Origin of the sequence: Sphingomonas pituitosa NBRC 102491 (assembly GCF_001598435.1) — a bacterium.
Taxonomy (GTDB): Bacteria; Pseudomonadota; Alphaproteobacteria; order Sphingomonadales; family Sphingomonadaceae; genus Sphingomonas; species Sphingomonas pituitosa.
Genome location: NZ_BCYY01000005.1, coordinates 107,199 through 157,504 on the forward strand (window position 1 = coordinate 107,199; position 50,306 = coordinate 157,504).

The 50,306-nt window shown below is 68.1% G+C and carries 55 protein-coding genes (1 of these 55 only partly in view); 27 read left to right on the plus strand and 28 right to left on the minus strand.

The window, feature by feature from the left end; genetic code table 11:
- A protein-coding gene (locus tag SPI01S_RS06685; RefSeq protein WP_084253299.1) for a hypothetical protein crosses the window boundary here: on the plus strand, window positions 1-72 show its final stretch. Its footprint begins 312 nt before the window's first position; only the last 72 of its 384 coding nucleotides appear in the window; its start codon lies off the left edge, out of view; it ends in the stop codon at window positions 70-72.
- 175 nt (window positions 73-247) lie between these two features.
- On the opposite strand, the gene SPI01S_RS06690 is transcribed toward SPI01S_RS06685, so the two are convergent.
- The 3 genes from SPI01S_RS06690 to SPI01S_RS06700 form a co-directional block, all read right to left on the minus strand.
- The gene (locus tag SPI01S_RS06690) at window positions 248-1,222 is read right to left on the minus strand and encodes a quinone oxidoreductase family protein (RefSeq protein ID WP_066720082.1); all 975 of its coding nucleotides are present in this window, start codon (window positions 1,220-1,222) and stop codon (window positions 248-250) included.
- A 14-nt stretch (window positions 1,223-1,236) separates the two neighbouring features.
- Window positions 1,237-3,009 (minus strand): SLC13 family permease, encoded by a 1,773-nt coding sequence (locus SPI01S_RS06695; protein WP_066720091.1) that lies wholly within the window; start codon window positions 3,007-3,009, stop codon window positions 1,237-1,239.
- 107 nt (window positions 3,010-3,116) lie between these two features.
- Complete coding sequence (locus SPI01S_RS06700) at window positions 3,117-3,329, minus strand: hypothetical protein (RefSeq protein ID WP_066720093.1); 213 nt, start codon at window positions 3,327-3,329, stop codon at window positions 3,117-3,119.
- A 146-nt stretch (window positions 3,330-3,475) separates the two neighbouring features.
- Here SPI01S_RS06700 and SPI01S_RS06705 point away from each other — a divergent pair, with 146 nt between their 5' ends.
- Window positions 3,476-3,655, plus strand: coding sequence for a hypothetical protein (locus SPI01S_RS06705; protein WP_066720095.1), 180 nt, complete (start codon window positions 3,476-3,478; stop codon window positions 3,653-3,655).
- A 69-nt stretch (window positions 3,656-3,724) separates the two neighbouring features.
- A complete protein-coding gene (locus SPI01S_RS06710) occupies window positions 3,725-5,449 on the plus strand; it encodes a DEAD/DEAH box helicase (RefSeq protein ID WP_066720098.1) in 1,725 nt (574 codons plus the stop codon).
- 171 nt (window positions 5,450-5,620) lie between these two features.
- On the opposite strand, the gene SPI01S_RS06715 is transcribed toward SPI01S_RS06710, so the two are convergent.
- From SPI01S_RS06715 to rpiB, 4 genes are read right to left on the minus strand one after another with little or no spacing between them, the layout of a single operon-like run.
- The gene (locus SPI01S_RS06715; RefSeq protein ID WP_066720101.1) at window positions 5,621-6,343 is read right to left on the minus strand and encodes an RNA methyltransferase; all 723 of its coding nucleotides are present in this window, start codon (window positions 6,341-6,343) and stop codon (window positions 5,621-5,623) included.
- A complete protein-coding gene (gene nrdR, locus SPI01S_RS06720; RefSeq protein ID WP_066720104.1) occupies window positions 6,340-6,816 on the minus strand; it encodes a transcriptional regulator NrdR in 477 nt (158 codons plus the stop codon). The genes SPI01S_RS06715 and nrdR overlap by 4 nt, the downstream gene beginning before the upstream one ends.
- A complete protein-coding gene (gene glyA / locus SPI01S_RS06725) occupies window positions 6,817-8,124 on the minus strand; it encodes a serine hydroxymethyltransferase (protein ID WP_066720111.1) in 1,308 nt (435 codons plus the stop codon). It abuts the gene before it with no gap.
- Entirely contained in the window at window positions 8,121-8,573 is a 453-nt protein-coding gene (gene rpiB / locus SPI01S_RS06730; protein WP_066720113.1) for a ribose 5-phosphate isomerase B, read from the minus strand. Before rpiB ends, glyA begins: the two co-directional genes overlap by 4 nt.
- Before the next feature lie 53 nt (window positions 8,574-8,626).
- Between rpiB and SPI01S_RS06735 the strand changes: the two genes are divergently transcribed.
- Window positions 8,627-8,890, plus strand: coding sequence for a hypothetical protein (locus tag SPI01S_RS06735; RefSeq protein ID WP_066720115.1), 264 nt, complete (start codon window positions 8,627-8,629; stop codon window positions 8,888-8,890).
- Window positions 8,891-8,926: 36 nt separating this feature from the next.
- Here the strand turns inward: SPI01S_RS06735 and SPI01S_RS06740 are convergent, their stop codons facing one another.
- Together SPI01S_RS06740 and SPI01S_RS06745 are read right to left on the minus strand one after the other, a co-directional pair.
- Window positions 8,927-10,135 (minus strand): ABC transporter permease, encoded by a 1,209-nt coding sequence (locus SPI01S_RS06740; protein ID WP_157084587.1) that lies wholly within the window; start codon window positions 10,133-10,135, stop codon window positions 8,927-8,929.
- Window positions 10,132-11,058 (minus strand): ABC transporter ATP-binding protein, encoded by a 927-nt coding sequence (locus SPI01S_RS06745; protein WP_066720118.1) that lies wholly within the window; start codon window positions 11,056-11,058, stop codon window positions 10,132-10,134. Before SPI01S_RS06745 ends, SPI01S_RS06740 begins: the two co-directional genes overlap by 4 nt.
- Window positions 11,059-11,099: 41 nt before the next feature.
- Here SPI01S_RS06745 and queG point away from each other — a divergent pair, with 41 nt between their 5' ends.
- From queG to SPI01S_RS06770, 5 genes are all read left to right on the plus strand, one after another.
- Window positions 11,100-12,245 (plus strand): tRNA epoxyqueuosine(34) reductase QueG, encoded by a 1,146-nt coding sequence (gene queG / locus SPI01S_RS06750; protein ID WP_066720240.1) that lies wholly within the window; start codon window positions 11,100-11,102, stop codon window positions 12,243-12,245.
- 146 nt (window positions 12,246-12,391) lie between these two features.
- A complete protein-coding gene (gene rpsD / locus SPI01S_RS06755; protein WP_066720121.1) occupies window positions 12,392-13,006 on the plus strand; it encodes a 30S ribosomal protein S4 in 615 nt (204 codons plus the stop codon).
- A gap of 106 nt (window positions 13,007-13,112) precedes the next feature.
- Entirely contained in the window at window positions 13,113-14,747 is a 1,635-nt protein-coding gene (locus SPI01S_RS06760; RefSeq protein ID WP_066720124.1) for a M28 family metallopeptidase, read from the plus strand.
- 183 nt (window positions 14,748-14,930) lie between these two features.
- Window positions 14,931-15,908 carry an agmatine deiminase family protein gene (locus SPI01S_RS06765; RefSeq protein ID WP_066720127.1) on the plus strand — a complete coding sequence of 326 codons (978 nt, stop codon included), beginning with the start codon at window positions 14,931-14,933 and terminating at the stop codon, window positions 15,906-15,908.
- The gene (locus SPI01S_RS06770; protein ID WP_066720130.1) at window positions 15,905-16,255 is read left to right on the plus strand and encodes a DUF3147 family protein; all 351 of its coding nucleotides are present in this window, start codon (window positions 15,905-15,907) and stop codon (window positions 16,253-16,255) included. Before SPI01S_RS06765 ends, SPI01S_RS06770 begins: the two co-directional genes overlap by 4 nt.
- A gap of 15 nt (window positions 16,256-16,270) precedes the next feature.
- On the opposite strand, the gene SPI01S_RS06775 is transcribed toward SPI01S_RS06770, so the two are convergent.
- Window positions 16,271-18,094 carry a methyl-accepting chemotaxis protein gene (locus SPI01S_RS06775; RefSeq protein ID WP_066720133.1) on the minus strand — a complete coding sequence of 608 codons (1,824 nt, stop codon included), beginning with the start codon at window positions 18,092-18,094 and terminating at the stop codon, window positions 16,271-16,273.
- Window positions 18,095-18,315: 221 nt separating this feature from the next.
- On the opposite strand from SPI01S_RS06775, the gene aguB reads away from it, so the two are divergent.
- Entirely contained in the window at window positions 18,316-19,164 is an 849-nt protein-coding gene (aguB, locus tag SPI01S_RS06780; protein WP_066720135.1) for an N-carbamoylputrescine amidase, read from the plus strand.
- Between the two features lie 18 nt (window positions 19,165-19,182).
- On the opposite strand, the gene SPI01S_RS06785 is transcribed toward aguB, so the two are convergent.
- Window positions 19,183-20,445 (minus strand): DUF418 domain-containing protein, encoded by a 1,263-nt coding sequence (locus tag SPI01S_RS06785; RefSeq protein WP_245653497.1) that lies wholly within the window; start codon window positions 20,443-20,445, stop codon window positions 19,183-19,185.
- A 179-nt stretch (window positions 20,446-20,624) separates the two neighbouring features.
- Here SPI01S_RS06785 and SPI01S_RS06790 point away from each other — a divergent pair, with 179 nt between their 5' ends.
- The 3 genes from SPI01S_RS06790 to SPI01S_RS06800 all read left to right on the plus strand — a co-directional run bounded on the left by SPI01S_RS06790 (window position 20,625) and on the right by SPI01S_RS06800 (window position 24,227).
- Entirely contained in the window at window positions 20,625-22,166 is a 1,542-nt protein-coding gene (locus tag SPI01S_RS06790) for a GGDEF domain-containing protein (RefSeq protein ID WP_245653498.1), read from the plus strand.
- A gap of 54 nt (window positions 22,167-22,220) precedes the next feature.
- Entirely contained in the window at window positions 22,221-22,427 is a 207-nt protein-coding gene (locus tag SPI01S_RS06795; protein ID WP_066720139.1) for a hypothetical protein, read from the plus strand.
- Between the two features lie 120 nt (window positions 22,428-22,547).
- Entirely contained in the window at window positions 22,548-24,227 is a 1,680-nt protein-coding gene (locus tag SPI01S_RS06800) for an AMP-binding protein (RefSeq protein ID WP_066720141.1), read from the plus strand.
- Window positions 24,228-24,359: 132 nt separating this feature from the next.
- On the opposite strand, the gene SPI01S_RS06805 is transcribed toward SPI01S_RS06800, so the two are convergent.
- Entirely contained in the window at window positions 24,360-25,739 is a 1,380-nt protein-coding gene (locus SPI01S_RS06805) for an NAD-dependent succinate-semialdehyde dehydrogenase (RefSeq protein WP_066720143.1), read from the minus strand.
- Between the two features lie 147 nt (window positions 25,740-25,886).
- On the opposite strand from SPI01S_RS06805, the gene SPI01S_RS06810 reads away from it, so the two are divergent.
- Window positions 25,887-27,929 (plus strand): alpha/beta hydrolase family protein, encoded by a 2,043-nt coding sequence (locus SPI01S_RS06810; protein WP_066720145.1) that lies wholly within the window; start codon window positions 25,887-25,889, stop codon window positions 27,927-27,929.
- Between the two features lie 39 nt (window positions 27,930-27,968).
- On the opposite strand, the gene SPI01S_RS06815 is transcribed toward SPI01S_RS06810, so the two are convergent.
- On the minus strand, window positions 27,969-28,187 hold the full coding sequence (locus tag SPI01S_RS06815; RefSeq protein ID WP_066720147.1) for a hypothetical protein: 219 nt from the start codon (window positions 28,185-28,187) through the stop codon (window positions 27,969-27,971).
- Between the two features lie 121 nt (window positions 28,188-28,308).
- Between SPI01S_RS06815 and SPI01S_RS06820 the strand changes: the two genes are divergently transcribed.
- The 8 genes from SPI01S_RS06820 to SPI01S_RS06855 all read left to right on the plus strand — a co-directional run bounded on the left by SPI01S_RS06820 (window position 28,309) and on the right by SPI01S_RS06855 (window position 34,207).
- Window positions 28,309-28,554 (plus strand): exodeoxyribonuclease VII small subunit, encoded by a 246-nt coding sequence (locus tag SPI01S_RS06820; protein WP_066720149.1) that lies wholly within the window; start codon window positions 28,309-28,311, stop codon window positions 28,552-28,554.
- 3 nt (window positions 28,555-28,557) lie between these two features.
- Window positions 28,558-29,466 (plus strand): polyprenyl synthetase family protein, encoded by a 909-nt coding sequence (locus SPI01S_RS06825; protein WP_066720152.1) that lies wholly within the window; start codon window positions 28,558-28,560, stop codon window positions 29,464-29,466.
- A 19-nt stretch (window positions 29,467-29,485) separates the two neighbouring features.
- Window positions 29,486-29,995 carry a pantetheine-phosphate adenylyltransferase gene (gene coaD, locus SPI01S_RS06830; RefSeq protein ID WP_066720155.1) on the plus strand — a complete coding sequence of 170 codons (510 nt, stop codon included), beginning with the start codon at window positions 29,486-29,488 and terminating at the stop codon, window positions 29,993-29,995.
- Between the two features lie 86 nt (window positions 29,996-30,081).
- Window positions 30,082-30,870 carry a peptidylprolyl isomerase gene (locus SPI01S_RS06835; protein WP_066720158.1) on the plus strand — a complete coding sequence of 263 codons (789 nt, stop codon included), beginning with the start codon at window positions 30,082-30,084 and terminating at the stop codon, window positions 30,868-30,870.
- Window positions 30,871-30,883: 13 nt separating this feature from the next.
- Window positions 30,884-31,915 carry a tRNA preQ1(34) S-adenosylmethionine ribosyltransferase-isomerase QueA gene (queA, locus tag SPI01S_RS06840; protein WP_066720161.1) on the plus strand — a complete coding sequence of 344 codons (1,032 nt, stop codon included), beginning with the start codon at window positions 30,884-30,886 and terminating at the stop codon, window positions 31,913-31,915.
- Window positions 31,916-31,925: 10 nt separating this feature from the next.
- Window positions 31,926-32,420: an EF-hand domain-containing protein gene (locus SPI01S_RS06845; RefSeq protein WP_084253300.1), complete on the plus strand. Its 495-nt coding sequence runs from the start codon at window positions 31,926-31,928 to the stop codon at window positions 32,418-32,420.
- Window positions 32,421-32,589: 169 nt separating this feature from the next.
- Window positions 32,590-33,549 carry a cation diffusion facilitator family transporter gene (locus SPI01S_RS06850; protein WP_066720164.1) on the plus strand — a complete coding sequence of 320 codons (960 nt, stop codon included), beginning with the start codon at window positions 32,590-32,592 and terminating at the stop codon, window positions 33,547-33,549.
- Window positions 33,542-34,207: an HAD hydrolase-like protein gene (locus SPI01S_RS06855; protein WP_066720247.1), complete on the plus strand. Its 666-nt coding sequence runs from the start codon at window positions 33,542-33,544 to the stop codon at window positions 34,205-34,207. Before SPI01S_RS06850 ends, SPI01S_RS06855 begins: the two co-directional genes overlap by 8 nt.
- A 124-nt stretch (window positions 34,208-34,331) precedes the next feature.
- Here the strand turns inward: SPI01S_RS06855 and SPI01S_RS06860 are convergent, their stop codons facing one another.
- From SPI01S_RS06860 to SPI01S_RS06880, 5 genes are read right to left on the minus strand one after another with little or no spacing between them, the layout of a single operon-like run.
- Window positions 34,332-35,273 carry a 50S ribosomal protein L11 methyltransferase gene (locus SPI01S_RS06860; RefSeq protein ID WP_066720167.1) on the minus strand — a complete coding sequence of 314 codons (942 nt, stop codon included), beginning with the start codon at window positions 35,271-35,273 and terminating at the stop codon, window positions 34,332-34,334.
- Window positions 35,263-35,967, minus strand: a complete 705-nt coding sequence (locus tag SPI01S_RS06865; RefSeq protein ID WP_066720170.1) for an SDR family NAD(P)-dependent oxidoreductase — start codon at window positions 35,965-35,967, stop codon at window positions 35,263-35,265. The genes SPI01S_RS06860 and SPI01S_RS06865 overlap by 11 nt, the downstream gene beginning before the upstream one ends.
- 50 nt (window positions 35,968-36,017) lie before the next feature.
- Entirely contained in the window at window positions 36,018-36,707 is a 690-nt protein-coding gene (locus SPI01S_RS06870; RefSeq protein WP_066720173.1) for a DUF2490 domain-containing protein, read from the minus strand.
- A gap of 54 nt (window positions 36,708-36,761) precedes the next feature.
- On the minus strand, window positions 36,762-38,108 hold the full coding sequence (locus SPI01S_RS06875; RefSeq protein ID WP_066720250.1) for a methyl-accepting chemotaxis protein: 1,347 nt from the start codon (window positions 38,106-38,108) through the stop codon (window positions 36,762-36,764).
- 20 nt (window positions 38,109-38,128) lie between these two features.
- A complete protein-coding gene (locus SPI01S_RS06880; protein ID WP_174539079.1) occupies window positions 38,129-39,454 on the minus strand; it encodes a methyl-accepting chemotaxis protein in 1,326 nt (441 codons plus the stop codon).
- Between the two features lie 255 nt (window positions 39,455-39,709).
- Between SPI01S_RS06880 and sdhC the strand changes: the two genes are divergently transcribed.
- The 3 genes from sdhC to sdhA are packed head-to-tail and all read left to right on the plus strand — an operon-like array spanning window position 39,710 to window position 42,319.
- Entirely contained in the window at window positions 39,710-40,132 is a 423-nt protein-coding gene (gene sdhC, locus SPI01S_RS06885) for a succinate dehydrogenase, cytochrome b556 subunit (protein WP_066720175.1), read from the plus strand.
- Window positions 40,125-40,517, plus strand: coding sequence for a succinate dehydrogenase, hydrophobic membrane anchor protein (gene sdhD / locus SPI01S_RS06890; protein WP_066720179.1), 393 nt, complete (start codon window positions 40,125-40,127; stop codon window positions 40,515-40,517). Before sdhC ends, sdhD begins: the two co-directional genes overlap by 8 nt.
- Window positions 40,517-42,319, plus strand: coding sequence for a succinate dehydrogenase flavoprotein subunit (gene sdhA, locus SPI01S_RS06895; protein ID WP_066720184.1), 1,803 nt, complete (start codon window positions 40,517-40,519; stop codon window positions 42,317-42,319). The genes sdhD and sdhA overlap by 1 nt, the downstream gene beginning before the upstream one ends.
- A 201-nt stretch (window positions 42,320-42,520) precedes the next feature.
- Here sdhA and ruvC read toward each other — a convergent pair whose 3' ends face one another.
- The 6 genes from ruvC to SPI01S_RS06925 form a co-directional block, all read right to left on the minus strand.
- A complete protein-coding gene (gene ruvC / locus SPI01S_RS06900; protein ID WP_066720186.1) occupies window positions 42,521-43,009 on the minus strand; it encodes a crossover junction endodeoxyribonuclease RuvC in 489 nt (162 codons plus the stop codon).
- A complete protein-coding gene (locus tag SPI01S_RS06905) occupies window positions 43,006-43,407 on the minus strand; it encodes an endonuclease domain-containing protein (protein ID WP_157084588.1) in 402 nt (133 codons plus the stop codon). The genes ruvC and SPI01S_RS06905 overlap by 4 nt, the downstream gene beginning before the upstream one ends.
- Before the next feature lie 109 nt (window positions 43,408-43,516).
- Window positions 43,517-44,260, minus strand: coding sequence for a YebC/PmpR family DNA-binding transcriptional regulator (locus tag SPI01S_RS06910; RefSeq protein WP_066720190.1), 744 nt, complete (start codon window positions 44,258-44,260; stop codon window positions 43,517-43,519).
- 82 nt (window positions 44,261-44,342) lie between these two features.
- Window positions 44,343-44,579 carry a DUF2312 domain-containing protein gene (locus SPI01S_RS06915; RefSeq protein WP_010543233.1) on the minus strand — a complete coding sequence of 79 codons (237 nt, stop codon included), beginning with the start codon at window positions 44,577-44,579 and terminating at the stop codon, window positions 44,343-44,345.
- Window positions 44,580-44,700: 121 nt separating this feature from the next.
- Window positions 44,701-46,032: a metal-dependent hydrolase family protein gene (locus SPI01S_RS06920; RefSeq protein ID WP_066720193.1), complete on the minus strand. Its 1,332-nt coding sequence runs from the start codon at window positions 46,030-46,032 to the stop codon at window positions 44,701-44,703.
- A gap of 28 nt (window positions 46,033-46,060) precedes the next feature.
- The gene (locus SPI01S_RS06925; protein WP_066720195.1) at window positions 46,061-46,435 is read right to left on the minus strand and encodes a DUF1244 domain-containing protein; all 375 of its coding nucleotides are present in this window, start codon (window positions 46,433-46,435) and stop codon (window positions 46,061-46,063) included.
- A gap of 72 nt (window positions 46,436-46,507) precedes the next feature.
- Between SPI01S_RS06925 and pyk the strand changes: the two genes are divergently transcribed.
- Window positions 46,508-47,977: a pyruvate kinase gene (gene pyk / locus SPI01S_RS06930; RefSeq protein ID WP_066720198.1), complete on the plus strand. Its 1,470-nt coding sequence runs from the start codon at window positions 46,508-46,510 to the stop codon at window positions 47,975-47,977.
- A gap of 35 nt (window positions 47,978-48,012) precedes the next feature.
- Here pyk and SPI01S_RS06935 read toward each other — a convergent pair whose 3' ends face one another.
- From SPI01S_RS06935 to SPI01S_RS06945, 3 genes are read right to left on the minus strand one after another with little or no spacing between them, the layout of a single operon-like run.
- Entirely contained in the window at window positions 48,013-48,648 is a 636-nt protein-coding gene (locus SPI01S_RS06935) for a heme exporter protein CcmB (RefSeq protein WP_066720201.1), read from the minus strand.
- Window positions 48,645-49,232 (minus strand): heme ABC exporter ATP-binding protein CcmA, encoded by a 588-nt coding sequence (ccmA, locus tag SPI01S_RS06940; protein WP_066720203.1) that lies wholly within the window; start codon window positions 49,230-49,232, stop codon window positions 48,645-48,647. Before ccmA ends, SPI01S_RS06935 begins: the two co-directional genes overlap by 4 nt.
- On the minus strand, window positions 49,229-49,633 hold the full coding sequence (locus SPI01S_RS06945) for a metallopeptidase family protein (protein WP_245653499.1): 405 nt from the start codon (window positions 49,631-49,633) through the stop codon (window positions 49,229-49,231). The genes ccmA and SPI01S_RS06945 overlap by 4 nt, the downstream gene beginning before the upstream one ends.
- Before the next feature lie 49 nt (window positions 49,634-49,682).
- Here SPI01S_RS06945 and SPI01S_RS06950 point away from each other — a divergent pair, with 49 nt between their 5' ends.
- On the plus strand, window positions 49,683-49,976 hold the full coding sequence (locus SPI01S_RS06950) for a 4a-hydroxytetrahydrobiopterin dehydratase (protein ID WP_066720214.1): 294 nt from the start codon (window positions 49,683-49,685) through the stop codon (window positions 49,974-49,976).
- A gap of 43 nt (window positions 49,977-50,019) precedes the next feature.
- On the opposite strand, the gene SPI01S_RS06955 is transcribed toward SPI01S_RS06950, so the two are convergent.
- Window positions 50,020-50,306 (minus strand): energy transducer TonB (locus SPI01S_RS06955; RefSeq protein WP_157084589.1); only part of this gene is annotated, 287 nt, incomplete at its 5' end.

Genomic DNA, 50,306 nt, shown 5'->3' on the forward strand with positions numbered 1-50,306 from the left:
GACGCCCGCCAGCGCGACGGAAGCCCGCTCGACCAGGCGAGCTGCGTCGCGGCGCTGACCAAGCGGAAGTAAGGGCGGCGTTCTGCCGCGCAACAAATCCACCGCCATTCCCGCGAAGGCGGGAATCCATTTGCCGGGCCGCTGGGAAAATGAACCACACCATCAGCGCCAATGGATCCCCGCCTCCGCGGGGATGACGTTTTCTTAAGCCGTGTCGGCTTCTCCGCCTCCACTGGCAAATAGCGATCTATGGCAGCAGGATCGTCGACCCCGTCGTCTGGCCGCCTTCGATCGCGCGGTGCGCTTCCGCCGCATCCTGCAGCGCGAACCGCTGGCCGATCTCCGGCTTTACCGCGCCGTTCTCCAACATCGCGAACAGCCGCGCGGCACCGGCGGCGCGCTCTTCGGCCGTGACGTAATAGTCGAACAGCTTCGGCCGGGTGACGAACAGCGAGCCATGCTGGTTGAGCGTGGCCAGCTTCACGCCCTCCACCGATCCGCTGGCATTGCCATAGCTGATGATCAGCCCGCGTCGCGCGGTCGCCGCCAGCGAGGCCTCCCAGGTCGCCTTGCCGATGCCGTCGAGCACCACCGGCACGCCGGCGCCGCCGGTGATCTCGCGCACCCGCGCGCCGACATCGTCCTGCCGCGAGAGCAGCACATGGTCGCAGCCGACCGCGCGCGCCTTGTCCACCTTGGCCTGGTGGCCGACCGTACCGATCACCGTGGCGCCGATCGCCTTCAGCCACGCCACCGCGATCTGGCCGACGCCGCCGGCGGCGCTGTGGACCAGCACGGTCATGCCCGGCTGCACCTTGGCGGCGCGCTCGATCATGAACTCGACGGTGCAGCCCTTGAGCAGCACCGCGGCGGCGGTTTCGCTGCTGATCTCCTCGGGCAGCTTGAACAGACTGTCGGCCTTGAGGTTGCGCGCCGTGGCGTAGGAACCGAGCGCCGGCCCGAAGGTCGCCGCGCGGTCGCCGACCGCGAAGCCGGTGACGCCCTCACCCACCGCCTCGATCACCCCCGCACCCTCGACGCCGATGCCCGAGGGCAGCTGCGCCGGGTACACGCCGGTGCGGTGATACACGTCGATGAAATTGAGCCCCGCGGCCTCGGTGCGCAGCCGCACTTCGCCGGGGCCGGGTTCGGGCAGATCGACCTCGACCCACTGCAGGACTTCGGGGCCGCCGGTCTGCTCGAAGCGAATCATCTGTTCCATGGAAACTCCATCTCTCAATGCACCGGCCAGACGGCCATGATCAGTCCTGTGCCGACGATCAAGACGAGCAACGACAGCGGCGCCCCCAATCGCGCATAATCGCCGAACCGGTAGCCGCCCGGCCCCATCACCAGCGTGTTGCACTGGTGGCCGATCGGCGTGAGGAAGTCGCAGCCCGCGCCCACCGCCGTCGCCATCAGGAACGCTTCGGGCCGATAGCCGAGCTCGCCCGCAAAGGTCGCGGCGATCGGGGCCATCACCAGCACGGTCGCGGCGTTGTTGAGGAACGGCGTCACCGCCATTGCCGCCGCGAGGATCAGCGCGACCGCGCCCCAGGGCGGCAGCGTCGCGGCGAGATGGCCGAGATTATCGCCAATCACCTTGCTGGCGCCGGTGGTGCGCAGCGAATCACTGACCGGGATCAGCGCCCCGAGCATCACCAGGATCGGCCATTCGATATGCTCATAGGCCTCGCGCACCGGCAGCGCGCCGAGCAGGATGGTGAGCCCCGCCGCCGCGAAGAACGCGACCGCCACGGGCACATAGCCGGTCGCCGTCGCCGCCATCGCGACGGCGAGGATCGCGAGCGGCAACAGGCCTTTCCGCGCGCTCCCCAGCCGCAACTCGCGCTGGGCGAGCGGCAGGCAGCCGAGTTCGCCCAGCCGCTCGAACAACAGGTCGAGCGGGCCCTGCAGCACGATCACGTCGCCCGCGCGCAGCTCGATATCGCCGAGCCGGGCGGACAGCCGCTCGCCCTGGCGCGACACCGCGATCAGGTTGACGCCGAACCGCTCGTGCAAGCCGAGCCGCCCGGCTGTGCGGCCGATCAGGGTCGAGTCGGTGCCGATCACCGCCTCGATCACCCCGACTTCGCCGGTGCTGCCGTCGGGCTGGGCGCGGTCCTGCCCCTCCAGCAGCAGCGCGTCGGTGGCGATCACCCGCTCGAGATCGTCGGGCGCGCCGGTGAGGATCAGCACGTCTTCGGCGCGAAGATGGTTGTCGGGAAACGGCGTGCTGCGGATGCCGCCGCGCAGGATGGTGGTGACCGCCACGGCGTGATCGTGCCGCTCGCGGAATGCCGAAACGGTTTCGCCGACTGCCGCAGAACCTTCGGGCACCGCAGCTTCGGTCATGTAATCCTCGATGTCCATCGCCTCGCCCAGCGTCGGCGCGGCGCGGCGATCGCGCGGGATCAGCCGATAGGCGAAGCGCAGGAAGACCAGGCCGACCAGGGTCAGCCCCAGGCCCACGGGCGCATAGTCGAACATGCCGAACGGCTTGCCCATCATCTCCTCGCGCACCCGGCTGACGATGATGTTGGGCGAGGTGCCGATCAGCGTGATCAGCCCGCCGAGCAGCGAGGCGAACGACATCGGCATCAGGAAGGTGGCGGGCGAGGCCTTGGAGCGCTTGGCCATCTGGAACGCGACCGGCATCATCATCGCCAGCGCGCCGATATTCTTGACCAGCGCCGAGGCGAAGCCGACGCTGGCGGCGAGCAGCAGCAACTGCGATCGCACCCGCGTCACCCGCCGCTGGAGCAGCAGCATCGCCCGCTCGATCACGCCCGAGCGCTGCACGGCGGCGGATAGCACGAGCGCCGAGGCGACGATGATGACGATGTCGTCGGAAAAGCCGGTGAACGCCTCCTTCGGCTTCACCACCCCCACCGCCAGCGCGGCGAGCAGCGCCAGCACCGCGACCATGTCGTAGCGGAGCTTCCCCCAGACGAAGAGCAGCATCATGCCGGCCAGCACGACGAGCGACAGAATCTGGGGAGTGGTCAAACGGACCTCGCAAAAGGAGTGCGAGGATGGAACGCGGTGGAGGAATGTTAGGTCCGGCCGATACCTCCTGCCCGCTTGCGGGACGGGAACGAAAAAGCGGACGAAACCTAGTGGACCGTCCCCAGCACCTTGGGCACGGAGAGCAGCACCACCAGCCGTTCGATCTGGCGCCAGCGACAGAAATGGACGACGTTGCCGAGATCGCGGCTCGCCTCGGCACGCGCCGCGGCTTCGCCGCAGGCTGCGTGGCCGAAGCGCCGAATCAGATCCGCCGCGTCGTGCACTTCGTCCCGATCGCTCAGATAGGGATAGACGTCCATTGCAACTCCAACACAAGGGCGAGCCCCCTAGCCCGTGCCAGCCTGATACGCCCGTTTCCCTTCCCCTCCGGTGGACGATGCTGGTGAACGATCGGGAAACCATGCGTCGGGGTGGCGCAGGGCGCGAAATTGTGGCAAGGGGCCCCATGCAGTCCACCTCCTCGCGCTCGCCGATGGCCGGCGGCTTCCTGTTGACGGCGAGTATTCTCGTCGGCGCAGTGGCCGGAGCCCTACGCGGACAAGCGACGACGGGGCTGCTGGCCGGACTGGCGGTGGGGCTTGCCCTCACGCTCGCCGTCTGGCTCATCGATCGCGCGCGAGGTTAGAGGGGCGCGCCTGCCAATGTCGTACGGGCTTGCGGTGCGCCGCGCGTAGCCCCATTTTTTAGGGTCTCAATGTCTATTTCGAATCTCCCGACGCGCCTCGCCGAGGCGCTGGAACAGCGTGGCTATTCCACGCTGACCCCGGTCCAGTCCGCCGTCCTGGAAGAGCAGGCCGCCGGGCGCGACCTGATCGTCTCCGCCCAGACGGGCTCTGGCAAGACCGTCGCCTTCGGCCTCGCCATGGCACCGGAACTGCTCGGCGATGCCGAGATGCTGCCGCCCGCCGGCGCACCGCTCGCCCTGATCATCGCGCCGACGCGTGAGCTCGCGCTGCAGGTCAGCCGCGAGCTGATCTGGCTGTACGGCCCGGCCGGCGCGCGCGTCGCCACCTGCGTCGGCGGCATGGACGCCTCCAAGGAGCGTCGCACGCTCAACCACGGCGCGCACATCGTCGTCGGCACCCCCGGCCGTCTGCGCGACCATCTCGAGCGCGGCGCGCTCGACCTCTCCAGCCTGCGCGCCGCCGTGCTCGACGAGGCGGACGAGATGCTCGACATGGGCTTCCGCGAGGAGCTCGAAGCGATCCTCGACGCGACGCCCGAAGGCCGCCGCACGCTGCTGTTCTCGGCGACGATGCCGCGCCCGATCGTGGCGCTCGCCAAGCGCTACCAGCGCAACGCCTTCCAGATCGCCACCAAGAGCGACGATCGCGGCCACGGCGACATCGCCTATCAGGCGGTCACGGTCGCCCCGGCCGATATCGAGCATGTCGTGATCAACCTGCTGCGCCTGCACGAGGCGGAGACGGCGATCCTGTTCTGCGCCACGCGCGACAATGTCCGCCATCTCCACGCCAGCCTGATGGAGCGCGGCTTCGCGGCCGTCGCACTCTCCGGCGAGCATTCCCAGTCCGAGCGCAACCATGCGCTGCAGGCGCTGCGCGATCGTCGTGCGCGCGTCTGCGTCGCTACCGACGTCGCCGCGCGCGGCATCGATCTGCCGACGCTGACGCTCGTCGTCCACGTCGAACTGCCGCGCGATGCCGAGACGCTGCAGCACCGTTCGGGCCGTACCGGTCGCGCCGGCAAGAAGGGCACCGCGGTCCTGATCGTCCCCTATCCGCGCCGCCGCCGCGTCGAGCAGATGCTGCAGGGTGCGCGCATTCCGGCCGTGTGGATCGAAGCGCCGACCGTCGACCAGATCCGTGCTGCCGATCGCGAGCGCCTGATCGCCGCGCTGCTCCAGCCGATCGAGACCGACGAGGAGGACGTGGCACTGGCCGAGCGCCTGCTCGCCGAGAAGACCCCGGCCGAAATCGCCGCCGCGCTGGTCCGCGCGCACCGCTCGCAGCTGCCCGAGCCCGAGGAACTGATCGAAGCGACCCCCGAGGCGCGCCGCGCTGCGCAGCAGGAGCGTCATCGCCCCGGCTTCGACGACACGGTGTGGTTCCGCATGGATATCGGCCGTCGCCAGAATGCCGATCCGCGCTGGATCCTGCCGCTGATCTGCCGCCGTGGCCACATCACCCGCAACGAGGTCGGCGCGATCCGCATCGCGGCGAACGAGACGCACTTCCAGATCCCGGCTCCGCTGGCAGCGAAGTTCGCGGCAGCGGTCGACAAGTTCGCGCGCACCGCGGGCGACGACGACGACGGCATCCGCATCGAGGCCGCCCAGGGTGCGCCGCAGCCGTCGGCGCGTGCCGATGGCCCGGTGCGTCGCGGTCCGCCGTCGAACCGCGGCAACGGCGCCGGCCCCAAGCCGAGCTTCCGCAAGGGCCCGCCGCGCGGGCGCTGAGGTAACGACGCTCCCCTTCCCATCGCGGAGAGGGGGAGCCGCCGGCTTCTCATTCAAGCTGTCAGCCCGGCGAAAGCCGGGATCCATTCGCTACTCCGCCACCGCAGGAGCCGAACCGGCGACCCCAATGTATTCCGGCTTTCGCCGGAATGACGGGGGCAAGGTCGGCCGCTATTCCGCCCGGTGGCGCTTCCTGCCGTCGAGCGCCGAGAGCACCCCGCGCAGCGTCCGCACTTCCTGGCTCGACCAGCGTGGCTTGGTAAGCAGGGTTCGCAGCGTCCGCTTGGTCGACGGCACCCGGTCGGGCGGGAAATAATAGCCCGACTCGTCCAGCATCGCATCGAGCTGGCCAATCATCCCGTCCAGTTCCTCCTGCGGGGCCGGCGGCTCCAGGTCGACCAAAGGCGGGCTTTCCAGCCCGACATGCTTCGACCATTCATAGGCGACCAGGATCACCGCCTGGGCCAGGTTCAGCGACCCGAATTCGGGGTTGATCGGCACGGTGATGATCGTGCGGGCGAGCGCCACATCGTCAGTCTCCAGCCCCGAGCGTTCCGGCCCGAACAGGATCGCGCTGCGCGTCGGCGCGCCGTGGATCTCGCGCGCGGCAACCTCGGGCGTCACCACCGGCTTGGTCACGCCACGCTTGCGCACCGTGGTGGCATAGACGTGCGTGCAATCCGCCACCGCATCGGCGACGCTCTCGAACAGCTGCGCCTTTTCGAGCACGATGTCGGCGCCGCTCGCCGCCGGCCCGGCCGAGGGATTCGGCCAGCCGTCGCGGGGGGAAACCAGCCGCATCTCGGTCAGCCCGAAGTTGAGCATGGCGCGCGCGGCCTTGCCGATATTCTCGCCCAGCTGCGGGCGGACGAGCACGATCACGGGGGAATTCAACTTTTGCCGACCTCGCTGACGTTACCGGCGAATTCCTCGAAATCCTTCGCCTCGCGGAAATCCTTATACACGCTGGCGAAGCGGATATAGGCCACCGAATCGAGACCCTTGAGCGCCTCCATCACCAGCGCACCGATGCGCTGCGAGGGGATTTCGCTATCGCCCGTCGTTTCCAGCTGGCGCTGGATGCCGGAGACCAGCCGCTCGATCTGCGCCGGCTGGATCGGGCGCTTGCGGCAGGCTGTGGAGACCGAACGCATCAGCTTCTCGCGCTCGAACGGCTCGCGGCGCCCCTCGATTCCATTGGCGCCGCTCTTCACGACCGTCAGGTCGCGCAGCTGGATGCGCTCGAAGGTGGTGAAGCGCGCGCCGCACGCCTCGCACTGCCGGCGCCTGCGGATCGCCGCCCCGTCGTCGGTGGGGCGGCTATCCTTTACCTGGCTGGCTTCATTCGAACAGAATGGGCAGCGCACTTAGCCGCCGTAGATCGGGAAGCGTTCGCACAGCGTGCGGACGCGGGCCTTCACATCGGCCTCGACCGCGGCGTCGCCCGCCTCGCCCTTGGTGCGCAGGCCCTCGAGCACGTCGGCGACCATATTGCCGATCTCGCGGAACTCGGCCGGGCCGAAGCCGCGGGTGGTGCCCGCCGGCGAACCGACGCGGATGCCGCTGGTCTTCATCGGCGGCAGCGGATCGTTGGGGATGCCGTTCTTGTTGCAGGTGATCGCCGCGCGCTCGAGCGCCTCGTCGGCGTCCTTGCCGGTCACGCCCAGCGGGGTGAGGTCGACCAGCGCGAGGTGCGTGTCGGTGCCGCCCGAAACGAGGTTCGCACCGCGCTCCTTCAGCGTCGCCGCCAGCACCTTGGCGTTCTCGACGACCGCCGCGGCATAGCTCTTGAACTCCGGCTGCAGCGCCTCGCCGAACGCGACCGCCTTGGCGGCGATCACGTGCATCAGCGGGCCACCCTGCAGCCCCGGGAACACCGCCGAGTTGATCTTCTTCGCGATCGCCTCGTCATTGGTCATGATCATGCCGCCGCGCGGACCGCGCAGCGTCTTGTGCGTGGTGGTGGTGACGACATGCGCATGGCCGAACGGCGTCGGGTGCACGCCGCCGGCGACCAGGCCGGCGAAGTGCGCCATGTCGACCATGAACATCGCGCCGACCTCGTCCGCGATCGCGCGGAAGCGGGCGAAGTCGATCTGGCGCGGATAGGCCGAACCGCCGGTGATGATCAGCTTCGGCTTGTGCTCACGGGCGAGCGCTGCGACCTGGTCATAGTCGATCAGGTGATCGTCCGGGCGCACGCCGTACTGGACCGCGTTGAACCACTTGCCGCTCATCGCCGCGCGGGCGCCGTGGGTCAGGTGGCCGCCGGCATCGAGGCTGAGGCCGAGGATCGTGTCGCCGGGCTTGGTCAGCGCGAGCATCACCGCACCGTTCGCCTGCGCGCCCGAGTGCGGCTGGACGTTGGCGAAGCCGCAATTGAACAGCTGCTTGGCGCGATCGATCGCCAGCTGCTCCACCTCGTCGGACGGGTGGCAGCCCTGGTAGTAGCGCTTGCCGGGATAGCCCTCGGCGTACTTGTTGGTGAACACCGAGCCCTGCGCCTCGAGCACCGCCTTGGAGACGATGTTTTCCGAGGCGATCAGTTCGATCTGATACTGTTCGCGCGCCATTTCGTGCTCGACGCCGGCGAACACCGCCGGATCGACTTCGGCGAGCGTTTTGGTGAAGAAGCCATCCGGCTGCAGGCCTGCCGTAACGGGGTTGGTGCTCATGCGGGGCTCCTTTCGGGGTTGCTCAGCTTCTCGACGCGGCGCTGGTGCCGGTCGCCGAGGAAAGCCGTTTCGAGAAAACTGGTGACGCAGGCCTTGGCCATTTCGATGCCGATCAGCCGCGCGCCAAGTGCGATGACATTGGCATCGTTGTGCTGGCGCGCAAGGCTGGCCGAAAGCGGCTCGGATACGAGCGCGCAGCGCGCCGCGGGGTTGCGGTTGACGGCAATCGAGATCCCGATGCCCGATCCGCACAGCGCCACGCCGAAAGTCGCCTCACCCGCTTCGATCGCGTTGCCGAGGCGGAATCCATAATCCGGATAGTCGACGCTCTCCGGGCCGTTCGTACCCAGGTCGAGCACGTCATGACCGGCTGCGCGCAACCAATCGGCGAGTTCTGCCTTCAGTTCGTACGCGGCGTGATCCGACGCGAGGGCGATGCGATGTGACATGGCGCGCCCTCTACGCGCGTGTGCGCCCGCTGGCTAGACACCCAGGAGACCATATGCCGAAGACTCTGTCCCTTCTGTTGCCTGCCCTCGCGCTGGGCCTCGCCGCCTGCTCGCCGAACACCGAGGACCGCGTCGACAATTCGCTCGATCGGGCAAGCGACTCGGCGAGCAACGCAGCGGATCGCATCGGCGCCCAGATCGAGAACCGTCTCGACAAGGCCGGCAAGGCAATCCGCGAGGGGGCCGACGATACCGGCGACGCCTTGGCCAACGGCGTGGACCGCACCGGCGACGCAATCGACGACGCAGCGCATTGAGCGAATGCCCCCTCCCGCCTGCGGGAGGGGGATTGATCACGCCGCTGCCCGCTTCGTCCGCTTCGGGCTGCCCGACTTGAGCACACCGCGCCGGAACAGCCGCGCCGCGATCGTCAGCGTGATCGCCACCCACAGCGCGTGCCAGGCGAAGGCGAGCGCGTGCGGCCACAGATCGGGCGCGTTCGCCGCCCGCGCCGCCATCGCCATCGGTGAGCTGAACGGCACGATCTCGGCCGCGATCGCCACCCAGCTCTCGGGATTGCCGGCGGCGTAGGAGGCCATGCCGAACATCGCGAACTGGAAGATGGTGATCGGCAGCGAAAGCATCTGGATCTCGCGCTGGGTCGAGGCGAGCGCGCCCACGCCCAGGAACACCGCGCTCTGCAGCAGATAGGCCATGACGAAATAGCCGATCAGCAGCAGCGGGAAGATCGGCCCCACCGCCACGCTCAGGCTCGACAGCACCCCCGCCGCGTCGCCCGGCAGCAGCCGCGGCAGGTTGGCGATCAAGGTACCCCAAAAGGCCACGAACAGCAGCGCTGACCCGAACGCCCCCAGCAGCTTGCCGAAGAACACGCTCTCCAGCGGCACCGCCGCAGCGAGGATCTCGATCACCTTGTTCGACCGCTCCTCGGCCATCGCGCCGACGGCCTGTCCGGAAAGCATCAGCGTGACGAGGAAGATGGCGAAGGTGGAGAAATAGGCCGCCTGCCCCCGCCCGCTGACGGTCGGCGCGTCGCGGATGACGGTCTCGAACCGCGGCGTGCTGCGGGTGCCGGGCGCATGTTCCGCCCGCAGCGTCTGCACGGCCAGTGCAGCAAGATACCGCCCCTCGGCTTCGGCCCCGGCGCTGCGCAGCACCGTCGGATGATCGAGCGGGCCGTAGAGCACTGCTGCAGCCTCGATCGTATCGGAATCGAACAGAGTGCGCGCCTGCCGCGCCGGCTCTGCCTCCGGCTTTTCCAGCCGCAGCCCTGGCCGCGCAGAGTCTCTCGTAAAGACGCTGCGGAGCTCCCGATCGGCGGTGCGCAAGGCATCATGCTGACCCGGCGGGGCAATGGCGACGATCTGCTGCCGCGCCTCGCCGGCACTGCTCGCCGCCTGGCCGCTAAGCCCTCCGATCACGCCGAAGCCGATCATCAGCAGCGGACTTAGCAGGAAGAGCAGGAAGGTCGGCGTCATCACGGTCGCGGTGAGGTCGCGCCGCGCAATGGTGAGCGCCTGGCGGAGGAAGCGCGGCATCATGCGATCGTCTCCGGCTGATCGGCCAGCGCCTCGGCTCCGACGATGCGGACAAAGGCGTCGTGCAGCCCCGGCCGCTCGATCGACAGGCCGGAAATGCCGTGCCCGGCATCGATCAGCCGGACGAGCAGCGCCTCGATGCCGCCATCGGGCACGGTAAAGCGCCAGCTTCCGCCCTCGCGCACCGCATCGGCCGGCAGCATCGCGGCGATCGCATCGGCATCATGGTGCGGCGTGTAGCGGGCGCGAAGTGGCAGCAGCGCGCGCGCATCGTCCACTGTGCCCTCGAATCGCACCCTGCCCCCGGCGATCACCGAGATCCGCTCGCACAGCCGCTCGGCGTGCGCCATGACATGGGTGGAGAAGAGGATCGTGGCCCCGCGATCGCGCTGGCCGCGAATCAGCAGTTCCAGTCGCTCCTGGTTGACGGGGTCGAGCCCAGAAAAGGGTTCGTCGAGCACCAGCAGTTCGGGTTCGTGCACCACCGATCCCAGCAGCTGGACCAGCTGCGCCATGCCCTTGGAGAGCTTGCGGATCTTGTCGTCGGCGGCGTGACCGAGCCCGGCGCCTTCCAGCAGCTCGCCCGCACGCTTGCGGCCGGTGGCCCAGGGCAACCCCCGCAGCGCACCCATGAAGGCGATCGCCTCCCGGCACTTCATATTGGGGTAGAGGCCGCGCTCCTCGGGGAGATAGCCGACATGGTCGCTCATGTCGCGCGGATGGCGGCTGCCGAGCAGCGTGCGCTCGCCTTCGTCGGGCTCGATGATGCCGAGCAGCATGCGCAGCGTCGTGGTCTTGCCTGCGCCGTTGGGGCCGAGCACGCCGTAGATGAGGCCCTTGGGCACGGCGATGCCGACACCGTCGACGGCGCGCCGCTCGCCGAAACGCTTGACCAGCCCGGAGGCACTGACGGCGAGTTCCTGCACTTTGCCTCCCCCTTGCGATCCCAACGTGGTAGCGGGTGCGCGTGCGGCAAGACAAGTCCATCGCAGAAAGGCTGAAGGCAAAGGCGGCGGAGATCGGCTTCGCGGCGTGTGGCATTGCGCATGCCGATGCCGCGCCGCAAACCGCCGCGCGGCTGCGCCAATGGCTGGACGAGGGTGCGCATGGCGACATGCTGTGGATGGAGGAACGTGCCGAGCAGCGCGGCAGCCCGAAAGGCCTGTGGCCGGAGGTGCGCTCCGTGATCGCGCTCGGCATGAGCTACGCCCCCGCCACCGACCCGCTGGCGCTGGCGAGCGAAAGCGAGGTCGGCCGCATCTCGGTCTATGCGCAGGGGGCCGATTATCACGACGTGGTCAAGCGCCGGCTGAAGGAGCTCGCGCGCTGGCTGGTGGCCGAGGCGCCGGGCGCGGACGTGAAGGTGTTCGTCGATACCGCGCCGGTGATGGAAAAGCCGCTGTCCGAAGCCGCCGGACTCGGCTGGCAGGGCAAGCACACCAATCTGGTGAGCCGCAGCCATGGCAGCTGGCTGTTCCTCGGCGCGATCTACACGACGCTCGACCTGGCATCGGATGGCCCGAGCGGCGGCGGTTGCGGCAGCTGCGACGCCTGCCAGACCGCCTGCCCCACCAACGCCTTCCCCTCGCCGTACCGCATCGATGCGCGCCGCTGCGTCTCCTACCTGACGATCGAGAACAAGGGGCCGATCCCGCTCGCCTTCCGCGAAGCGATCGGCAACCGCATCTATGGCTGCGACGATTGCCTGGCGGTGTGCCCGTGGAACAAGTTCGCCGCCGCCGCGCAGGCGAACCTTGCCTTCCATCCCCGCGCCGAGCTGACCGTGCCCTATCTCGCCGATCTGCTGGCGCTGGACGATGCCGGCTTCCGCGCGGTCTTCGCGGGCTCGCCGATCAAGCGGATCGGCCGCGACCGGATGGTGCGCAATTGCCTGATCGCTGCCGGGAACAGCGGCAGCGCGCGGCTGGTGCCGCCGGTGCTGGCGCTGCTCGACGATCCCGCCCCGGTCGTGCGCGGCGCCGCCATCTGGGCGCTGGCGCGGTTGGACCAGGCCCGCTGGCAGGAAGCGCGCGTCGCCCGTGCCGGCGGGGAAGCCGATCCGCAGGTTGGTGCGGAGTGGGACGGGCTTGACTCCCCCGCCCCTCCCCGCTAGGCGCGCCCCTTCGCAATTGGCTCCGCACCCCGGTGAAGCGGCAGCCCTGCGCTTTTCTCACAAGAGAAGCACAGGCGAAACCGGGATCGCGATCAGGACGGTTCGCCGCCCGGGTCAACGTCACAGCAATTGGTAAAGGATTTTATATGTCGAAGCGCTCCAGCGCCAAGCATAAGCTCGATCGCCGCATGGGCGAAAACATCTGGGGTCGTCCGAAGTCCCCGGTGAATAAGCGCGAATACGGCCCGGGTCAGCACGGCCAGCGCCGCAAGGGCAAGATGTCGGACTTCGGCATCCAGCTGCGCGCCAAGCAGAAGCTCAAGGGCTATTACGGCGACATCACCGAGAAGCAGTTCAAGCGCTCGTACGAGGACGCTTCGAAGATGAAGGGCGACACCGGTCAGAACCTGATCGGCCTGCTCGAGCAGCGCCTCGACATGATCGTCTACCGCGCCAAGTTCGCGCCGACGATCTTCGCGGCCCGCCAGCTGGTCAACCACGGCCACGTCCGCGTCGACGGCGAGAAGTGCAACATCGGTTCGCGTCGCATCAAGCCGGGCCAGGAAATCAGCCTGAGCGGCAAGGCACAGGAAATGGCGCTGGTCATGGAAGCGCAGAGCCTCGCCGAGCGCGACATCCCCGACTATGTCGCTCCGGACGGCGCGGCGAAGGTCACCTTCACCCGCGTGCCGACGCTCGACGAAGTGCCGTACCCGGTGAAGATGGAACCGAACCTGGTCGTCGAGTTCTACTCGCGCTAATTCGGCTTCCTTGCGGAACGAGAAACGGGGCGGTCCTTCGGGGCCGCCCTTTTTCGTTGTGCGGTTCGCCGCGAATCCGCAGAACGGGCGCACCAGGAGGAATTCCATGCGCTTCTCGTTGCTTGCCCTTGCCTTGCTCTCGACCACTGCCGCCGCCCAGGCGCAGACCAACGCCCCCGCTCTCTCGCTCGACACGCTGAAGACCGTTACCGAGACATTGTCGTCCGACGCGTTCGAGGGGCGCAAGCCGACCAGCGCGGGCGAGGACAAGACGATCGCCTATCTGATCGAGCGTTTCCAGAAGGCCGGCCTCAAGCCCGGCAACAAGGGCCAGTGGGTGCAGGACGTGCCGCTGGTCGAACTCAGCGTACAGGCGCCCAGCAAGCTTGCCTTCACCGGCGGCAAGACGCCGGTATCGCTCGCCTATGGCAGCGAGGCGGTGTTCTCCACCTACCGCGTCACCCCGAAGATCGACCTCAGGGACAGCGAGGTCGTGTTCGTCGGCTACGGCATCAACGCGCCCGAGCGCGGCTGGAACGACTATGCCGGCCTCGACGTGAAGGGAAAGACGGTCGTCATCCTGATCAACGATCCCGACTGGCAGACGATGAGCCTCGACGGCCCGTTCGGCGGGCGGGCGATGACCTATTATGGCCGCTGGACCTACAAATATGAGGAAGCCGCCCGCCAGGGTGCGGCCGGCGCGATCATCATCCACGATACCGAGCCGGCGGCCTATGGCTGGGGCGTGGTGGAGAGCAGCTGGGGCGGCCCCAAGCTGGAGCAGGACACGCCCGGCGACCACGCCGACCAGTCGCAGCTGATCGGCTGGATCCAGCAGGATGCCGCACGCGCGCTCTTCGCCAGCGCCGGCAAGGACTATGCCGCGCTGGTCGAGGCGGCAAAGCGCAAGGGCTTCAAGGCCGTGCCGCTGGGGGTGAAGGCCTCGGCGAGCTTCGGCGTCGGCATCAAGCGCCAGGCATCGAAGAACGTCGTCGGCATCCTGCCCGGCACGGCGCGACCCAACGAGGTCGTGCTGTTCTCGGCACACTGGGACCATCTCGGCCGCTGCAAGCCGGTGAACGGCGACGACATCTGCAACGGCGCAGTCGACAACGCCACCGGCACCGCCGGGCTTGTCGCACTCGCCGAAGCCAATGCCAAGGCAGGCCCGGCCAAGCGCAGCATGGTGTTCCTGGCGGTGACCGCCGAGGAACAGGGGCTGATCGGCTCTCAATATTATGCGGAGCACCCGGTCTATCCGCTGGCGAAGACCGTGGGCGGCGTGAACATGGACGGGCTCAACATCCACGGCAAGGCGAAGGATTTCGTGCTGGTCGGCGCGGGCAAGTCCGAGCTGGAGACGCTGGTGAAGCCGCTGGTCGCCGCCGAGGGCCGCGTGATCGGCATCGAGTCGACGCCGGAAAAGGGCAGCTACTATCGCTCCGACCATTTCAGCTTCGCCAAGCTCGGCGTGCCGATGCTCTATGGCGAGAGCGGCGACGATCTGGTGGTGGGCGGCAAGGCGGCAGGCGCCAAGGCGGCGGAAGACTATACCGACCAGCGCTACCACAAGCCGCAGGACGAATATGATCCCAAGTGGAACTGGGACGGCGCGCTGTCGGACCTGCGGATCTATTATGGTCTCGGGCGCGAACTGGCCGAGGGCAGCAACTGGCCCAACTGGTTCAAGGACGCCGAATTTCGCAGCATTCGCGACAAGGCGCGGGCGGGGCAGTAAGGCGACCCGCCCTTACCCCATTTCCGTCATCCCGGCGAAAGCCGGGATCCATTGGGGTCCCCGTCGCGGCTCCTGCTGATACCGAGCGGCGAATGGATCCCGGCTTTCGCCGGGATGACGGCCGTAGGGATGGAAAGATGCTCGGCCTTTTCCCTGTCACCAGACAGGTCTAAAGCCCGCGGCATGACTCGTACCCCTCCCCCCGAATGGGCGCCGCACGACGCGGTCTGGATCGGCTTCCCCAGCCATGGCGACCTCTGGGTCGAAGACCTCGAGCCCGCCCGCGAGGAAGTGATAGCCTTCGCCCGCGCCGTCCATGCCGAAGGTCGCGGCGAGCGCGTGATCCTCGTCGCCGCCGATGAAGCCGCCGCCGAAGCCGCCAGGGCGATGGCCGGCGACGCCGCCGAGGTCGTGACCGAGCGGTTCGGCGACATCTGGCTGCGCGACACCGCCGGCATCGTCACCGGCGACGGTGTCGCGCAGGATTTCGGCTTCAACGGCTGGGGCGGCAAGTACGACCTGGAAGGCGACGACACGATCGGCGCCCGTCTCGCCGCCCACCGCAAGCTTCCGACCCGTGCACATGGCTGGGTGCTCGAAGGCGGCGCGATCGACGGCGACGGCACCGGGCTTTGCGTCACGACCGAGCAGTGCCTGCTCAACCCCAACCGCAACCCGGAACTCGATCGGGCCGCGATCGAGGCCAAGCTGGCGGCAGACCTCGGCTACAGCCGCGTGCTGTGGCTGGGCGAAGGGCTCGCCAACGACCATACCGACGGCCATGTCGACAATCTCGCCCGCTTCGTCGGCCCCAACCGGCTGCTGATCCCGACCCCGACCGAAGACGATCCCAATGCGGCGATCTATGCCGATGCGGTCGCGCGGGCCGAGGCGTTCGGCGTCGATATCGTCCGCATGCCGTCCCCCGGCGCGGTGATGGACGAGGATGATGAAGCGATCCCGGCCAGCTACATGAACTTCTACATCGGCAACGCCGCGGTGGTGGTGCCGCTCTACGGCCAGCCCAATGACGACGCGGCGATCGAGACGCTGAAGGACCTGTTCCCGGGCCGAACGATCATCGGCCAGCGGGCGGATCACATCCTCACCGGCGGTGGCAGCTTCCACTGCATTTCGCAGCAGATCCCGACGATCGGATGACCGCCTTCGCCGTCCGCGCGCTGCTCTCCGGGTTGATCATCGCCGCCGTGGCGATGATCGCCCGGCGCAGTCCCGCGTTCGGCGCGCTGGTCGCGTCGCTGCCGCTGATCTCGCTGCTCGGGGTCGTGTGGCTGTGGCGCGACACCCACGACACGGTGCGGGTGGCAGACCATCTCCAGGCAACCTTCTGGTACGTCCTGCCCTCGCTGCCGATGTTCCTGCTGGTGCCGGCGCTGCTGCGCGGGGGGACGGGCTTCGCGCCCGCCCTGCTAGCCGGCATCGTGCTGACGATCCTGCTGTACTTGCTGACCGCGGCTGCACTCGCCCGCTTCGGCATCACGCTCTGAGCCGCTCGCGGTCTATCAGAAGCTCGACCACTCCTCCGCCTCGCGCGTCATCGCGCGGACCGCGGCGGCGGGCAACGGCCGCGCCTCGGCGGGCGGCGTCGCGAACCTGCCCTGGAGCGACTCGCCGCCGCCCGACACGCGGAACCTGGACGCCTGGTCGCTGAGCAGCCGCGTCTCGTTCGACAGGTTACGCGCCGCCGCCGAAGTTTCCTCGACCATCGCCGCGTTCTGCTGGGTCGCGCTGTCCATGGTGTGGACCGCCGTCGTCACCTGCACGATCGCGGCGGCCTGGGCATTGTTGTCGGTGGCCATGCCGCCGAGCAACTGGTGGACCTGCGCAACGTCCTCCGAGATGTTCGAAAGCGCACCATCGACCTTCTGCACCGCCTCCACGGCGGTGCCGATTTCGGATTGGGTGACGGTCAGCTGGTCGCGGGCGCGCTTGGCTTCTTCCTCGGCGCGCATCGCCAGCGCGGACACCAAGTCCGCGACCACGGCGAAGCCACGGCCGGCCTCGCCGGCACGCCCCGCCTCCACCGCGGCGTTCATCGCCAGCACGCGCGTCTGGAAGGCAATCTTGTCGAGCCCTTCGATAACGCTGTCGATGCCTTTGGCACTGTCTGCCACCCGGCCCATCGCCTGCACCGCCTCGTCGGTGATGGCGCGGCCGCCCTCGACCGTCCGGATCGCGCCATTGGCCCGCTCGACCGTGTTGCCCGCGGCGGCAGCGGTCGCCTTCAGCCGGCCATCGATCTCACCGACCGACGACGAGGTTTCAGCAAGCGAGGCCGCCGTGCTTTCGGTGCGGCGGGCAAGATCTTCGGAGGCGCGCGCGATCTCGACCGAGCCGCTGCTGATGCCCTTTGCACTCTGGATCACGGTGCCGATCAGCGTGCGCAGATTGTCCAGCGCCTCGTTGAAGTTGCTCTTCAGCTCGGCATAGGCCGGCGGGAAATGGGCAGTGACCGGGCGGGTGAGATCCCCCGCCTTGAGCGCTGCCAGACTGTCGCGGAGCGCACTGGTGACGGTGGTCTGCTCGGCGGCGGCAGCGGCGGCGCGGTCGCGCTCCTTGGCGATCGCGGCGTTCAGGAAGCTGTCGACCGAACGGGTGATGTCGCCGATCTCGTCCTGCTGCTCCAGATGCGGCAGCGTCGCCTCGCCGGACGAGCGGCCGAGTTCAACAATGATCTGCGCGAGCCGCCGAATGGGCGCGATCACCTTGTGGGTGATGGTGAGGAACGAGACGACCAGTACCGCGCCCGCCAGGAGCCCCAGCGCCGCCATCCACAGGCGCGCAAGGCCGGCGGCCGCCTGCGCCTCGGTGGCGACCGATTCTGAAATCTTGATCTGCAGGTCGACCAGCTGGTTGATCGATTCCGACACCGGATCGATGGCGGGGTAGAGCTCGTTGCGGACAAACCCGTCCAGCGCTGCGGCATCGCCGGCGCGCAGGATCCCGCTCAACCGATCGACCTTGTCGTCGGCGACCTTCATGCGCGATTCCGCCTCGGCCGCGAGCTTGCTTTCCTCGCCGGCGATCTCGGTCTGGCGATAGGCTGCCCAGGCCTTGTGCAGCTCCGCGCTACCCTCCGCGACATTCCTGGTCGCGTCGGGGAAACCGATATTGCCGTTGCGCGCCTTGTGCGCCGTATCGACGATCTGCACCGCATAGCGGTCCGCGACCACTTTCAGCTGGCGCAGCGGCATTACGCGATCGGCGAGCAGCGTCGACAGCGCCCGCTCGCTGGAGCGGGCGGACCAATAGCCCACGCCGACCAGCAACAGCGTGGCGACACCGAACAGTGCAAGGCAACCGAGGAGTTTCTGCTTAATCGTCATGAATGCGTCTCATGCAGGAGGCCGATCGACGGAGCCGGGCGCCTGAGGGCATGCGGTGCTGCCATGCCCCGGTTGCGTCCTGCCCCCTCGGCCTTATAGCGCCCCTGCGGCTTCCATGCCTGGAAGGCTTCGCATTTATGCGGATCCTCGCGGGAGCGCGTCGCGCGCAGGGCCTTTGTGCGGCGCTGGATTTGGCGACCGCATCGACTATATGGCGCCGCATGACCCAGATCACTGTCGGCGCGCTCCAGCTCGCCTTCTCGAACGATATCGATGCGAACATCGCCCGCGTGACGGAACTGGTCCGCGAAGCGGCCGGACGCGGCGCGCAGGTCGTGCTGCCGCCCGAGCTGTTCGAAGGCGAATATTTCTGCCGCGTCGAGGACGAGGGCCTGTTCGCGAACGCCAAGCCGGTGACCGAGCACAAGGCGGTGCTGGCGATGCAGGCGCTCGCCGCCGAGCTGGCCATCCACATTCCCACCAGCTTCTTCGAAGCCGATGGCCCGCACCATTACAACAGCCTCGCGATGATCGGCCCGGACGGCAAGGTCTCGGGCGTCTACCGCAAGAGCCACATCCCCGATGGCCCGGGCTATGAGGAGAAGTTCTACTTCCGCCCCGGCAACACCGGCTTCAAGGTGTGGGACGGCCCCGGCGCCAAGCTGGGCGTGGGCGTGTGCTGGGATCAATGGTACCCCGAGACCGCGCGCGCGATGATGCTGATGGGCGCCGAGCTGCTCTTCTACCCTACCGCAATCGGCAGCGAGCCGCATGACGACAGCCTGGATACCGCCCGGCTCTGGCGCCGGGCGATGGTGGGCCATGCGGTATCGAACGTGGTGCCGGTGATCGCCGCCAACCGCGTCGGCACCGAACATGGCCAGACCTTCTACGGCACCAGCTTCATCACCGACGAGCGCGGCGACATCCTCGCCGAGCTGGACCGCACGGAAGAAGGCGTGATCACCGCGACGCTCGACATCGATCGGGTGAAGCGCCACCGCGCGGCCTTCGGCTTCTTCCGCGATCGCCGGCCGGAACTGTACGGCCGGCTGGTGCAGGACATCTGACCGGAAGGCTCCGGCGTCTCAGCGCGCCGGAGCCCGATCCCTGCGGCGAAAGGGCACGTCGCGCCGGAGATAGGTCAGCGCCCGCCATATCCACTCGATCGGGCCGTACTGGAAGCGCGCCAGCCACCAGTGCGCAGCGACGATCTGCACCGCGATTGCACCCAGTCCGATCCATAGCCGGGTCGCGGCATCCCAGTCGTCATATTTGCCCAGGCCATACTGGTAGAAGATCGGCACGAAGACGGCGGATTGCAGAATATAATAGGTGAGCGTCAGCCGCCCCGGCGCGGCGAGCGGCTGGACCAGCCGACGCGCCGGTCCGTCGTAAAGCGCGATCACCAGCAGCGCCCAGAAGGCGGTGCCGGCCAGGTCCAGCCACATGTTGATCAGCGCCCAGAAGGCGCGGTTTGCTCCGAGCCCCAGTTTCAGCCCGGCAAAGGCCTCGCGTGCGGGCTCGCGACCGAGGAAGAGCAGGACCGCCAGCAGCCCGGCGACGACCAATGCCGAAGGCCGCCACGCGCGGCTCTTCGCGAGATCGCCGAAGAAATTGGTGCGGCCCAGCACCAGCCCGAGCAGATACAGCCCGAGGATCTGCACCATCCGGCCATATTCGAGGAAAAACCAGTATTTGGATTGCTGGCCGGCCCATATATTGATCCGCAGCACCTGCCACAGGTCGCCGCCGAGATAGATCGGCATGCCCGGATCGACCGAGGACTGCGCCGGGGCATTGGCCCAGCCCGCGCCCATCGCGCCAGCGACGAGCTGCACGATCAGGCTCGGTCCCGCCAGGCAAAGGGCCGCGCCGCCCAGCAGCACGGCGTTGCTCCGAATCCGGTTGAACAGCAGCAGCACGAAGCCGATCGCCGCCAGCGTCTGCATGATGTCGCCGCGGTAGATCAGCGCATGCAGAAAGCCGATCCCTTCCAAAATGAGCAAGCGCCACGCAAACCGGGCGGTGAAATCCTGCCCCCGCTGCGCGGCCCGATCCATCAGGATGAAGAAGCTGAAGCCGAAACATAGCGCCAGCAACGAGAAGCTCTTCCCCATGAACAGCGCGAAGACGACGTCGGTGATCAGGCCCGGTTTTTCACCCGCCCAGAACAGCTCGTAACTTTCGATGACATGCACCAGGAACAGCGCCATCAGTGCGAAACCACGCAGCACGTCGACCACATCGAGCCTGGCGGCCAGCGAAGACCGTTCCGCGCCCGAACCAAGTTCCGCGCCGTCCTTCCGAGGCATTCCGGCGGTGTCAGCAGTGCCCGGCATCGGCCTCATTTACGTCTTCTTTGTCCGACAGGCGTAGCGACGCCATCATGGTTAGCGCCCTTTCCCGCCGGCTGCTCTGCATCGCGTTCGCCGCGCTGCTCGCGTGCATCGTGCTGCCGGCACATGCCCAAGCGGGTGTTGCCGGTCAACCACTTGGCACGTGCCTGCTGGTGGACAGAGGGCAACGGATGGATGAGCTGATCCGGCACCCGGAACGATTCGACTGTACGACTCCGCAGCACCGCTTCGGTTCCGGCGATTTCTGGGCGATCACCATGCCGGTTGACCGTCGATCGACCTTTGCCGACCCGCTTGCGCTTCGCTTCGCCAGCCTCTGGCAGCAGGGCCTCGCGGTCCATTTTCTCTACGCCGACGGTACCGTACGCAGTTGGCAGAGCGACAGCCGCGGCATCAGCCCGCTGATCCAGCTCGGCGCCATCGCCCAGCTGTCGGTGCCGGTCCGCGATCCCGCGCTGGTCCGCGTGCTGTTCCATGTGCAGGGGGCCGCCAACTTGCGCGGCATCGCAATGGGAGTCCGCATCGCGACCGAACGGGAAGGCGAACACGCCAATCTCGTGCTCGCTGCGCTCTACACCTTCTTCGCCGGCATGGCGGTGGCGCTGATCGTCTATAATTTCGCGCTCTGGTGCGCGATGCGTCACCGCTTCCAGCTGCACTACTGCATGCTGCTCGCCGCGTTGCTCGGCTACACCCTGAGCTCGTCCGGTGCCTTCGCCTGGATCGCCCCGATGCTCGCCAACAACGATCGCATCCGTTTCAACTATGTGTTCATCGGACTGGCGGGCGGCGCGGCGGCGCTGTTCACGCGCAGCTTTTTCGAAGACCAGCCGATGCCGCGCTGGCTGGACCGCGCCAGCCAGATCGCCGCCATGGCGGTGCCGTTTGCAGCGATGGCCGCCGCGTTGCTGGGCGCGGTGCATCTGCGCATCGCCGACTTCCTCTACACGCTCGCCTTTGCCGGGCTGCTCGCCATCGTCCTTCCCACCCTCTGGGGCGCCTGGCGGCGACGGTCCAACTTCCTCTGGCTGTTCGCCATCGCCTGGAGCGCGCCGATCCTGCTCGCGGCGGTGCGGATCAGCGCCGCGCTCAACTTCGTCGCCTGGAACTTCTGGATCGACAACTCCACGATCCTTTCGATGGGGATGGAAGCGCTCGTCTCGTCACTGGCCGTGGCTTATCGGATCAAGTTCCTGCGCGACGAGCGCGATGCAGCGCTCACCCGCGAGGTGGTCGCGCGCAATCTCGCCGATATCGATCCGCTCACCGGCCTGCTCAACCGCCGCGCCTTTCTGCAGCGCGCGATCGGCCGCACCGAGCCGCAGCAACTGCTGCTGATCGACATCGATCATTTCAAGCGCGTCAACGAGACGCTGGGCCATGACGGCGGCGACGAGGTCTTGCGCCTGTTCGCCGCCGCCCTGCGGAACGCCGCGCCCGAGCCGGTGCTGATCGCGCGCATGGGCGGCGAGGAGTTCGCGCTGGTCACGCCCGTTGCCCAGCGAATCGAGGCAGATGCGCTGCTGGCTGCGCTGCGCAAGGCGCGCATGCCCTTCGATCTGACCATCACCGCGAGCATCGGCACCTGCACCGGTGCGCTGGCGGACGATCTGGCGTGGAAGGCGCTGTATCGCTGCGCCGACTGCGCACTGTTCCAGGCGAAGGCGGCCGGCCGCGATCGGGCCCGCGCGCTCCGACTCGACGCGGCTTGAGCTTGCCGGGCAGCGTCGCCGGATGTAGACGGGCATCGAGGGAAGAGGGGAACCATGTTGCGTCACAAGCGCCTGTTGATGATCGCCGGAGCGATTGCGCTTCTGGTCGCCGTCGTGCGGCCGCCGCGTCCCCACGCCGATCTCACGATCCTCACCCACCGCACGGGCGACACCGCTCCGCAGCAGGTACACGCGGCGATCGACCTGGGCGTCCTCGCCGTTTCGGTGCTCGTCACCTGGAGCCGGCAGCTCGCGCGCTGAAGCGCGGAACCAACCTCGGATAGTGCCGTAGAGACAGGCCGCGCAGGATGCGCGACAACTCTGCACGCCCGGTGAAAACCGCGCTTGCATGGCAAAATCGGGTTGCTTACACTGATGTCAATGACAAAGCCCGAAATGGTCTGGAAGACCGCCTATCGGCATCCAGGAGAGTGGGATCGCAGCTACGCGCCGCGGTCCATGGTAGACCTGTTCGAGGAGAGCGCCGCGGCCCATCCGCACGCCCCGCTGCTCGATTTCATGGGTCGCATCTACAGCTATGGCGAGACGCTGGACGGCGCCAATCGCGTCGCCTGCGGGTTGCGCGCGCTGGGCTATGGCCCGGGCGACCGGATCGGCCTGTTCCTGCCCAACGTGCCGCATTACGTCGCCGCCTATTATGGCATCCTCAAGCTGGGTGCGACAGTGGTGAACTTCTCGCCGCTCTACTCGGTGGAGGAACTGGCCGCGCAGGTTGCCGACTCGGGCACCAGACTGCTCTTCACCCTGTCCGCCACGGCGCTGCTCCCCAACGCGCTGAAGGTGCTGGAGAAAAGCGGGCTGGAGCGGCTGGTGGTAGGCTCGGTCGCCGGCGCGCTGCCCACCGCCAAGTCGCTGTTCTACCAGCTGTTCCGCGGCAGCGAGGTCACCGCCCGCCCGCATGATCCGCGCATTCTCGCCTTCTCGAAGCTGATCGCCAACAAGGGCGATTGCGTCCATCCGAACATCGATCCCGAGCGCGACGTTGCGCTGATCCAATATACCGGCGGCACCACCGGCACGCCCAAGGGCGCGGTGCTCACCCACCAGAATCTCTCGGCCAATGCCCGGCAGGTGTCGGAGCTCGATCCCGAACTCGGCCAGGCCGAGGATTCGGTGCTCGGCGTGCTGCCGTTCTTCCACGTCTTCGCCAATACCTGCGTGCTGAACCGGACGGTGATCACCGGCGGCAAGATCGTGATGCTGCCGCGCTTCAACGCGCAGCAGGTGCTCACCGAACTGCGCCGCACCAAGCCCCGCTCGCTGCCCGGCGTACCGACCATGTACCAGGCGCTGCTCGACGCGCCGGGGATGAAGCCGAGCGACTTCTCCTCGCTGCGCTTCTGCATTTCGGGCGGCGCGCCCTTGCCCGAGCAGCTCAAGCTCAACTGGGAAGCAACGACGGGCGCGCACATCATCGAGGGCTATGGCCTGTCGGAAAGTTCGGGCGTGGTCTCGGCCAACCCCTATGTCGGCCTCAACAAGAGCGGGACGATCGGCCAGCCGATCGCCGGCACCCGCGTGCGGCTGGTCGACAAGGAAGATCCCCGCAAACCCGCGCCCGAGGGCGAGCCGGGCGAGATCGTCGTGCAGGGTCCGCAGATCATGCAGGGCTATTGGAACCGCCCCGAGGCCGATGTCGGCACCTTCGTCGACGATCACTGGCTGCGTACCGGCGATGTCGGCATCATCGACGAGGACGGCTATATCCACATCGTCGATCGGCTGAAGGACATGATCGCGGTCGGCGGCTTCAAGGTGTTCCCCAGCCAGATCGAAGCGGTGCTCTACACCCATCCGGCGGTGAAGGAGACGCTCGTGCTGGGCCTGCCGGACCCGTATCACGGCGAGCTGCCCCACGCCTATGTCGCGCTCAACGAGGGCATGACGGCAGACGCCAAGGAGATGTGCGGCTGGCTCAACGCCCAGCTCGGCAAGCACGAGCGGGTCGCCGAAGTGGTGATCCGCGACAGCCTGCCCAAGACGATGATCGGCAAGCTCAGCCGCAAGGACCTGCTGGCCGAGGTGAAGGCGGGGCGGTGATCGTCTCTTAAGCCCCTCCCCTTCAGGGGAGGGGTTGGGGTGGGGCAGTGTCTCACCGAGACCAACGAATGTTCTGGCATCCCTCCACCCCAACCCCTCCTCCCAGGAGGAGGGGCTTAGATTGCGGGAAGCTCAATCCCCCGGCTTGCCCTCGGCGAACATCACCGCCTTCAGGTTCATGAACTCGTGCAGCCCCCAGGGCCCGAGCTCGCGGCCATGGCCGGACAGCTTCACCCCGCCGAACGGCGCTTCCGGCACCGAGGCGAGCAGCGCGTTCACCGCGGTCATCCCCGCCTCGATATCGCGGGCGAACCGCTCGATCTCGGCATCGTCCTGCGTCCATACCGACGAGCCGAGGCCATAGGGCACGTCGTTCGCCAGCGCGATCGCTTCGTCGATATCCGCGACCTTGTACACCGCCGCGACCGGCCCGAAGATCTCCTCCTTGGCGACATCGCTTGTCCGATCGAGGTCCACCAGCACGCCCGGCGTCATCCAGGCGCCCTCCCGGTCGATCTTGGTGCCGCCGGTCAGCAGCTTCGCGCCGGCAGCCTGCGCCTTCTCAACCTGCTCCAGCACGGTGTCGCGCTGCTGGACGCTGGAGAGCGGCCCCATCACCGTCGCCTTGTCCATCGGATCGCCGATCTTCACCGCTTGCATGCCCGCGACGAACTTGGCGAGGAAGGCGTCGTACACCTCGGCATGGACGATCATCCGCTTGGAGCAGATGCAGCTCTGCCCGGCATTCTGCACGCGCGCGGTCACCGCGGTCTTCACCGCCGCATCGAGATCGGCCGAGGGCATGACGATGAACGGATCGGATCCGCCCAGCTCGAGCACCACCTTCTTGAGCGCGCGCCCCGCGGCTTCCGCCACCTTGGCGCCGGCGCCTTCGCTGCCGGTGAGCGTCACCGCCACCACCCGCTTGTCGGCGATGATCGCATCGACCTTGCCGGACTTGATCGCGAGGTTCTGGAACAGCCCCTCGGGCGCCCCGGCCTGACGCGCCATGTCTTCCATCGCCGCCGCGCAGCCCTGCACCGATGAGGCATGCTTGAGCAGCGCGACATTGCCCGCGAGGATCGTCGGCGCGAGGAAGCGCACCGCCTGCCAGTACGGGAAGTTCCACGGCATCACCGCCAGCACCGGCCCCAGCGGCAGCCAGCGCGCGACGGCATGGCCGGTCGGCGTCTTCACCGTCTTGGGCTCAAGATAGGCCGGGCCATGCTCGGCATAATGCCGGAAGCCGGAGATGCACTTCTCCACCTCGGCCAGGCCCGCGGTGATCGTCTTGCCCATCTCGCGCACCGCCAGCTCGGCGAGGTGCTGCTTGTTGGCTTCCCAGGCGTCGGCGATCGCCGAGAGCAGCGCGGTGCGTGTCTCGACCGAGGTCTGCCGCCACTCCTGGTACCCGGCGGCCGCGCGGGCCAGCGCCGCCTCGATCCCGGCATCGTCCAGCTCGGCGATGCGGTCGACGGTCTCGCCGGTCGCCGGGTTGATGATTTCGAACATCTGCAAGTCTCCTTCGCGCACTCCAACGCGGACCTAGGCGCACGGTGCCACTGCCCGCAATCATACCGATGTCCATCGCGCGCGGAACGGCTTGCCAAGCGCACGGCGCCCGAACACGATGCCGCATCTGCCCTGCCGGAGACCGTCATGCGCCTCGTTCCCCTCGCCCTCCTCCTAAGCGCCGCGATCCCCGCCGCCGCCCTGGCCCAGGAGGGCCCCACCCGCCTGTTCACCGGCAGCGACCTGTTTTCGCTCGAACAGGCGAGCGATCCGCAGATCAGCCCGGACGGCAGCAAGGTTGCCTATGTCCGCCAGTCGGCCGACATCATGGCCGATCGCGGCCGGGCGAGCATCTGGCTGGTCGATGTCAAGACCGGCGCGCAGACCCCGCTGGTCGCCGGCACCGGATCGCACAGCCAGCCGCGCTGGTCGCCCGACGGCACCCGCCTCGCCTATGTCTCCAGCGCCGAGGGTGGCGCGCCGCAGCTGTTCGTCCGCTGGATCGCCACCGGCGCCACCGCGCGGATCACCGGCCTGGCCGACAGCCCGCAGGGCATCGCCTGGTCGCCCGACGGCACGCAGATCGCCTACACGATGACCGTGCCCGGGGAAGGCATGTCGCTCGGCAGCCAGCCGCCCAAGCCGGAGGGCGCGAAATGGGCCGAGCCGCTCGAGGTGATCGACCGCGTCACCTACCGTGCCGACGGCGGCGGCTATCTCAAGCCCGGCTCCGACCATATCTTCGTCGTGTCGGCAGACGGCGGCGCGCCGCGCCAGGTCACGTTCGGCAAGTTCGACGATGCCGGTCCGCTCGCCTGGTCGAACGACGGCCGCACGCTGTTCTTCGGCAGCAACCGCCGCAAGGACTGGGAGCGCGAGCCGAATGACAGCGAAATCTATGCGGTGGACGTGACATCGGGCACGCTGACCCCGCTGACCAAGCGCTACGGCCCGGACGCGGCGCCGGTGCTGTCGCCCGACGGCACCCGCATCGCCTATCTCGGCTTCGACGACACCCATCGGAGCTTCCAGAACACCCAGCTCTACGTGATGAACCGCGACGGCACCGGCAGCCGTGCGCTCACTACCGCGCTCGACAAGAGCATCGAGAGCGCGGTCTGGGCCAAGGACGGCCGCAGCCTGTTCGTTTCGTACGACGATCAAGGCCGCAAGCTGGTTGCCCGCATCGGCCTGGACGGCAAGGTCAGCACGGTCGCGACCGGTCTCACCGGCGGCGGGCTCGACCGGCCCTATACCGGCGGCGACTTCAGCGTCTCGGCCAGCGGCACCATTGCCTATACCGGGGGCGATGCGCTGCATCCCGCAGACGTCTACGTGAACGGCCGCCGCCTCACCCGGCTCAACGAGAATCTGCTGGCATCCAAGACGCTCGCGCCGGTGACGCCGCTCGCGGTAACCGCCCCCGATGGTCGCAAGATCGACGCGTGGCTGGTCACCCCGCCCGGCGTGAAGCCCGGCACCCGCGTGCCGACGATCCTGGAGATCCATGGCGGCCCGCACACCGCCTATGGCCCCGGCTTCTCGACCGACTACCAGCTCTACGCCGCGCATGGATACGCCGTACTCTATGCCAATCCGCGCGGCAGCACGTCGTACGGCGAGGACTTCGCCGACCTGATCGACAAGAAATATCCCGGTGACGATTACGGCGACCTGATGGCCGCCGTCGATGCCGCGATCGGTGCGGGCGTCGCCGATCCGGACAATCTGTTCGTCACGGGCGGATCGGGCGGCGGCGTGCTCACCGCCTGGATCGTCGGCAAGAACGATCGCTTCAAGGCCGCCGCCACGCAGAAGCCGGTGATCAACTGGATCAGCGAGGCACTGACCATGGACAATACCGGCTTCACCTCGCGCTACTGGTTCGCCAAGCAGCCCTGGGAGGATCCGATGAGCTATTGGAGCCGCTCGCCGCTCAGCCTGGTCGGCAACGTCAAGACGCCGACGATGGTGGTGGTCGGCAGCGAGGATTACCGCACGCCGGTAAGCGAATCCGAGCAATACTACGCCGCGCTGCAGATCCGCGGCGTGCCCACGGCGCTGGTGAAGGTGCCCGGTGCCAGCCATGGCGGCTTCACCGCGCGGCCCAGCCAGTCGGCGGCGAAGGCGGCGGCGATCCTAGCCTGGTTCGATCGCTACCGCAGCGGCCCCAAGCCCGCCGGCCAGTAGCGCCGGGCACCTCAGCCCAAACGCAGGCGTGCTCGAAACCTACTCCACCGCGCCGTTAAGGATGCGAAAGGCGTGACGCATGGCGAAGGGAACCCAGAGGACGCCACTATACAAAGTCCATTTCAATCCTTGCTGGCCCAGGAGCAGATACATCGGCGCCGCAACGGCAATTCCAAATGCGACCAGGCAGAAGCCCACGGCAACGGTGCACTGGGCGCCTTCCGACCACTTCTCAGCGAACTTTTCGAACTTTCCCATGAGCGGCCAGCTATCGAGGCGCCATTGCGGTGGCAAGGCGGGGACGTCGTTGCCCGCTGGCGACAAAGATAGCTGTTGGGCCCGGTTGCCATCGCCCCCCACCCTGCCGCATAGCGAGGGCATGGCTACCCAAACGGACATCACGGCGCTCTCCTTCGAAGAGGCGCTGAAGGAACTGGAGAAGATCGTGAGCCGGCTGGAGAGCGGTGAAGCGGCCCTGCAGGAGGCGATCGACCTCTACGAACGCGGCGACCAGCTGCGCCGGCAATGCGCTGCCCGCCTGGATGCGGCGCAGGCCCGGATCGAGGCGATCCGCACCGATGCCGACGGCCGCGCCGCCGGCACCACGCCCTTCGCGGCCGGCTGAGGCGTGGCGAGCGTGACCCATGCCTCGCTCCCCCTCGAATCGGCGCTGCGCCAGGTCGCGGCGGAGATCGACGACCAGTTCGACCGGCTGCTCGAAGTGCCGGACGATCCCCGCGCCGACCTGTACCGCGCGATGCGCCACGCCGCGATCGGCGGCGGCAAGCGGCTGCGGCCGCTGCTGGTGTTCGCCACCGCGCAGCTGTTCAGCGTCGACAAGACCTGCGCCGCGCGCGTCGCGACCGCGCTCGAATGCATCCATGTCTATTCGCTGATCCATGATGATCTGCCGGCGATGGACGACGACGACATGCGCCGCGGCAAGCCGACGGTGCACAAGGCGTTCGACGAGGCGACCGCGATCCTGGCGGGCGACTGCCTCCACGCGCTCGCCTTCGAGATTCTGGGTCACGAAGCGACCCACCCGGACCCCTATGTCCGCGTCGAGCTGATCGCCGAGCTCGCCCGCGCGTCCGGCCCCTCGGGCATGGCGGGCGGCCAGATGATGGACCTGGAGGCGGAAAAGGCCAGCTTCGATCTCGCCACCGTCACCCGGCTGCAGGCGATGAAGACCGGCGCGCTGATCAGCTGCGCCGTCGAATGCGCCGCGATCCTCGGCCGCGTCTCGCCCGAGGCGCGCACCGGGCTGCGCGGCTATGCCCGCGACATCGGCCTGGCGTTCCAGATCGCCGACGACATCCTCGATGCCGAGGGCGACGAGGTGCTGGTCGGCAAGAAGCTCGGCAAGGACGGCGCGGCGGGCAAGGAGACCTTCCTGTCGCTGCTCGGCATCGATCGCGCGCGCGAACAGGCGCGGATGCTGGTCGATCAGGCGATTGCCCATCTCCACGCCTTCGGCCCCGAGGCCGATCTGCTGCGCGACGTGGCGCGCTTCACGCTCGAACGCGATCGCTAAGGGCAAGGGGAGAACCCGCATGCACAGCCGTATCGGGGTCTATCCCGGCACCTTCGATCCGATCACCCGCGGCCATATGGACATTATCCGGCGCGGCGCGAAGCTGGTCGACCGGCTGGTGATCGGCGTCACCACCAATCCCTCCAAGTCGCCGATGTTCACGGTGGAAGAACGGATGGCGATGGTCCGCCGCGAGGTGGAGGGGCTGCCCGGTACGATCGAGGTGGTCAGCTTCGATTCGCTGCTGATGGACTTCGCCGAGCGCGAGCGCGCCAGCGTGATCGTCCGCGGACTGCGCGCCGTCGCCGATTTCGAATATGAATATCAGATGGCGGGCATGAACCAGCAGATCAACGACCGGATCGAGACGGTCTTCCTGATGGCCGATGTCTCGCTGCAGCCGATCGCGAGCCGGCTGGTGAAGGAGATCGCGATGTATGGCGGCCCGATCCATCGCTTCGTTCCCGAGAGGGTAGAGGCAGATGTCGCCGCCCGTGTCGAGCTGCTCGGGCGCAAGGGCAGCAACTAACGCCGGAGCGGCGCCAAGCCGGGCTTTGCGGCGCCCCGCGATTGGGCTAGAGCCGCGCATTCACCAGAAACCGAGTGGGAAGTTCGATGCGTTTCCTAGCCACGATGGCCGCCATGGCCGCCACGCTGTTTGCCATGCCGGCGCTGGCCCAGGGTGGCGGGGGCAAGCCGAAGCCCGTCATCGAACCGTTCAAGGGCGTCGCGTCCGATGCCAACACCCGCCCCGCCGTGCTGGTTCCCGCCGACCCGGAGAATAGCTGGGTGCTGGACCTTTCGACCGGCGGCCGCGTGCTGATCCGGCTGCGTCCGGACGTCGCGCCGAAGATGGTCGAGCGGATCAAGACGCTCACTCGCAAGCATTTCTATGACGGCCTGACCTTCCACCGCGTGGTCGACGATCCCTACAACATCGCCCAGGGCGGCGATCCCAAGGGCGACGGCACCGGCGATTCGGACATGCCCAACGTGCCCGCCGAGTTCAGCTCGCTGCCGCACGTCCGTGGCACCGTCTCGGCCGCCCGTCGCGGCGCTGCAGACAACGCGACGCCTGAGCAGAAGACCGAGGCGGAGAACAGCGCGAACAGCCAGTTCTTCATCATGATGCAGCCCAAGCTGGCCTTCGACCATGATTACACCGTGTTCGGGCGCGTCACCTCGGGCATGGAATGGGTCGACAAGATCCAGCGCGGCGAGCCGCCGCAGCACCCCACCGTGATCATCCACGCCTATATCGAATCGGACAATCCCCCGGCCTATCAGCCGCTCGCTCCGGCCGCGCCGGCCGCAACCGGCCCGACGCTGATCCCGGTCGGCCCGAGCGTGCCCGCTTCCAAGCCGGTGCCAGCCGCGAAGAAGCCGGCGCCGAAGAAGAAGTGATCGCGCGGATCCCGTGAACGTCGACCTTTTCGATTTCGAACTGCCGAACGAGCGGATCGCGCTGCGCCCCGCGTCCCCGCGCGACTCCGCCCGGCTGCTGGTGCTGGACGGTGCGGAGACGCGCGACGCGATCGTCCGCGATCTCGCAGCACAGCTCCGCCCCGGCGACTGTCTGGTATTCAACGACACCAGGGTGATCCCGGCGCAGCTGGAAGGCGTGCGCGGCGAGGCGCGGATCGGCGCGACACTCCACAAGCGCGAGGGGCCGCGCCGCTGGCGCGCGTTCATCCGCAACGCCAAGCGGCTGCGCGAGGGCGACGCGATCGATTTCGGCCCCGACGCGGTCGCCATCGCCTCGGACCGCGCCGAGGACGGCAGCTTCGCGCTCGACTTCCAGGGCACCGAGCCGGTCGAGCTGCTGCTGGAGCGCTGCGGCCGGATGCCGCTGCCGCCGTACATTGCCTCGAAGCGCCCGACCGACGAACGCGACGCCGACGACTACCAGACGATGTTCGCGGCCGAGCCGGGCGCCGTCGCCGCCCCCACCGCCGCGCTGCACTTCACGCCGGGCCTGATGGCGTCGCTGGACGCGGCGGGAATCGGCCACACCACCCTCACCCTCCATGTGGGCGCCGGCACCTTCCTGCCCGTCAAGGCCGAGGACACGGCCGACCACAAGATGCACGCCGAATGGGGCCGCATCACCCCGGAGGTGGCCGACCGGCTCAACGCTGTGCGCGCGGCGGGCAACCGCGTCATCGCCGTCGGCACCACCAGCCTGCGCCTGCTGGAAAGCGCCGCGGACGAAAACCGGGTGATCCAGCCCTTCGAAGGCGACACCGCGATCTTCATCACGCCGGGCTATCGCTTCAAGGGCGTCGACGGGCTGGTGACCAATTTCCACCTGCCGCGCTCGACGCTGTTCATGCTGGTCTCCGCGCTGATGGGGCTGGATCGCATGCAGGCGGCCTATGCGCATGCGATCGAAACCGGCTATCGCTTCTACAGCTACGGCGATTCCAGCCTGTTGCTGCCCGCCCGCTAAAGGGAATTCGATGCGCCTGTTCCTGCTGCTCGCCGCCTGCACCGCCGCCCTGCCCGCCGCTGCGCAGGACCGCGTCGCGCAGCCGCCGATCGTTCCCGGTGCGCCGGCGGCGCAGCCCCAGGCGACGGTAATCGCCGAGCCGGTCGCGCTGCTGATTGCGGGGTTCGATGCGGACGGCGATGCCCGCGTTACCCGCGCCGAGTTCGACGCGGGCCTGAAGCGCAGCTTCGACAGCGCCGATACCGGCCATGCCGGCATGCTCGGCTATATCGCCTATTCGGACTGGTCGCTGCGCTGGATGGGCGATCGCAACACCCTGCCCAGCCCGTTCGAGCTCGACCGCGACGGCGACAACAAGGTCAGCTGGGCCGAATTCCAGGACCGGTTCGCGCAGATCTGGACACGGTTCGACCGGAACAAGGACGGGGTGATCGAGCGCAGCGAACTGGTGACGATCCGCCCGCCGGCGTTCAACCCGATGGACGGCAAGCGCAAGCGCCGCTGATGGATACTCCGTGCCCCTGCGAACGCAGGGGCCCAGGGCCACGCGCGATGTCCCCTCCTCCCCTGCGCCCCTGCTTTCGCAGGGGCACGGCTGCAGGACCAAGCGGCGCGGACACTTTCGCCGCAATGCGCTAGCATCACATGGGCGACGCCCGCTAGGATCGCTCCACATGTCGGGAACTCACGCGCACGGCCATCACCATGGCCACTCACACGGGCACGGCCATGGCCATGGCCACAGCCACGCGCCCGCCGATTTCGGCCGCGCCTTCGCTATTGGAACCGCCCTCAACATCGCCTTCGTGCTTATCGAAGGCGGCGCCGGCATCTGGACCGGATCGATGGCGCTGCTCGCCGATGCCGGACACAATCTGTCCGACGTGCTCGGGCTGCTGATCGCCTGGGTCGGCGCGGAGCTCGGCAAGCGGCCCGCCACGCCGCGCTTCACCTACGGCCTGGGTGCCTCGTCGATCCTCGCCGCCCTCGCCAACGCGCTGCTGCTGCTCATCGCGGTCGGCGCGATCCTGCTCGAGACGATCCAGCGCTTCGCCGATCCCCCCGCCGTCGCCCCCATCCCCGTGATGCTGGTGGCGGGCGCGGGAATCGTCGTGAACCTCGGCACCGCGCTGCTCTTCGCCCGCGGCCGCGAGCACGACATCAATATCCGCGGCGCCTATCTCCACATGGCGGCCGATGCCGCGGTGTCGGCGGCGGTGGTGCTCGCCGGGGCGCTGATCTGGTGGACCGGGCTGCGCTGGATCGACCCGGCGATCAGCCTGCTCGTCGTCGTGGTGATCCTGGTCGGTACCTGGGGCTTGCTGCGCGAATCGCTGACCCTGGCGCTACAGGCGGTGCCGGACCGGATCGACCTGGAAGCGGTGGAGCGCACGCTGCTCGCCCAGCCGGGCGTCACCCGCGTCCACGATCTCCATGTCTGGCCGATGAGCACCACCGAAGCCGCGCTCACCGCCCACCTCGTCATGCCCGATGGTCATCCAGGTGACGCATTTCTGATTAATCTTCAGCAGTTGCTCGTGCACGATTTCCGGATCGAGCACAGTACGGTACAGATTGAGCTAGGCAACGGGGCGGAGTGCCGGATGCATGGACCTGGTAGCGGACATGGTTGATACGAGCGCCAGGGCGGCCCGCCCGCTGGACCTCGTCATCTTCGATTTCGACGGCACGCTGTCCGACAGCGGCGACTGGTTCGTTTCCGTCGCCAACGACCTTGCCGAACGCTTCCGCTTCCGCAAGATCGCGCCCGACGAAGTGGAGCTTCTCCGCCGCAAAAGCTCGCGCGAGGTGATCGAGTTCCTCGGCATCTCGCGCTGGAAGATGCCGTGGATCGCCCGCCATGTCCGCAAGCTGGTGAGCCGGGAGGCGCACCGGATCGAGCTGTTCCCCGGCACGCCCAACCTGCTCGAGCGGCTGGTCGACATGGGCGTGAAGCTGGCGCTGGTAACTTCCAATTCGGAAGAGAATGCGCGCAAGATCCTGGGGCCGCGCCACGCCGCCAAGATTCATTGTTATGCCTGCGGTTCCTCGCTGTTCGGCAAGGCGCCGAAGTTCCGCCGGGTGCTGCGCAAGATGGGCGTCGAGCCGCACGCCGCGCTGGCGATCGGCGACGAGACCCGCGACGTCGATGCCGCACGCGAAGTCGGCATGCGTGCCGGATCGGTGCTGTGGGGCTATGCCGCCGAGGACCTGCTGACCGGCATGGCGCCGGACGCGGTGTTCCGCACGCCCGAGGACATCGTGACCTATGTCAGCCGGCATCGGGGCTGAGGCTCGGCACCGTCACGCAAGCCGTCATCCCGGCGGAAGCCGGGATCCATTCGCCTCTACGCCTCAGTTCCTTCGGAGACGGCGTGCCAATGGATTCCGGCTTTCGCCGGAATGACGGATCAGGTCAGATATCCAGCGCCCAGCCGTCGCGGCCCTTGGGATCGGGCGGGGTGACGGGCACGTAGCGAACCGCACCCGCCGCGAGCCGCAGGATCGTCCAGTCGCCGCGGCGATCGACCGCCTCCAGCGTGCAGCCGCACGCCTCGAACGCCGCGACGACCTGCGGTCGCTGCGTCTCCAGCAGGCCCGCCAGCACGATGGTCGCGTTCGGAGCCGCGATGGCGGCCAGTTCGGGCGCCATGGAGACCAGCGGTCCCGCCAGAATATTGGCGATGACGAGGTCATACGGTGCCTTGGCGGTGATCGCGTCCGAAAGCGCGCCGTCCGCCACGATCAGGTCCACGCCCTCGATGCCGTTCGCCACGGCATTCTCGCGCGTCACGTCCACTGCGGCCGGATCGATGTCCGTCGCCATGACCGCGGCCTCGGGCCAAAGATGCGCGCCGGCAAACGCCAGCAGCCCGGTACCGGTGCCGACGTCAATGATGTTCGTGAAGCGCTGGCCCGAAAGCCCGTCGAGCATCGCCAGGCAGCCCGAAGTCGTCGCGTGGTGCCCGGTGCCGAACGCGCGGCCGGCATCGATCAGGAACGCGCGGCCACCTTCGGGGGCTTCCACCGGGTGCGCGCTGGTGTGGACGACGAAGCGCCCCTCGCGGATCGGCTCCAGCCCTTCCTGGCTCAGCGTCACCCAGTCCTGGGCGGTGAGCGCCTCGACTTCGGGCTCCACGCCCACAGCGCTCGGCACCAGCGCCTTGATCGCCGCGAGCATCGCGGCATCGGGCTCATGCTCCATATAGGCGTCGAGCCGCCAATGCTCGACATCGTCCTCCACCGTCTCGGTGGTCATCAGCACCGCGTCGATCTCGATCGTGCCGGCGTCGATCGCCTCGGCCTCGGCGCGGGTGCAGGGCAGGCTGACCTTCCAGCTATCGATCTCAGCGGACATAGCTGGCTCCATTGGCGTCAAGCACCGCACCGGTCATCGAGGGCGGCGCATCGAGCGCGCAGAATTTGGCGATCGCGGCGATCTCCTCGGGCATCGCGACGCGGCCGAGCGGGATGTCGGCCAGCAGCTTGTCGCCGCCGCGGCTCTCCAGATAGTCCTCGGCCATGCCGGTCATGGTGAAGCCGGGGCAGATCGCGAAGGCGAGGATGCCCTGCGCGGCATAGCCCCGCGCGATCGACTTGGTCATGCCGACCATGCCCGCCTTGGAGGCGGCATAATGCCAGTGCGCCGGGCTGTCGCCGCGATAGGCGGCGCGGCTGGCGACGTTGACGATCCGCCCGGCGGTGCCGCGCACCTGCCAGTGGCGCACCGCCAGCCGGCAGAGCTCGGCCGAGGCGGTGAGGTTGACCCGCATCGTGCGCTCCCAGCCATCGACCCAGTCGTCATGCGCGGCGTCGAGCGGGTTGGCTTCGAAGATGCCGGCATTGTTGATCAGCACGTCGATCCGGCCGTCGAGCGCATCGAGCGCCTGCTGCCAGAGCGCCTGCGGGGCGGCGGGATCGGTGAAGTCGGCGGGAATGCCGCTGCTTGTGCCCTGGCCGACCAGCGCAACGCGATCGTCCTGCCCGAGCAGCGTGGCCGTCGCCGCGCCGATGCCCCGGCTGCTGCCGGTGAGGAGAATGTGGGTCTTCATCGGCCTGCCCTAGCGCGGGTGCGAGGGCGCGTCACCCCGGCACGCGGGCCTCAGTCGTGCAGCACCGCCACGCCCAGCGCGCCGAGATTGAGCGTCAGCTGCACGCTCAGCGCGTGGTCCATCTGCGGCCGCGCGCCGGCCCGACCGAAGCGATACTGGTTGAGATAGCCGATATCGGCGTTCAGCGCCTTGCCCAGCGGCAGCGCGACACCGAGAATGTTGCGCATCCGCTCATAGCCTGCCCGCTGCCCCCAACGCGTGCTGTTGGGCAGCAGGAAGCTTTCATGGCTGGCGAACAGCGCCAGCCGCGGCCGGCCGAGCGGCAGGTTGTAGCGCAGCAGCGGCCGGATCCGCACGCCGATCCCGCTGCCGACCGTGCTGAACCGCTCGTCGATGCGGAAGCGCCCGGCAAGGCGGCCGCGGTTGAACACGATCTGCTGGCGCAGGCGGTCCTCGTCGGCGGCGCGATTTTCGCTATGGAACCCCACGCGGCGATAGCCGATGCCGAATTCCACCCCCCTGGCGACCTGCCAGCCGAGCAGCCCGCCATACTCGGTGGTGTAGATGCCGCCCTGCCGATCGCTGGTGCGCGCGATCTGCTCCAGCGTCACGCGGACCCGCTTGGTCAGCGGCACGATGACGTTCAGCTGCTCCCAGGCCTGGCGATCCTCCTGCTGCGCATGGGCGGGCACGACACCCGCGAGCAACAGCAGCACGGCACAGGGAAAACTACGGGACATCGGCCAGCGATGACACAGGCAGGGACCGCGGATCAAGCCGCGACCCGTGCCGGGTCAGGCCGCGACCGCCGTGGAGAAGGTGTCCGCCGCCGCGCGCAGCTGGTGCAGCCGATCGTCCACCTCGGTCACGTCATGCTGCAGCGTGTCGATTTCGCTGGTCACACTCTTGGTGTCCTCACGGATCGCGCCGATCGTGGCGGACATCGAATCCGCCGCCAGTGCCGTTTCATCCACCGCGGCGGTGATCGCGGTGACGGTCTGCGCCTGCACTTCCATCGCGGAGCGGATGCGGTTGGCGCTCTCCTGTACCTCCGAGACCGTGTCTCGGATCGAAGCGTTGGTCTCCACCGTCGAGCGCGTGGCAGACTGGATCGCGGCGATCTTGGCGGCGATGTCGTCGGTCGCGCGCGCGGTCTGGCTGGCAAGGCTCTTCACTTCCTGCGCCACCACCGCGAAACCGCGGCCCGCATCGCCCGCCCGCGCCGCTTCGATCGTCGCGTTGAGCGCCAGCAGGTTGGTCTGCCCGGCGATGTCGCGGATCAGGCTGAGGATCGATTCGATCGACTTGGCATGGTCGGACAGCATCTCGCTCATCCCCACCGCCTCGCTCGCCTGGCCGGAAGCGCGCGTGGCAATCCCTGCCGCTGCCTCGACTTCGGTGCGCGCATCCTCGATCGCGCGGATCAGGCCTGCGGCGGTCATCGCCGCCTCGCGCATTGCCACGGCAGACTGCTCGGCGGCCGCCGCGACTTCGCTTGCCTTGCCCAGCATGCCCCGCGCTGCGCTCGACGCACCCTGCGCCTGGACGCGAATGCGGTTGCCGAGCATCGTCGCACCCTCGATCGATTCGGCGATGCTCGCGCGGAACTGGTCGGAACGCGCGCGGCGTTCGGCGTGTACCGTCTCGGTCTCACGCGCGCCCAGATGCGAAGCCATCAGGTCGACCTCGGCCAGCGCAATCCGCTGCACCGCGTCGCACAGGCGAGCGAGCCGCGCGGCATCGTGGCCGAGCTTCTCGCGCAGCACATCGATCGTCTGCGCATGGGCATATGCGAACTGCGCGATCAGCGTAGAGAGCGGGATCCCCAGCAGATACGTGCCGGCGGCATAATCGCACACCAGGCGCGACCATTCCGTGCCGAAAGGCCGTTCGAACTTGACCCGGCTGTAATGCGCACCTGCTTCCACATGCGCTTCCGTGCCATATTCGTGCAGCAGCCGCGTGCCGATCGCGCTCTTCAACAGCTGCGCCTGGCAGCGCCGGGCGATGAGGTGATACGAATCGTCGAGCAAGGCCGCGACGTCGGCACACGAGGCCAGCATCGTACCGTCCCAGTCATATTCCGCGCACCATTCCTGCGGCGATCGCGTGCAGCCGCCCCCCTGCCCCTGCTCCGGCATTGCCGACATCATTCCTCTCCTCAGGCGGCTACCTTGGCGACAAACTCGCCGGCGCTGCCCTTCAATGCTCCAAGCTGCGCATCGAGCGCTGCAAATCCCTGGCCGACGCGATCGATCTCGGAGGCCACTGCTTCGGTATCGGCCCGAATCGCGCTGATCGTCGCAGACATGGAGTCCGCCGCAAGCGCCGTTTCGTCGACCGCCGCGGTGATGGCGGTTACCGTCTGCGCCTGCACCTCCATCGCGGTGCGGATGCGGTTGGCGCTTTCCTGCACTTCCGAGACGGTTTCGCGGATCGAGGCGTTGGTTTCCACCGTCGAGCGCGTGGCGGACTGGATCGCCGCGATCTTGGCCGCGATGTCGTCGGTCGCGCGCGCGGTCTGGCTGGCCAGGCTCTTCACTTCCTGCGCCACCACCGCGAAGCCGCGGCCTGCATCGCCGGCGCGGGCCGCCTCGATCGTCGCGTTCAGGGCGAGCAGGTTGGTCTGCCCTGCAATGTCGCGGATCAGGCCCAGGATCGATTCGATCGACTTGGCATGCTCGGAAAGCATTTCGCTCATCCCCACCGCGTCGGTCGCCTGGCCCGAAGCGCGCGTGGCAATCGCCGCCGCTGCTTCCACTTCGGTGCGCGCATCCTCGATCGCGCGGATCAGCCCGGCGGCGGTCATCGCAGCCTCGCGCATCGCCACCGCCGACTGCTCCGCCGCCGCCGCGACTTCGCTCGCCTTGCCGAGCATGCCGCGGGCCGAGGCCGAGGTGTGCACCGCCTGCCCGCGCAGTTCCTCGCCGCCGCGCGAAGCCTGCTCGACGGTCGCGCCGATCGAGTTGTGGAACTCGGTCGCCAGCCGGTCACGCGCCACCTGCGCGCTGTGCTCGCGATACATGTTGTAGATCTCGACGGTGATGTCGGCTTCCAGGCCGGACAGGCGCATCAGCGTATCGACCAGCACGGGCAGCCGCGGATCGGCGCCGCCGATCCGGCGGATCAGCACTTCCAGCGCAGCCCGGTCGCTTGCACTGATCATCGAGAGCAGCGCCATCGGCGGCACGCCCTTTTCATACGCCGCCGCCACCGAACGCTCGATCGATTCGATCCAGGTCTTGGTGGTGGTTTCGAGGAAACGGGCGCGGAGGAACACCACGCCGACGTCGATCATCTTGGCGGTGTCGGACGGCGCCCAGTCGCGCTCGTCAGGGAAGCAGCGCACCCATTGGTGCCAATAGGCGGCGGACACCGCTTCGATCTCGGACTCCAGCACTTCCCAGCATTCGCGACTCGACTGCTGGAGCGAACCTTCGAAGTCGAACACATGCAGCCGCGCCGCAACATCGATCCGCGCGGTCATGGTGCCTGCTGCGGCAAGCGCCTGGGTGGAAGCCGAATCGCTCACGTACATCTTGTCCCCGGTCGGCGGCCGGGCTTCGACCGCATCGGCCACAAGCTATGCCGGTCCAGTGGTTAAGAGGCGGTTAGGAGCCCCTGTGCCATTGCCGGCGCGCAACATCTTGCATCCACTGCCCGGCTGAACCTAAGGGCAATCCGTCTTGCATCCTCGTCCGGCGGGCTTAAGGAAGCCCGCGTCGACCGAAAGGATTTATCGTTGGCCAACGTCCGCAACACGGCGCGACCGCTATCGCCGCACCTGGGCATCTACAAATGGGGACCGCACATGGCGGTCTCGATCCTCCACCGCGCCACCGGCTCCGGCATGGCGACCGTGGGCACCGGGCTGTTCGTCTGGTGGCTGGTCGCGCTGGCCTATGGCCCCGATGCCTATGCGACGTTCCAGGACGTGTTCACGCTGCAGAACGGCCAGCTCAACATCCTCGGCTATATTGTCGGGATCGGGATGAGCCTGTCCTTCTTCCAGCACATGGCCTCGGGCGTGCGCCACCTGTTCCTCGATGCCGGCGCGAATTTCGAGCTGCGCAGCAACAAGCGTAGCGCACTCACCACCTTCGCGTTCAGCATCCTCGCCACCGCGATCTTCTGGGTCGTGCTTCTGGAGAAGGCCCATGGGTAACGGAACCCGGCTCGGTCGCGTCCGCGGCCTCGGCTCCGCGCATGAAGGCGCGGGCGAATGGTGGAAGCACAAGGTTTCCGCCGGATCCAACCTGCTGCTGGTGCTGTGGCTGATCGTCTCGATCGCGCTGCTGCCGGGCTATGACTATGCGACCGTCGCCGGCTGGATCGCCCAGCCGCTGGTCGCGGTGCCGCTGATCCTCCTGGTGCTCAGCGTCACCTTCCACTTCCGTCACGGCCTGCAGGTCGTGATCGAGGATTATCAGCACGACGAGACGCGCTTCGTGCTGATCGTCCTGCTCGAATATTTCACGATCACCGTCCGCGTGCTCGCGATCTTCGCCATCCTGAAGATCGCCTTCACCTCCACCGGAGTGGCCGCCTGATGCCCGCCGCCTACAAGATCATCGATCACATCTATGACACCGTCGTCGTCGGCGCGGGTGGCTCGGGCCTCCGCGCGGTGATGGAAGTGGCGCAGTCGGGCCTCAAGACCGCCTGCATCACCAAGGTGTTCCCCACCCGCAGCCACACCGTGGCGGCACAGGGCGGCATCGCCGCCAGCCTCGGCAACATGGGTCCGGACCACTGGACCTGGCACATGTACGACACCGTCAAGGGCTCCGACTGGCTCGGTGACCAGGACGCGATCGAGTATCTGACCCGCGAGGCTCCGGCCGCGGTCTATGAGCTCGAACATGCCGGCATGCCGTTCAGCCGCACCGACGAAGGCAAGATCTACCAGCGCCCGTTCGGCGGCATGATGCAGAACATGGGCGAAGGCCCGCCCGCGCAGCGCACCTGCGCCGCGGCGGACCGCACCGGCCATGCGATGCTGCACACGCTGTACCAGCAGAGCCTGAAGTACGACGCGGACTTCTTCATCGAATATTTCGCGCTCGACCTGATCATGGAAGACGGCGAGTGCCGCGGCGTGATCGCCTTGTGCATGGACGACGGCTCGATCCACCGCTTCCGCAGCCATGCGGTGGTACTGGCGACCGGCGGCTATGGCCGCGTCTACCAGTCGGCCACCTCGGCACACACCTGCACCGGTGACGGCAATGCGATGGTGCTGCGCGCCGGCCTGCCGCTGCAGGACATGGAGTTCGTGCAGTTCCACCCGACCGGCATCTACGGCGCGGGCGTGCTGATCACCGAAGGTGCGCGCGGCGAGGGCGGCTATCTCACCAACTCCGAGGGTGAGCGCTTCATGGAGCGCTATGCTCCGTCCGCCAAGGATCTCGCCAGCCGCGACGTGGTTTCGCGCTCGATGGCGATGGAGATCCGCGAGGGTCGCGGCGTGGGCAAGGAGAAGGACCATATCTTCCTTCACCTGAACCATATCGACCCGAAGATCCTGGCCGAGCGCCTGCCCGGCATCACCGAGACCGGCAAGGTCTTCGCCGGCGTCGACCTCACCCGCCAGCCGCTGCCGGTGGTGCCGACCGTCCACTACAATATGGGCGGCATCCCGACCAACTATCACGGCGAAGTCGTGCGCTTGCACGACGGCAACCCGGACTCGGTCGTCCCCGGCCTGTTCGCGGTCGGCGAAGCGGCCTGCGTGTCGGTCCACGGCGCCAACCGCCTCGGCTCCAACTCGCTGATCGACCTCGTGGTGTTCGGCCGCGCGACCGGCAAGCGGATCGTCGACATCCTCAAGCCGAACACCCCGCACCACCCGCTGCCGAAGGATTCGGAAGCGCTGGCGCTGGGCCGCCTCGATCACTTCCGCAACGCGAACGGCGGCACCCGCACGTCGCAGCTGCGCGCCGACATGCAGAAGACGATGCAGCGCCACTGCGCCGTGTTCCGCACCGAGGAACTGATGGCCGAGGGCGTGGCACACATGGACCAGGTCTATGCCGGCCTGCAGGACGTGGCGGTCAGCGATCGCTCGCTGGTGTGGAACACCGACCTCGTCGAGACGCTGGAGCTGGACAATTTGCTCGGCCAGGCGATGGTGACGATCCGCAGCGCGATCAACCGCAAGGAAAGCCGCGGCGCCCATATGCACGAGGACTTCCCCGAGCGCGATGACGCCGGCTGGATGAAGCACACCATTGCGACGTTCGACGGCTGGGGCGGCAAGGGCGGCACCACCGCGATCGATTATCGCCCGGTCCACGACTACACGCTCACCGACGCGATCGAGTATATCAAGCCGAAGAAGCGGGTGTACTGATCCGGTAGCGGATGGGCTTAAAGGAGGCCGGGGCGGCGACGCTCCGGCCTTTTTGTTTGTGGGAACGCGGAGATACCGTACTCGCCCGTCATCCCGGCGAAAGCCGGGATCCATTGGGGTCTACGTTCCCGTTCTTGCGGATAGCGAGCGGCGACTGGATCCCGGCTCTCGCCGGGATGACGCACTAAGAGGAAGCGGCCCCTATCGCACCCCGAACCGCGCACTCGCCAGATGGTGCGCATGGCAGATCGCCACCGCGAGCGCGTCCGCGGCATCGGCGCCGACGATCTTCACCCCCGGCAGCAGCCGCGAGACCATCGCATGGACCTGGTCCTTGTCGGCATTGCCAACGCCGACCACGGACTTCTTGACCGTGCTCGGCTTATACTCGCCGACGTCGATCCCCACCCGCGCGGCGGCGCACAGCACCACCCCGCGCGCCTGGCCCAGCTTTAGCGTCGATTGCGCGTTGGAATTGACGAACACTTCCTCGACCGCCGCCGCCTCGGGCGCATGATCGGCGATCAGCGCGGCGAGCATCGCATCGAGATGGGCGAGGCGGCGCGGCAGCGTGGCCTTGGTGTCGGTCACCAGCTTGCCGTGGGCGACATGACCGAGGCGGTTCCCCTCGGCGCGGATCAGACCCCAGCCGGTGGTCCCGAGGCCAGGATCGAGGCCAAGGATGATCACCTTTTAAGCCCCGCCCCTTCAGGGGAGGGGTTGGGGTGGGGGCTGGCGGACCAGCGATCTGGTCGGGCTTGGAGCGTGTTGACGATCGCCGCGAGTACGCCATCGATATTCTCGAACACATCGTGATTGGAGAACCGCAGGGTCAAAAATCCTTGGCTGAGAAGGAGCGCGTCGCGGCGCGCATCACGCGCCGGGTCATGCGTGTCACCGTCGACCTCGATCACCAGCCCCTTGGCCGGGCAGAAGAAGTCGCAGATGTACGGGAAGATCACCTGCTGGCGACGGAATTTATGGCCGAGCTGGGTGTTGGAGAGATGCCGCCAAAGCCGCTTCTCCAGCTCGGTGGGAGTACGCCGCATCTCGCGTGCGCGGGCCAATAGCTCGGCTTCGGTGACCATATCCATGCCCTCCCCGGGCAGGATGCACCACCAACGGAGTATCTGGCTACTCCGCCAGCCCCCACCCCAACCCCTCCCCTGAAGGGGAGGGGCTTAGGAAGTAGCCAGCTTAACCCAGCTTCTCCATCACGTCGTCGGGAATCTCGTAGTTCCCCCATACCGTCTGCACGTCGTCGTCGTCGTCGAGCGCGTCGAGCAGCTTGAACAGCGTCGCGGCATCGTCCGCGCCCACCGTCACCATGGTCTGCGGCCGCCAGGCGAGCTTCGCGCCTTCGGACTCGCCGAGCACCGGCTCCAGCGCCTTGGCGACTTCGTGCAGGTCGCCCTGCGCGGTCCAGATCTCGTGGCCGTCCTCGCTGCTGGTGACGTCCTCGGCGCCCGCTTCCAGCGCCGCCTCGAACACCTTCTCGGCATCGCCGGCGCTCGCCGGATAGGAAATCAGGCCCAGGCGGTCGAAGCCGTGGCTCACCGAACCGGCGGTGCCGAGGTTGCCGCCGTTCTTCGACACCGCGGTGCGCACGTTGGTGGCGGTGCGGTTGCGGTTGTCGGTCAGTGCCTCGATGATCAGCGAAACACCGGCGGGGCCAAAGCCCTCGTAGCGGATCTCTTCGTAATTATCGCCTTCGCCCTTGCTCGCCTTGTCGATGGCGCGCTGGATATTGTCCTTGGGCATCGACTGCGCCTTGGCGGCGTTGATCGCGGCGCGCAGACGCGGGTTCATGTCGGGGTCCGCCAGACCCATCTTCGCCGCGACGGTGATTTCGCGGCTGAGCTTGGAGAACATCGCCGAGCGCTTCTTATCCTGCGCGCCCTTGCGGTGCATGATGTTCTTGAATTTGGAATGGCCTGCCATGGTGAACCCGAACTGCCTGCGAGTGGAAAAGGAGAAGCACTCGCCTTAGCGCGGAAGCCAGGCGAGCGCCATGCGCGCGGGCTTAGATGCCCAGCGCCTGCTTGTAGGTTTCGAGCAGCATCTCGGCCTCTTCGCGGTGATGCTTTTCCATCTTCCGCAGGCGGACGATGGTGCGCATCGTCTTCACGTCGAAGCCGGTCGACTTGGCTTCGGCATAGACGTCCTTGATGTCGTCGGCGATGCCCTTCTTCTCCTCTTCGAGACGCTCGACACGCTCGATCAGGAGGCGGAGCTGCTCGGCGGAAATATTGTCGGACATGGGTGTTCTAGCTCCTGAAGCATGGGATCGGACAAAGCGCCGCGCGAGACTCGCGCCGGCCGGTTCGTCCGACAAGGATTACGGAATCAGGCGGGCCCTGTACGCCAGCCGGGCCCCGCGCTCAACCACCGTCCTGCGGGAAGACCTGGCGCTTGCCGCCGAGCTTGTGGACCACGCCGCCGCGCACCACCGTGTCGACCCGCTCCAGCACCGTCACGTCCTGCAGCGGATCGCCCGATACCGCGATCAGGTCCGCCACCTTGCCGGGTTCCAGCGACCCCAGCTGGTCCTTGCGGCCGAGCGCATCGGCGGCATCCAGCGTCGCCGCGCGAATCGCGGCCGCCGGGCTCAGTCCCGCGCGGACCAGCAACGCGAATTCCTTCGCATTATCGCCGTGCCGCGACACGCCGGTGTCGGTGCCGAAGGCGACCTTCACGCCCGCCCTGATCGCCCGGGCATGGCTCGCCGCCGCAGCAGCCGCCGCCGCCTCGGCCTTGGGGATGGTGGCGGGCGGCAGCTTGCCGGCGCGGGCATTGGCGAGCGCGGTGACCGGCGCGATCATCGTCGGCACCAGCCAGGTACCGTGCGCCTTCATCGCGGCGATGGTCGCGTCGTCGAGGAAGCTGCCATGCTCGATCGAATCGGCCCCCGCCTCCACCGCGCCGCGCACCCCTTCGGCGGCATGGGCATGCACCGCGACGCGCCGGCCGAAGCTATGGGCGGTATCGACGATCGCCTGCATCTCCGCGTCGGACATCTGCTTGCCCAGGCCGCCGGCGACGTTGGAGAGCACACCGCCGGTCGCCGCGAACTTGATCACCTGCGCGCCCAGCCCGATCTGCTGGCGCACCGCGCGGCGGCAATCGTCCGCACCGTCGCAGGTGTTGATCTGGCGGTGCGCCACCGCCTCGGCGAATTCCTCGGCAAGGCCGTTGGTACCGTCGCCGTGCCCGCCCGAAACCGAGATCATCCGCCCGGCATTGACGATTCGCGGACCCGCGATGGCGCCGCGCTCCACCGCGTCGCGCAGCGCACGGATCGCCCGCGGGTTGCTGCCGAGATCGCGCACGGTGGTGAAGCCCGCTTCCAGGTCGCGCCGGGCATCCTCGATGCCGATGACGAACTCGTCGGCTTCGTCCTCGTTGAGCGCGTTCATCCGCTCCTTCACGGGATCGCCTTCGGAGAAGAGGTGGACGTGCAGGTCGATCAGCCCGGGCAGCACGAACTTGTCGCGCAGGTCGACCAGCGTGGCCCCGGCCTCGGGAGCGACGAACCCGTCGCGCACTTCGGCGACCTTGCCGTCTCGCAGGATCAGCGTGCTCGCGCCGCGCGGCGCCTGGCCCGGCCGGTCGAGCAGCCGCCCGGCCTGGACATAGGTGACGCGGGGGGAAGGCTGGGCCAGCGCGGGCACGGCCACGGTGCATGCCAGCGCGGCCAGCAACAGCGTCTTCATCGCATTCTCCCCCTGTCGCGCCCCCGGCTCAGGCGTGGGGGTCGGTCATGCTCGGAGGATCACTGGCCGGAAAGCTCTCGTCAAGCGCCTCATCGAGTTCCGCGTCGCGGCCTTCGTTCTTCTTCAGGCTCTCTTCCATGCGGGCAAGCTGCTCGGGGCTGGCCTCGCCCTGATACTTTGCCTTCCATGCGGACTGCTCCATGCCATAGACGATTCGGCGCGCATCGGACTTGGCGATGCTCGGGTCCGCCTCGTGGATCCAGTCGCCCAGGCAGTTCCGGCAAAAGCCCGAAAGCCCCATCAGATCAATGTTCTGGGCGTCGTGCCGGTGCCGCAGATGGCGCACCAGCCGGCGGAACGCCTTGGCCGCTGTTGCGTCGTCCAGGCGATCTAGTTCATCCATTTGGCACCTCCGCAGTTGATGTTAACGCATTTGGGGCTAGAGGCGGGCACGCACAAGCCGAGGAAGACAACGATGACACAGGCGATCTCCCCCCGCTCGCGCAAGGTGCGCGTTCTGGCCACGCTGGGACCCGCCAGCGCGTCCCCCGAAATGATCGAGAAGCTGTTCCGCGCCGGCGCCGATGCGTTCCGCATCAATATGAGCCATGGCGACCAGGCCTCGAAGATCCCGCTGTTCGAAGCGATCCGCGGGCTGGAGGCCACCACCGGCCGCCCGACCACGATCCTTGCCGACCTTCAGGGCCCGAAGCTCCGCGTCGGCAAGTTCGCCGAGGGCAAGGTGATGCTCGTCACCGGCCACCAGTTCACGCTCGATCGCGACCCCACCCCGGGCGACGCCACCCGCGTCGAACTGCCGCACCGCGAGATTTTCGAAGCCGCCCATGCCGATGCGCGCCTGCTGCTCGACGACGGCAAGCTGGTGCTGCGCGTGACCGACGCGACGCCCGACCGGCTGACCACGATCGTCGAGGTCGGCGGCGCGCTGTCGAACAACAAGGGCCTTAACGTCCCCGACATGGTGCTGCCGCTGGCAGCGTTGACGGAGAAGGACCGCAGCGACCTCAGCTTCGCAGTGGAGCAGGGCGCCGACTGGATCGCGCTCAGCTTCGTCCAGCGCCCCGAGGATCTGATGGAGGCCCGCCGCCTGATCGGCGGCAAGGCGGCGCTGCTCGCCAAGATCGAGAAGCCCTCGGCCATCGCCCGCCTCGAGGAGATCCTCGAACAGTGCGACGGCGTGATGGTCGCCCGAGGCGATCTGGGCGTCGAGCTGCCGCCGCAGACCGTGCCGCCGCTGCAGAAGCGGATCGTCGAATCGGCGCGCCGCCTGGGCCGCCCGGTGATCGTCGCGACGCAGATGCTCGAATCGATGATCGACAGCCCCTCGCCCACCCGCGCCGAAGTGTCGGACGTGGCGACGGCGGTCTATGACGGCGCGGACGCGATCATGCTCTCGGCCGAAAGCGCCGCGGGCAAGTGGCCGGTCGAATCGGTGTCGATGATGAACTCGATCGCCGATGCGGTGGAGCGCGATCCGGCGCATGGCGACCGCGTCCACTTCACTGTCACCAAGCCCGATCCGACGACGGCCGACGCGCTGGCCGAAGCGGCGAAGAACATTGCCGCGACGGTTTCGGCCTCAGCGATCATCTGCTTCACCAGCTCGGGCTCGACCGCTCGCCGGATCGCCCGCGAGCGGCCGCTGCTGCCGATCCTGGTGCTGACCCCGGAACGCGACACCGCACGCCGCCTGGGCCTGCTGTGGGGCACCCATGCGGTGCAGACCCGCGACGTCGAGTCGTTCGAGGAAATGGTCGCCAAGGCCAAGCGCATGGCGCTGCGCCACGGCCTCGCCAAGGCCGGCGACCGCGTGATCGTCTGCGCCGGCGTGCCGTTCAAGACGCCGGGTTCGACCAACGTGCTGCACGTCGTGACGCTGCTCGGCGACGAGCTGAGCAACTATACCGGGCCGGAAGGCAACTGATCCCAGCGCCCCTCCCGCTCCGGCGGGAGGGGTTGCTACCCCCGCCCCATCCGCATCGCCGCGCCGGCGACGAAGGGGCATCCCGCCACCAGTACCAGGCTGATCGCCCCCAGCAGCTTGATCGCGCCGGGCTCGCCGCCGGTGGCGCCCGCGCCGAAGATCAGCAAGGGCACCGCGAAGGGCAGCATCACCAGCCCGGCCAGCGCGCCCGCGCCGCGCAGCCCCGCCACCAGCGCCGCAGTCGCCACGCCCAGCGCCGCGAGACCCGGCGTGCCGACCGCTAGTCCGATCAGGATCGTACCCAGCGCCGCGCCGTCCACGTGCAGCAACGCCGCCGCTACGCAGGTCGCCGCCAGCAGCGCGGGACCGAAGCCCAGCCAGTGCCCGAGCATCTTCGCCGCGGCGATGCCGGCATCCGAAAACCCGCGCACCACCAGCTGATCGAGCACCCCGCTCTCGGCATCGGGGGTCACCAGCCGCTCGACCGGGAGCAGCGCCGCGAGCAGCGCCGCCGCCCAGATCACCCCGCCGCCGATCCGGGCGAGCAGGCGGCCATCGGGGCCCACCGCGAAGGGGAACAGGATCGCGACCAGCAGGAAGAAGGCGATCGGCAGCACCAGCCCGCCGCTGCTCCACGCCCGCCGCAGCTCGCGCCAGACCAGCGCGGTCACCAGCGAATCTCCTGCGCGCCGGGCAGCGCGATCGGCTGGTGCGTCGCGACCAGCACGATGCCGCCGTCCGCGCGGTGCGCCGCGATCCGCGCCTCGAGCATCGCCACCGAGGCAGTGTCGAGCCCGTTGGCGGGTTCGTCGAGCAGCCAGACCGGGGCGCCGCTCGCCAGTACCCGCGCAAACGCGGCGCGCCGCCGCTGGCCGGTCGACAGCAGCCGTACCGGCACGTCGGCGATGTCGGCGAGCCCCACCGCCGCCAGCGCTTCGGCAACGGCGCCGCGCCGCGCGTCGAGACCGGCCCAGAAGCCCAGCGCCCCCGCCAGCATCCGCTCCGCATCGAGCGCGGCGGTTTCGCTTAGCAGCGCGCGTGCGCCCTCACCCGTCACCCGGCCGCCCAGCGGCGCGAGCAGCCCGGCGGCGATGCGGATCAGGCTCGACTTGCCGACGCCGTTGGGCCCGAGCACCAGCCCGGCCTCGCCCGGCGCCAGCGCGAAGCCGAGCCCTTCGAACAGGATCCGCCCGCCGCGCAGGCAGGTCACGTCGTCAAAGGCGAGGCTTGGGTCAAAGGCGAGGCCGGGGCTCAATCGGCGGCGTCTTCCAGCGCGTGCATGGCATCGTCGGACAGACCGAAATGGTGGCCGACCTCGTGGATCACGACATGGTACACCAGCCGCTCGAGCGACTCGCCCGTCTCCACCCATTCGTCGAGAATCGCGCGGCGATAGAGGTGGATGCGATCGGGCAGTCCGCCCGAATCGAACGCCGATTTCTCGCCGATCGGGCGGCCATGATACAGGCCGCTGAGCGCAAACGGATCGTCGATGCCGAGCGCGTCTAGCGTCTCCTCGTCGGCGAACTCCTCGACCAGCAGCACCACGTCGGCGAGATGCGCCTGGAACGGCGCGGGAATGCGCGCGAGCGCGGCGCGGGCGAGGCGCTCGATCAGGGCGGCATCGGGGGCGAAGGTTGGCGCTTGCTCCGGCATGGCCGAATGCATAGGCGGTTGGGCAGAGAACGAGCAAGGAGGGGATAGCATGGTAGCGCGTTTGACCGAAGGCCTGCGCGAGGAATCGCTCGCGGCACTGCCCTCGTGGAACTACGAACCCGGACGCGACGCGATCACCCGCCGCTTTCTGTTCGCCGACTTCACCGAAGCGTTCGGCTTCATGACCCGCGTCGCGCTGATCGCGGAAAAGGCCGATCATCATCCCGAATGGTCGAACGTGTGGAACCGCGTGGACATCCTGCTGACCACCCATGACGCCGGCGGCCTTTCGACGCGCGACCTGCAACTGGCCGCGGCAATCGACGCGCTGGTGGCGGGGTAGCGGTGCCTGCGCTCCCCTCCCGCTTGCGGGAGGGGGAGATCGGTCACTCCCCCGGGTCTTCCCGCTCGTAGAGATCCCAGCGATGCTCGCCGGTCACCGTATCGGCATAGTGGCGGCCCGTAGCATCCCTGCTGGGCACATAGCGGAAGCGCTTCTGGATCAGCTTGCAGGTCGTCTCGTCGAGGTCGCGGTTGCCGCTGCTGCGCGTGACGGTGCAGCTCGAAACCCGGCCGTCCACGCCCACCACGAAGCGCAACCCCACCGTGCCGCTCGCCCCGGCCTTGAGCGCCGCGCGCGGGTAATCGGCATCGGTGATCCGCCCGCCGATCC

Excerpts from the sequence above, each read along its gene's own strand:
- SPI01S_RS06735 (WP_066720115.1), top strand. The coding sequence starts at position 8,627 with ATGCCGAAGACTCTGTCCCTTCTGTTGCCTGCCCTCGCGCTGGGCCTC.
- SPI01S_RS06950 (WP_066720214.1), top strand. The coding sequence starts at position 49,683 with ATGGTAGCGCGTTTGACCGAAGGCCTGCGCGAGGAATCGCTCGCGGCA.
- SPI01S_RS06820 (WP_066720149.1), top strand. The coding sequence starts at position 28,309 with ATGGCTACCCAAACGGACATCACGGCGCTCTCCTTCGAAGAGGCGCTG.
- glyA (WP_066720111.1), bottom strand. The coding sequence starts at position 8,124 with ATGAGCACCAACCCCGTTACGGCAGGCCTGCAGCCGGATGGCTTCTTC.
- SPI01S_RS06850 (WP_066720164.1), top strand. The coding sequence starts at position 32,590 with ATGTCGGGAACTCACGCGCACGGCCATCACCATGGCCACTCACACGGG.
- SPI01S_RS06805 (WP_066720143.1), bottom strand. The coding sequence starts at position 25,739 with ATGTTCGAAATCATCAACCCGGCGACCGGCGAGACCGTCGACCGCATC.
- aguB (WP_066720135.1), top strand. The coding sequence starts at position 18,316 with ATGACCCAGATCACTGTCGGCGCGCTCCAGCTCGCCTTCTCGAACGAT.
- SPI01S_RS06700 (WP_066720093.1), bottom strand. The coding sequence starts at position 3,329 with ATGGACGTCTATCCCTATCTGAGCGATCGGGACGAAGTGCACGACGCG.
- SPI01S_RS06845 (WP_084253300.1), top strand. The coding sequence starts at position 31,926 with ATGCGCCTGTTCCTGCTGCTCGCCGCCTGCACCGCCGCCCTGCCCGCC.
- SPI01S_RS06795 (WP_066720139.1), top strand. The coding sequence starts at position 22,221 with ATGTTGCGTCACAAGCGCCTGTTGATGATCGCCGGAGCGATTGCGCTT.
- SPI01S_RS06910 (WP_066720190.1), bottom strand. The coding sequence starts at position 44,260 with ATGGCAGGCCATTCCAAATTCAAGAACATCATGCACCGCAAGGGCGCG.
- SPI01S_RS06790 (WP_245653498.1), top strand. The coding sequence starts at position 20,625 with ATGGATGAGCTGATCCGGCACCCGGAACGATTCGACTGTACGACTCCG.
- SPI01S_RS06915 (WP_010543233.1), bottom strand. The coding sequence starts at position 44,579 with ATGTCCGACAATATTTCCGCCGAGCAGCTCCGCCTCCTGATCGAGCGT.
- sdhA (WP_066720184.1), top strand. The coding sequence starts at position 40,517 with ATGCCCGCCGCCTACAAGATCATCGATCACATCTATGACACCGTCGTC.
- SPI01S_RS06860 (WP_066720167.1), bottom strand. The coding sequence starts at position 35,273 with ATGTCCGCTGAGATCGATAGCTGGAAGGTCAGCCTGCCCTGCACCCGC.
- SPI01S_RS06925 (WP_066720195.1), bottom strand. The coding sequence starts at position 46,435 with ATGGATGAACTAGATCGCCTGGACGACGCAACAGCGGCCAAGGCGTTC.
- SPI01S_RS06690 (WP_066720082.1), bottom strand. The coding sequence starts at position 1,222 with ATGGAACAGATGATTCGCTTCGAGCAGACCGGCGGCCCCGAAGTCCTG.
- SPI01S_RS06800 (WP_066720141.1), top strand. The coding sequence starts at position 22,548 with ATGACAAAGCCCGAAATGGTCTGGAAGACCGCCTATCGGCATCCAGGA.
- SPI01S_RS06810 (WP_066720145.1), top strand. The coding sequence starts at position 25,887 with ATGCGCCTCGTTCCCCTCGCCCTCCTCCTAAGCGCCGCGATCCCCGCC.
- SPI01S_RS06760 (WP_066720124.1), top strand. The coding sequence starts at position 13,113 with ATGCGCTTCTCGTTGCTTGCCCTTGCCTTGCTCTCGACCACTGCCGCC.
- SPI01S_RS06945 (WP_245653499.1), bottom strand. The coding sequence starts at position 49,633 with ATGCCGGAGCAAGCGCCAACCTTCGCCCCCGATGCCGCCCTGATCGAG.
- SPI01S_RS06705 (WP_066720095.1), top strand. The coding sequence starts at position 3,476 with ATGCAGTCCACCTCCTCGCGCTCGCCGATGGCCGGCGGCTTCCTGTTG.
- SPI01S_RS06770 (WP_066720130.1), top strand. The coding sequence starts at position 15,905 with ATGACCGCCTTCGCCGTCCGCGCGCTGCTCTCCGGGTTGATCATCGCC.
- SPI01S_RS06905 (WP_157084588.1), bottom strand. The coding sequence starts at position 43,407 with ATGGTCACCGAAGCCGAGCTATTGGCCCGCGCACGCGAGATGCGGCGT.
- SPI01S_RS06740 (WP_157084587.1), bottom strand. The coding sequence starts at position 10,135 with ATGATGCCGCGCTTCCTCCGCCAGGCGCTCACCATTGCGCGGCGCGAC.
- SPI01S_RS06875 (WP_066720250.1), bottom strand. The coding sequence starts at position 38,108 with ATGCCGGAGCAGGGGCAGGGGGGCGGCTGCACGCGATCGCCGCAGGAA.
- SPI01S_RS06855 (WP_066720247.1), top strand. The coding sequence starts at position 33,542 with ATGGTTGATACGAGCGCCAGGGCGGCCCGCCCGCTGGACCTCGTCATC.
- SPI01S_RS06870 (WP_066720173.1), bottom strand. The coding sequence starts at position 36,707 with ATGTCCCGTAGTTTTCCCTGTGCCGTGCTGCTGTTGCTCGCGGGTGTC.
- SPI01S_RS06785 (WP_245653497.1), bottom strand. The coding sequence starts at position 20,445 with ATGAGGCCGATGCCGGGCACTGCTGACACCGCCGGAATGCCTCGGAAG.
- SPI01S_RS06835 (WP_066720158.1), top strand. The coding sequence starts at position 30,082 with ATGCGTTTCCTAGCCACGATGGCCGCCATGGCCGCCACGCTGTTTGCC.
- SPI01S_RS06815 (WP_066720147.1), bottom strand. The coding sequence starts at position 28,187 with ATGGGAAAGTTCGAAAAGTTCGCTGAGAAGTGGTCGGAAGGCGCCCAG.
- SPI01S_RS06775 (WP_066720133.1), bottom strand. The coding sequence starts at position 18,094 with ATGACGATTAAGCAGAAACTCCTCGGTTGCCTTGCACTGTTCGGTGTC.
- SPI01S_RS06880 (WP_174539079.1), bottom strand. The coding sequence starts at position 39,454 with ATGACCGCGCGGATCGATGTTGCGGCGCGGCTGCATGTGTTCGACTTC.
- SPI01S_RS06710 (WP_066720098.1), top strand. The coding sequence starts at position 3,725 with ATGTCTATTTCGAATCTCCCGACGCGCCTCGCCGAGGCGCTGGAACAG.
- SPI01S_RS06865 (WP_066720170.1), bottom strand. The coding sequence starts at position 35,967 with ATGAAGACCCACATTCTCCTCACCGGCAGCAGCCGGGGCATCGGCGCG.
- SPI01S_RS06920 (WP_066720193.1), bottom strand. The coding sequence starts at position 46,032 with ATGAAGACGCTGTTGCTGGCCGCGCTGGCATGCACCGTGGCCGTGCCC.
- pyk (WP_066720198.1), top strand. The coding sequence starts at position 46,508 with ATGACACAGGCGATCTCCCCCCGCTCGCGCAAGGTGCGCGTTCTGGCC.
- sdhD (WP_066720179.1), top strand. The coding sequence starts at position 40,125 with ATGGGTAACGGAACCCGGCTCGGTCGCGTCCGCGGCCTCGGCTCCGCG.
- SPI01S_RS06765 (WP_066720127.1), top strand. The coding sequence starts at position 14,931 with ATGACTCGTACCCCTCCCCCCGAATGGGCGCCGCACGACGCGGTCTGG.
- coaD (WP_066720155.1), top strand. The coding sequence starts at position 29,486 with ATGCACAGCCGTATCGGGGTCTATCCCGGCACCTTCGATCCGATCACC.
- rpiB (WP_066720113.1), bottom strand. The coding sequence starts at position 8,573 with ATGTCACATCGCATCGCCCTCGCGTCGGATCACGCCGCGTACGAACTG.
- rpsD (WP_066720121.1), top strand. The coding sequence starts at position 12,392 with ATGTCGAAGCGCTCCAGCGCCAAGCATAAGCTCGATCGCCGCATGGGC.